The 56,157-nt window shown below is 59.9% G+C and carries 54 protein-coding genes and 2 tRNA genes (2 of these 56 only partly in view); 27 read left to right on the forward strand and 29 right to left on the reverse strand.

The window, feature by feature from the left end; all coding sequences use genetic code 11:
- Together FHT86_RS11585 and FHT86_RS11590 are read right to left on the reverse strand one after the other, a co-directional pair.
- On the reverse strand, positions 1-412 hold the 5' end (the start) of the coding sequence (locus tag FHT86_RS11585) for an isovaleryl-CoA dehydrogenase (RefSeq protein WP_133706866.1). Its footprint begins 752 nt before the window's first position; 412 of the gene's 1,164 nt are visible here — the first part of the coding sequence; it begins with the start codon at positions 410-412; the stop codon falls past the left edge of the window.
- A gap of 91 nt (positions 413-503) precedes the next feature.
- On the reverse strand, positions 504-4,268 hold the full coding sequence (locus FHT86_RS11590; RefSeq protein WP_312862291.1) for an indolepyruvate ferredoxin oxidoreductase family protein: 3,765 nt from the start codon (positions 4,266-4,268) through the stop codon (positions 504-506).
- Between FHT86_RS11590 and FHT86_RS11595 the strand changes: the two genes are divergently transcribed.
- Positions 4,267-4,926, forward strand: a complete 660-nt coding sequence (locus tag FHT86_RS11595; protein ID WP_133706868.1) for a glutathione S-transferase family protein — start codon at positions 4,267-4,269, stop codon at positions 4,924-4,926. The two genes, FHT86_RS11590 and FHT86_RS11595, sit on opposite strands and share 2 nt — an antisense overlap.
- Before the next feature lie 7 nt (positions 4,927-4,933).
- Here FHT86_RS11595 and FHT86_RS11600 read toward each other — a convergent pair whose 3' ends face one another.
- Entirely contained in the window at positions 4,934-5,830 is an 897-nt protein-coding gene (locus tag FHT86_RS11600) for a LysR substrate-binding domain-containing protein (RefSeq protein WP_133706869.1), read from the reverse strand.
- 149 nt (positions 5,831-5,979) lie between these two features.
- Between FHT86_RS11600 and FHT86_RS11605 the strand changes: the two genes are divergently transcribed.
- Positions 5,980-6,165, forward strand: coding sequence for a hypothetical protein (locus FHT86_RS11605; protein ID WP_133706870.1), 186 nt, complete (start codon positions 5,980-5,982; stop codon positions 6,163-6,165).
- A gap of 101 nt (positions 6,166-6,266) precedes the next feature.
- A complete protein-coding gene (locus FHT86_RS11610) occupies positions 6,267-6,629 on the forward strand; it encodes an MmcQ/YjbR family DNA-binding protein (RefSeq protein ID WP_133706871.1) in 363 nt (120 codons plus the stop codon).
- Here FHT86_RS11610 and FHT86_RS11615 read toward each other — a convergent pair whose 3' ends face one another.
- Positions 6,630-7,250: a glutathione S-transferase family protein gene (locus FHT86_RS11615; RefSeq protein ID WP_133706872.1), complete on the reverse strand. Its 621-nt coding sequence runs from the start codon at positions 7,248-7,250 to the stop codon at positions 6,630-6,632. It abuts the gene before it with no gap.
- Between the two features lie 176 nt (positions 7,251-7,426).
- Positions 7,427-7,783, reverse strand: coding sequence for a DUF4406 domain-containing protein (locus tag FHT86_RS11620; protein WP_133706873.1), 357 nt, complete (start codon positions 7,781-7,783; stop codon positions 7,427-7,429).
- Between the two features lie 123 nt (positions 7,784-7,906).
- On the opposite strand from FHT86_RS11620, the gene FHT86_RS11625 reads away from it, so the two are divergent.
- Positions 7,907-8,668, forward strand: a complete 762-nt coding sequence (locus FHT86_RS11625; RefSeq protein ID WP_133706874.1) for a DeoR/GlpR family DNA-binding transcription regulator — start codon at positions 7,907-7,909, stop codon at positions 8,666-8,668.
- A gap of 26 nt (positions 8,669-8,694) precedes the next feature.
- Here the strand turns inward: FHT86_RS11625 and FHT86_RS11630 are convergent, their stop codons facing one another.
- Positions 8,695-9,237 carry a phosphatase PAP2 family protein gene (locus FHT86_RS11630; protein ID WP_133706875.1) on the reverse strand — a complete coding sequence of 181 codons (543 nt, stop codon included), beginning with the start codon at positions 9,235-9,237 and terminating at the stop codon, positions 8,695-8,697.
- A 43-nt stretch (positions 9,238-9,280) separates the two neighbouring features.
- On the opposite strand from FHT86_RS11630, the gene FHT86_RS11635 reads away from it, so the two are divergent.
- The gene (locus tag FHT86_RS11635; RefSeq protein WP_133706876.1) at positions 9,281-9,757 is read left to right on the forward strand and encodes a DUF2127 domain-containing protein; all 477 of its coding nucleotides are present in this window, start codon (positions 9,281-9,283) and stop codon (positions 9,755-9,757) included.
- A 35-nt stretch (positions 9,758-9,792) separates the two neighbouring features.
- Here FHT86_RS11635 and FHT86_RS11640 read toward each other — a convergent pair whose 3' ends face one another.
- Entirely contained in the window at positions 9,793-10,800 is a 1,008-nt protein-coding gene (locus tag FHT86_RS11640) for an asparaginase (RefSeq protein ID WP_133706877.1), read from the reverse strand.
- A gap of 218 nt (positions 10,801-11,018) precedes the next feature.
- On the reverse strand, positions 11,019-11,642 hold the full coding sequence (locus tag FHT86_RS11645; protein ID WP_133706878.1) for a metalloregulator ArsR/SmtB family transcription factor: 624 nt from the start codon (positions 11,640-11,642) through the stop codon (positions 11,019-11,021).
- A gap of 101 nt (positions 11,643-11,743) precedes the next feature.
- Between FHT86_RS11645 and FHT86_RS11650 the strand changes: the two genes are divergently transcribed.
- Positions 11,744-13,168, forward strand: a complete 1,425-nt coding sequence (locus tag FHT86_RS11650; RefSeq protein WP_133706879.1) for an MFS transporter — start codon at positions 11,744-11,746, stop codon at positions 13,166-13,168.
- On the opposite strand, the gene FHT86_RS11655 is transcribed toward FHT86_RS11650, so the two are convergent.
- From FHT86_RS11655 to FHT86_RS11670, 4 genes are all read right to left on the reverse strand, one after another.
- A complete protein-coding gene (locus FHT86_RS11655) occupies positions 13,149-14,147 on the reverse strand; it encodes an NAD(P)H-quinone oxidoreductase (RefSeq protein ID WP_133706880.1) in 999 nt (332 codons plus the stop codon). The genes FHT86_RS11650 and FHT86_RS11655 overlap by 20 nt on opposite strands.
- Positions 14,148-14,227: 80 nt before the next feature.
- The gene (locus FHT86_RS11660; protein ID WP_133706881.1) at positions 14,228-16,033 is read right to left on the reverse strand and encodes a bifunctional diguanylate cyclase/phosphodiesterase; all 1,806 of its coding nucleotides are present in this window, start codon (positions 16,031-16,033) and stop codon (positions 14,228-14,230) included.
- Positions 16,034-16,244: 211 nt separating this feature from the next.
- Complete coding sequence (locus FHT86_RS11665) at positions 16,245-16,496, reverse strand: type II toxin-antitoxin system ParD family antitoxin (RefSeq protein WP_133706882.1); 252 nt, start codon at positions 16,494-16,496, stop codon at positions 16,245-16,247.
- Between the two features lie 231 nt (positions 16,497-16,727).
- Positions 16,728-17,276, reverse strand: coding sequence for an HdeD family acid-resistance protein (locus tag FHT86_RS11670; protein ID WP_133706883.1), 549 nt, complete (start codon positions 17,274-17,276; stop codon positions 16,728-16,730).
- Between the two features lie 151 nt (positions 17,277-17,427).
- Between FHT86_RS11670 and betI the strand changes: the two genes are divergently transcribed.
- From betI to betA, 3 genes are read left to right on the forward strand one after another with little or no spacing between them, the layout of a single operon-like run.
- Complete coding sequence (betI, locus tag FHT86_RS11675) at positions 17,428-18,045, forward strand: transcriptional regulator BetI (protein WP_133706884.1); 618 nt, start codon at positions 17,428-17,430, stop codon at positions 18,043-18,045.
- On the forward strand, positions 18,042-19,511 hold the full coding sequence (gene betB, locus FHT86_RS11680; protein ID WP_133706885.1) for a betaine-aldehyde dehydrogenase: 1,470 nt from the start codon (positions 18,042-18,044) through the stop codon (positions 19,509-19,511). Before betI ends, betB begins: the two co-directional genes overlap by 4 nt.
- A gap of 30 nt (positions 19,512-19,541) precedes the next feature.
- On the forward strand, positions 19,542-21,194 hold the full coding sequence (betA, locus tag FHT86_RS11685) for a choline dehydrogenase (protein WP_133706886.1): 1,653 nt from the start codon (positions 19,542-19,544) through the stop codon (positions 21,192-21,194).
- Between the two features lie 42 nt (positions 21,195-21,236).
- On the opposite strand, the gene FHT86_RS11690 is transcribed toward betA, so the two are convergent.
- Together FHT86_RS11690 and FHT86_RS11695 are read right to left on the reverse strand one after the other, a co-directional pair.
- Positions 21,237-21,707 carry a DUF6644 family protein gene (locus FHT86_RS11690; protein WP_133706887.1) on the reverse strand — a complete coding sequence of 157 codons (471 nt, stop codon included), beginning with the start codon at positions 21,705-21,707 and terminating at the stop codon, positions 21,237-21,239.
- Between the two features lie 10 nt (positions 21,708-21,717).
- On the reverse strand, positions 21,718-22,104 hold the full coding sequence (locus tag FHT86_RS11695; RefSeq protein WP_133706888.1) for a DUF6152 family protein: 387 nt from the start codon (positions 22,102-22,104) through the stop codon (positions 21,718-21,720).
- A 165-nt stretch (positions 22,105-22,269) separates the two neighbouring features.
- Between FHT86_RS11695 and FHT86_RS11700 the strand changes: the two genes are divergently transcribed.
- Positions 22,270-23,631: a chloride channel protein gene (locus FHT86_RS11700; RefSeq protein WP_133706889.1), complete on the forward strand. Its 1,362-nt coding sequence runs from the start codon at positions 22,270-22,272 to the stop codon at positions 23,629-23,631.
- A gap of 7 nt (positions 23,632-23,638) precedes the next feature.
- On the opposite strand, the gene FHT86_RS11705 is transcribed toward FHT86_RS11700, so the two are convergent.
- On the reverse strand, positions 23,639-24,085 hold the full coding sequence (locus FHT86_RS11705) for an Rrf2 family transcriptional regulator (protein ID WP_133707134.1): 447 nt from the start codon (positions 24,083-24,085) through the stop codon (positions 23,639-23,641).
- Between the two features lie 489 nt (positions 24,086-24,574).
- Here FHT86_RS11705 and FHT86_RS11710 point away from each other — a divergent pair, with 489 nt between their 5' ends.
- The 3 genes from FHT86_RS11710 (at position 24,575) to cysN (ending at position 27,882) form a co-directional block, all read left to right on the forward strand.
- Positions 24,575-25,312, forward strand: coding sequence for a phosphoadenylyl-sulfate reductase (locus tag FHT86_RS11710; RefSeq protein WP_133706890.1), 738 nt, complete (start codon positions 24,575-24,577; stop codon positions 25,310-25,312).
- A gap of 130 nt (positions 25,313-25,442) precedes the next feature.
- Entirely contained in the window at positions 25,443-26,396 is a 954-nt protein-coding gene (cysD, locus tag FHT86_RS11715) for a sulfate adenylyltransferase subunit CysD (RefSeq protein ID WP_133706891.1), read from the forward strand.
- A 1-nt stretch (position 26,397) separates the two neighbouring features.
- Positions 26,398-27,882 carry a sulfate adenylyltransferase subunit CysN gene (cysN, locus tag FHT86_RS11720; RefSeq protein WP_133706892.1) on the forward strand — a complete coding sequence of 495 codons (1,485 nt, stop codon included), beginning with the start codon at positions 26,398-26,400 and terminating at the stop codon, positions 27,880-27,882.
- A 46-nt stretch (positions 27,883-27,928) separates the two neighbouring features.
- Here the strand turns inward: cysN and FHT86_RS11725 are convergent, their stop codons facing one another.
- Positions 27,929-28,852: a LysR family transcriptional regulator gene (locus tag FHT86_RS11725; protein WP_133706893.1), complete on the reverse strand. Its 924-nt coding sequence runs from the start codon at positions 28,850-28,852 to the stop codon at positions 27,929-27,931.
- Between the two features lie 190 nt (positions 28,853-29,042).
- Here FHT86_RS11725 and FHT86_RS11730 point away from each other — a divergent pair, with 190 nt between their 5' ends.
- From FHT86_RS11730 to FHT86_RS11745, 4 genes are all read left to right on the forward strand, one after another.
- Positions 29,043-30,608, forward strand: a complete 1,566-nt coding sequence (locus tag FHT86_RS11730; RefSeq protein WP_133706894.1) for an MFS transporter — start codon at positions 29,043-29,045, stop codon at positions 30,606-30,608.
- A gap of 334 nt (positions 30,609-30,942) precedes the next feature.
- Entirely contained in the window at positions 30,943-31,290 is a 348-nt protein-coding gene (locus tag FHT86_RS11735) for a hypothetical protein (RefSeq protein WP_133706895.1), read from the forward strand.
- Positions 31,291-31,731: 441 nt separating this feature from the next.
- The gene (locus FHT86_RS11740; protein WP_133706896.1) at positions 31,732-32,793 is read left to right on the forward strand and encodes a porin; all 1,062 of its coding nucleotides are present in this window, start codon (positions 31,732-31,734) and stop codon (positions 32,791-32,793) included.
- 549 nt (positions 32,794-33,342) lie between these two features.
- A complete protein-coding gene (locus tag FHT86_RS11745) occupies positions 33,343-34,431 on the forward strand; it encodes a 3-deoxy-7-phosphoheptulonate synthase (RefSeq protein WP_166656785.1) in 1,089 nt (362 codons plus the stop codon).
- A gap of 110 nt (positions 34,432-34,541) precedes the next feature.
- Here the strand turns inward: FHT86_RS11745 and FHT86_RS11750 are convergent, their stop codons facing one another.
- Positions 34,542-35,324, reverse strand: a complete 783-nt coding sequence (locus FHT86_RS11750; RefSeq protein WP_133706898.1) for a class I SAM-dependent methyltransferase — start codon at positions 35,322-35,324, stop codon at positions 34,542-34,544.
- A gap of 204 nt (positions 35,325-35,528) precedes the next feature.
- Here FHT86_RS11750 and FHT86_RS11755 point away from each other — a divergent pair, with 204 nt between their 5' ends.
- Positions 35,529-36,419, forward strand: coding sequence for a LysR family transcriptional regulator (locus tag FHT86_RS11755; protein WP_133706899.1), 891 nt, complete (start codon positions 35,529-35,531; stop codon positions 36,417-36,419).
- A 95-nt stretch (positions 36,420-36,514) separates the two neighbouring features.
- Here the strand turns inward: FHT86_RS11755 and FHT86_RS11760 are convergent, their stop codons facing one another.
- From FHT86_RS11760 to FHT86_RS11780, 5 genes are all read right to left on the reverse strand, one after another.
- A complete protein-coding gene (locus tag FHT86_RS11760) occupies positions 36,515-36,943 on the reverse strand; it encodes a DUF6314 family protein (protein WP_133706900.1) in 429 nt (142 codons plus the stop codon).
- The gene (gene msrA, locus FHT86_RS11765; protein ID WP_133706901.1) at positions 36,944-37,477 is read right to left on the reverse strand and encodes a peptide-methionine (S)-S-oxide reductase MsrA; all 534 of its coding nucleotides are present in this window, start codon (positions 37,475-37,477) and stop codon (positions 36,944-36,946) included.
- Complete coding sequence (gene msrB / locus FHT86_RS11770) at positions 37,474-37,923, reverse strand: peptide-methionine (R)-S-oxide reductase MsrB (RefSeq protein ID WP_133706902.1); 450 nt, start codon at positions 37,921-37,923, stop codon at positions 37,474-37,476. The genes msrA and msrB overlap by 4 nt, the downstream gene beginning before the upstream one ends.
- 188 nt (positions 37,924-38,111) lie before the next feature.
- On the reverse strand, positions 38,112-38,609 hold the full coding sequence (locus tag FHT86_RS11775) for a GAF domain-containing protein (protein ID WP_133706903.1): 498 nt from the start codon (positions 38,607-38,609) through the stop codon (positions 38,112-38,114).
- Between the two features lie 44 nt (positions 38,610-38,653).
- A complete protein-coding gene (locus FHT86_RS11780) occupies positions 38,654-39,373 on the reverse strand; it encodes a pentapeptide repeat-containing protein (RefSeq protein ID WP_183868731.1) in 720 nt (239 codons plus the stop codon).
- Between the two features lie 616 nt (positions 39,374-39,989).
- On the opposite strand from FHT86_RS11780, the gene FHT86_RS11785 reads away from it, so the two are divergent.
- Positions 39,990-40,805: a hypothetical protein gene (locus FHT86_RS11785; RefSeq protein ID WP_133706905.1), complete on the forward strand. Its 816-nt coding sequence runs from the start codon at positions 39,990-39,992 to the stop codon at positions 40,803-40,805.
- 84 nt (positions 40,806-40,889) lie between these two features.
- On the opposite strand, the gene FHT86_RS11790 is transcribed toward FHT86_RS11785, so the two are convergent.
- Positions 40,890-40,966 (reverse strand) — tRNA-Pro (locus FHT86_RS11790).
- 303 nt (positions 40,967-41,269) lie between these two features.
- Here FHT86_RS11790 and FHT86_RS11795 point away from each other — a divergent pair.
- Complete coding sequence (locus tag FHT86_RS11795; protein WP_133706906.1) at positions 41,270-41,668, forward strand: hypothetical protein; 399 nt, start codon at positions 41,270-41,272, stop codon at positions 41,666-41,668.
- A gap of 124 nt (positions 41,669-41,792) precedes the next feature.
- On the opposite strand, the gene FHT86_RS11800 is transcribed toward FHT86_RS11795, so the two are convergent.
- A tRNA-Gln gene (locus tag FHT86_RS11800) sits at positions 41,793-41,867 on the reverse strand.
- 157 nt (positions 41,868-42,024) lie between these two features.
- Here FHT86_RS11800 and FHT86_RS11805 point away from each other — a divergent pair.
- Entirely contained in the window at positions 42,025-42,327 is a 303-nt protein-coding gene (locus tag FHT86_RS11805; RefSeq protein WP_133706907.1) for a cupin domain-containing protein, read from the forward strand.
- Complete coding sequence (locus tag FHT86_RS11810; RefSeq protein WP_133706908.1) at positions 42,324-43,232, forward strand: MBL fold metallo-hydrolase; 909 nt, start codon at positions 42,324-42,326, stop codon at positions 43,230-43,232. Before FHT86_RS11805 ends, FHT86_RS11810 begins: the two co-directional genes overlap by 4 nt.
- Before the next feature lie 6 nt (positions 43,233-43,238).
- On the opposite strand, the gene FHT86_RS11815 is transcribed toward FHT86_RS11810, so the two are convergent.
- The gene (locus tag FHT86_RS11815) at positions 43,239-44,171 is read right to left on the reverse strand and encodes a DUF1499 domain-containing protein (protein WP_133706909.1); all 933 of its coding nucleotides are present in this window, start codon (positions 44,169-44,171) and stop codon (positions 43,239-43,241) included.
- Positions 44,172-44,413: 242 nt separating this feature from the next.
- Between FHT86_RS11815 and FHT86_RS11820 the strand changes: the two genes are divergently transcribed.
- Both FHT86_RS11820 and FHT86_RS11825 read left to right on the forward strand, forming a co-directional pair.
- Positions 44,414-44,830, forward strand: a complete 417-nt coding sequence (locus tag FHT86_RS11820; RefSeq protein WP_166656802.1) for a hypothetical protein — start codon at positions 44,414-44,416, stop codon at positions 44,828-44,830.
- Between the two features lie 122 nt (positions 44,831-44,952).
- A complete protein-coding gene (locus FHT86_RS11825; RefSeq protein WP_133706911.1) occupies positions 44,953-45,228 on the forward strand; it encodes a hypothetical protein in 276 nt (91 codons plus the stop codon).
- A 21-nt stretch (positions 45,229-45,249) separates the two neighbouring features.
- Here the strand turns inward: FHT86_RS11825 and ppdK are convergent, their stop codons facing one another.
- The 3 genes from ppdK to FHT86_RS11840 form a co-directional block, all read right to left on the reverse strand.
- Positions 45,250-47,916, reverse strand: a complete 2,667-nt coding sequence (ppdK, locus tag FHT86_RS11830; protein WP_133706912.1) for a pyruvate, phosphate dikinase — start codon at positions 47,914-47,916, stop codon at positions 45,250-45,252.
- A 235-nt stretch (positions 47,917-48,151) separates the two neighbouring features.
- The gene (locus tag FHT86_RS11835) at positions 48,152-49,477 is read right to left on the reverse strand and encodes a hemolysin family protein (RefSeq protein WP_133706913.1); all 1,326 of its coding nucleotides are present in this window, start codon (positions 49,475-49,477) and stop codon (positions 48,152-48,154) included.
- A gap of 248 nt (positions 49,478-49,725) precedes the next feature.
- Complete coding sequence (locus FHT86_RS11840) at positions 49,726-50,340, reverse strand: TetR/AcrR family transcriptional regulator (protein ID WP_133706914.1); 615 nt, start codon at positions 50,338-50,340, stop codon at positions 49,726-49,728.
- Positions 50,341-50,553: 213 nt separating this feature from the next.
- Between FHT86_RS11840 and FHT86_RS11845 the strand changes: the two genes are divergently transcribed.
- The 3 genes from FHT86_RS11845 to FHT86_RS11855 all read left to right on the forward strand — a co-directional run bounded on the left by FHT86_RS11845 (position 50,554) and on the right by FHT86_RS11855 (position 53,045).
- Positions 50,554-51,501, forward strand: a complete 948-nt coding sequence (locus tag FHT86_RS11845; RefSeq protein ID WP_133706915.1) for an alpha/beta hydrolase — start codon at positions 50,554-50,556, stop codon at positions 51,499-51,501.
- Between the two features lie 50 nt (positions 51,502-51,551).
- On the forward strand, positions 51,552-52,418 hold the full coding sequence (locus FHT86_RS11850; RefSeq protein ID WP_133706916.1) for an MBL fold metallo-hydrolase: 867 nt from the start codon (positions 51,552-51,554) through the stop codon (positions 52,416-52,418).
- Between the two features lie 99 nt (positions 52,419-52,517).
- Complete coding sequence (locus tag FHT86_RS11855; protein ID WP_133706917.1) at positions 52,518-53,045, forward strand: hypothetical protein; 528 nt, start codon at positions 52,518-52,520, stop codon at positions 53,043-53,045.
- A 130-nt stretch (positions 53,046-53,175) separates the two neighbouring features.
- On the opposite strand, the gene FHT86_RS11860 is transcribed toward FHT86_RS11855, so the two are convergent.
- Positions 53,176-56,157, reverse strand: the 3' portion of a protein-coding gene (locus FHT86_RS11860) for a chromosome segregation SMC family protein (RefSeq protein ID WP_133706918.1). The gene runs 480 nt beyond the window's last position; the window shows 2,982 of its 3,462 coding nt (coding positions 481-3,462); the start codon falls outside the window, past its right edge; the stop codon is at positions 53,176-53,178.

Below are 56,157 nucleotides of genomic sequence, written 5' to 3' on the forward strand. Positions count from 1 at the left end.
CGGAGCCGGAGCCGGGTTCCGACATGGCCAGCGCACCGATATGCTCGCCGGAAATCAGCTTCGGCAAATAGTGCGCCTTCTGCTCTTCGGTGCCGTTGCGGTTGATCTGGTTGACGCAGAGATTGGAATGGGCGCCGTAGCTCAGACCAACGGAGGCCGAGGCGCGGCTGATCTCCTCCATGGCGACGGCATGCGCGACATAGCCAAGACCGGCGCCGCCACAGGCTTCATCGGCGGTAATGCCGAGCAGCCCAATATCGCCCATCTCCCGCCACAGAGCCTTCGGAAAACCATTGTTGCGATCGAACTCATCGGCAAGCGGCGCGATGCGCTGGCCGGCAAAGCGGCGCACGCTGTCGCGCAGTGCCTCGATCTCCTCGCCGAGCGCGAAGTTCAATCCCCCAGCATACATCGCCTTCTCCTCCCGCTTTTCCCGATGCATGATCCCGAAACAGCCATGCGTCCCTTGGGATCATACTCTCCTCAAAACCCTCATGAGCACATCACGCCGCATCGGCGGGAACGTGGTGCTTTTCCTCCGGCATTTCATAGGTCTTCAGCTTCTCGGCGATCCGCGCCATGACCTTCCGGGCAGCCTCCTCCTTGACGGGTCCGAAGCCCCTGATTTCATCGAACAATGACAGGATGGCAAGGGCCTCCGTCTCATTGTCCGCGCGCAGGCCGTTGAGAACACGGTCGGCAATCACTTCATACTCGCCGATCAACCGACGCTCCAGCCGGCGTTCCCGCATGTAGCCGAAGGGATCGAAGGCGGTGCCGCGCAGCCGTTTCATCGGCGCGAGCCGGCGCAGCAGCGGCAATATCCAGGGGCCGAATTCACGCTTCTTCGGTCGGCCGTTCGGGTCCTTGCCTGCCAGCATCGGCGGGGCAAGATTGAAGGCCAGCTTGAAGTCGCCTTCCATCTCGTCACGCAAGTGAGCCTCGAAAGCGGGATCGGTCAACAACCGCGCCACTTCATATTCGTCCTTATAGGCCAGCACGCGCGCATAGGTGACGGCGACGGCGAAAGGCACCTTATCCAAGAGCCGCTCCCTGGCAGCCGCAGCCGTGGCGCGCTGGACGAAAGCGGCGTAGCAAACAGCAAGCGCGGCGTTCTGATAGGCGGTCAAATGCGCCTTGCGGTGGGCAATCAGCTCGTCGAGGCTCATCTCGGCCAGCGTCTTCTTGGCATCCGGTTCCGTCATCATCTCGTGCACGGACTGCGGATCATGCGCCAGCCGACGGCCCCATTGGAAGGCCGAGAGGCTGGCCTTCACGGCCACGCCGTTGAGCTCGATCGCCTTCTCGATGGCTTCCAGCGACAGCGGCAGCAGGCCGCGCTGCCAAGCAAAGCCTGTGAGCAGGATATTGGTCGACATGGCATCGCCGGTGACCTCGCTCGCAATGTGGCCAAAATCGAGGAAGACGGATTTATCGCTGACGGTCTTGGCGATGGCATGCTGAATCGAGCCGATCTTGAAATCGAAGTCGCGATTGCGAACAAAGTCGGCGACCGGCATCAGGCCTGTATTGACGATGGCGGTCGTGCGGGTCGAAGCGCACAGCGTAATCGCATCTTTGGATGCACCCACCACTTCGTCGGCGGCGAGTAACAGGTCGGCACCGCCGTTGACGATACGCGACGAGGTCACATCCGCCTCACTATAGCCGATGCGCAGATGGCTCATGACAGCACCGCCCTTCTGCGCGAGACCGGCCATGTCGAGGATCATCGGAACCTTCCCGTCAAGATGGGCGGCCATGCCGAGGATGGCGCCGATGGTCAGAATGCCGGTGCCGCCGACGCCGGCAATGGCGATGTTCCACGGCCGAACGCCAATGATGGGGATCTCCGGCATCGGCACATCGGCATCTGCGTGCTCCAGCGCTGCGCGCTTCCGGCGCTTGCCGCCATGGACGGTGACGAAGGAAGGGCAGAAGCCTTTGACGCAGGAGAAATCCTTGTTGCAGCTCGACTGGTTGATCTGGCGCTTGCGGCCGAACTCCGTCTCCAATGGCTCGACGGAAATGCAGTTGGACTGCACCGAGCAGTCGCCGCAGCCTTCGCAGACCGCGGGATTGATGAAGACGCGTTTGGCCGGGTCCTCCAACAGGCCGCGGCTCCTGCGCCGACGTTTTTCAGCGGCACAGGTCTGGACATAGACGATCGCCGAGCAACCTTCGGTCTCGCGCAGCGTCAGCATCACCTGATCGATATTGTCGCGATGCAGAACTTTGACGCCGGGGGCCAGGTCCGATGACGAATAGGCCGAGGGATTTTCCGAGAGCAGATAGATCGGCGAGACGCCTTCACCGTGCAACTGGCGGGTCAAGAGCTGAGGCGTCAGATAGCCGTCGATCGGCTGGCCACCGGTCATGGCGACGGCATCGTTGTAGAGCAGCTTATAAGTGACATTGACCTTGGCGGCGACCGACTGGCGGACAGCGAGAATGCCGGAATGGAAATAGGTGCCGTCACCGAGATTGACGAACATGTGCTTCTCGTCGGTGTAGCGGGCAATTGCCGTCCAGGGCACACCTTCGCCGCCCATCTGCGTGAAGGTCTCGGTGTTGCGGTCCATCCAGGTGACCATGTAGTGGCAACCGATGCCGGCCATGGCGCGGCTGCCTTCGGGAACGCGGGTGGACGTGTTGTGCGGACAGCCGGAGCAGAAGAACGGCGTGCGCTGCAAAGGCGCGACATGCGTGCGGCTGATCTGGCCCCGTTCAGCGAGATAGGCAAGCTTGGCGGCGATATGGTCATGCAGTGAAGGATCGAGATCGAGCTTGACGATGCGTCCTGCAATGGCCCTGGCCACCGAGCCGACGGTCAGCGCCGCCGACAGGCTGAGATAGGGCTTGTCGTGTTCATCGAACTTGCCGACGATGCGCGGGCGTACATCGGCGCGCCAGTTGAAGAGTTGCTGCTTTATCTGGTTTTCGATGATCTCGCGCCGTTCTTCGACGACGAGCACCTCGTCCAGCCCTTCGGAGAAATGCCGGACGGCCTCCGGCTCCAGCGGCCAGGGCATACGGACTTTCAGGATACGCAGGCCGATCGCGGCCATTTCCTTCGGACCGATTTCGAGTTCGCGCAGCGCCTGCAATACGTCCTCATAGGCCTTGCCGGAGGAGATGATGCCGAAGCGGGCATTGGGCACATCATGGGTGATTTCATCGACGCGATTGGCGCGCGCAAAGGCGATGGCGGCATAGGCCTTATAGGTCTGCAGCCTATCGTCCTGCACCAGCGGCGGATCGGGCCAACGCAGGTTCAAGCCGCCGGGTGGCAACTCGAAATCAGTCGGAAGCACGAATTGACGCTTCTCACCCGAGAGATCGACCGCGGCTGTCGTCTCGATCGTATCGGCAATGAATTTCATGCCGACCCAGCAGCCGGAATAGCGCGACATGGCAATGCCGAGCAGGCCATATTCGAGGAATTCGTGGATCGACGATGGATAGATGACCGGGATGACCGCCGACATGAAATCATGGTCGGTCTGGTGTGGGATCGTGGAGGATTTGGCGGAATGATCGTCGCCAGCAAAACAGAGGACGCCACCATGTTTCGACGTGCCGGCGGCATTGCCGTGTTTCAGCACGTCACCGGAGCGGTCGACGCCAGGACCCTTGCCGTACCAGATGCCGAGCACACCGTCCTTGCGCACCCCGGGGGACAGACCGACTTGTTGCGTGCCCCATATGGCTGTGGCGGCAAGGTCCTCATTGATGCCTGGCTGGAAGGTGACGTCGTGCTGGTCGAGATAGGTCTTGGCTTTTAGAAGCTGCTGGTCATAGCCGCCAAGCGGCGAGCCACGATAGCCCGATATGAAGGCGGCGGTATTCAGACCCGCGGCACGGTCGCGCCGCATCTGCGTCATCGGCAGACGCACCAAGGTCTGCAGGCCGGTCATGAAGACGCGGCCTTCATCTGCGGTATATTTGTCGTCAAGCGATACGCTCGTCGCAAGCATCTGCTCTCCTCCCGAGATCGCAGTCACCAATTGCGTAATATATTTCGCCAAATGCCTCCTACCGCACCAGCGAAAACTCCCCACAATATTAGCATGCGCCGTCGCTAATTTCCGAACGAAGGCGGTACGCTCGCGGCATGATTTGCAAAGATTGAAGGGGTTGACGGATATTTTCGTGCTTGCTGCCGTGCACCCATCAAAAGCTTTCATTGCAGATATAAGTTCAAGCCTCTTCCGTTTGTCGAAACCAGCCAATAACCTCGCTTCGACTCGATTTCGGAGACTGACCATGCTGACAATTTACGGCGTCTATCGCTCGCGTGCTTCGCGCAATTATTGGATGGCCGAGGAGCTTGGCGTTCCCTTCCAGTCCGTGCCCGTCATCCAAGCCAGCCGGCTCGACAATCCGCTAAGCCCGGAAGCGCCAATCAATACGATGTCGGCGGAATTCCTGGCCGTCAATCCGATGGGCATGATACCCGCCATCAAGGACGGCGATCTCGTGATGCACGAATCCCTAGCCATCAATCTCTATCTTGCCCGCAAGTATGGCGGCCCGCTCGCCGGCAAGACGGCGGAACAAGAAGGGCTGTTGACCATGTGGACGATGTGGGCAGCGACCGAAGTCGAGCCGTATACCGTTGCAATCGTCAGGATCTATGACAATGCCCAGGAGGACAGCGAAGCCGGCAAGGCCGGGATCGCGGTTGCCTGCCGTTCGCTGAAGCGGACTTTCGACATTCTCGAGCAGCACCTTCAAGACCAGGACTATGTCGTCGGCAACCGCTTTACCGCCGCCGACCTCAACATTGCCGAGGTGCTGCGCTATGCCCAGACGGAGCAGGCCCTGTTCGACAACCATCCGAAGGTGAAGGCCTGGATCGAGCGTTGCCAGTCACGTGCGGCCTACAAGGCAATGCAGGAAACACGCGGCAAAGAGCCGATCTGAGGCAGGTTCACCGGAAGAGCCGCATGCTCTCTTCCATCTCCTCACGGATCCAGGCTTTGAAGGCCGTGACCTTTTTCGCCTCGCGCACGCTTTCGGCGGTGATGAAATAGTGGCCGAAGCCGGTTTTGGCGCGGATACCGAAGGGATCGACAAGGCATTTTTGCTGTAGCGCATAGGCTGCTAGTGTCTGCCAGGCAAGCATCACGCCCTGGCCCGCCATGGCGGCATCGAGGCAGAGCGAGGCATCGTTGAAGATATGCCGCTCTTCCATGCATTTGCCGGAAAGGCCGACCTCCCTGAGCCAGACATCCCAGGTGAACATGGCGTGCCCGTCAATGACGGCCGGCACACTTAACAGGTCGGCGGGTTCCTTGAGCGTGGCGGCGATCTGCGGCGTCACGACCGGAAAGATTTCCTGCGCCAACAGCAGTTCGGATTTGACGCCTGGCCATTGCCCACTGCCGACGCGGATGCCGATGTCGACATCCGATGTCGCCGGATTGACAAGCTGTGTGGTGGCGTCGATGCGCAAGCGAATATCCGGATGGCGCTTGGCGAACCGATCGAGCCGGTGCACCAACCAGCGCGCGGCGAGGACCGGCGCAACCGAGATGGTGAGGATATGGTCGTCGCGATGCTGCGCGGCGGTCACCGCTGCCGACAGCGCCTGAAACCCTTCGCCGAGCCGCGCCAGTACCGCGATGCCGGCCTCCGTCACTGCCATGCCCTTCGGCGTGCGCTCGAAAACCGGCCGCCCCAATTGCGCCTCGGCCTTGATCACCTGCTGGCTGACGGCGCCGATAGTCACGCCAAGCTCATCGGCAGCCGCCTGCAACGACCCGAGCCGCCCCACCGCCTCCAGTGCCCGGAGACCATTCAGATGAACGCTGTTGAGATTCTTCATATAGAATATCTATATCAGCATGCCGGCATTCTCAATTGAAAAGCCGCGCGATGCGCGCGATCATTGCAGCACAAATCAGAACCGCCACCATTCCCGCCGACTGACGCGCCCAATGAGCGCATCGCTGCGGAAGAACGAGGAGGCATGTCATGTCGATACTGAAGCTTTTCTTCAATCACCTGCGGCACGATGACAGCGAAGCGCAGGATGACCCGTTGCAGCATCCGGCGCTTGCTGCCATGTCGCTGGAGGAGCTAGCCGATCTGCCGTTGATGCCCGAAAATTTGGGGCGGAAGGCGGAAGGGCAAGATGTAAGATTAAAGGAATGCGCATAACGAAAGAACAAACATTGCGCGGCGCTAAACCCGGCTCTTCGACTATCCCCTCCGACCATGTATGATTTTGTGCGATGTACCATCGGAACGGATAGCGCAGCATGGCCACGAGCACCGACACCAGCGTGATCTTCCAACGCCTTCAACGTGTGGTGGCGGAAGCGCGTCTGCCCGAGGTCGAGGTGAGCACCAGTTACGGCACGCCGGCGCTGAAGGTAGGCGGCAAGGCTTTCGTTTCCGTCAAGAATGCCGAGACGATTGTGCTGGCGCTGCCGATCGACCATAAGGAGCAGCTGATCGAGATGGCGCCGGAGATCTATTTCCAGACGGATCACTACGTCGGCTGGCCGTCGTTGCCATTGCGCATCGCTGCTATCGGCGACGACGAACTGCAACTCCGGCTGATCCAGGCTTGGCGGTTTCGGGCGCCGAAGAAATTACGGGCTACCTTCGACGCCGGTTGATCAAATCCGCTCGGCGGTGAGGGCTCGTTGCACAGCGGGGCGCTCCAGCATACGCGCGTGGTGGGCGCTGACCTTCTCAAAGCGGGTCCGATCGACACCGTCGCCCGGCAACCAACTCTCCAGTGTGAAGAGATAGGCATCGGCGACGGTATATTGCTCGCCCATTACCCAGGGACCTTCCAGCATCGTTTCCTCGATAAGCGCGAAGCTCTCGCCCATGGTCTGGGGCACCTTGGCCTTCATCGCTTCGATTGCCGCCGCATCGTCGGTCCAGCGATAGCCGCGCCCTTTATGAGCATGATTCACATGCACGGTCGAGGCTAGATAGCTGTTGAAGGCCTGCATGCGGGCGAAATCGAAGGGATCGTCGAGCGGAGCAAGGCGAGCCGCCGGCGCGATCTGGGCGACATAGGCGAGGATCGCCACATTTTCAGTGACGACGCCCTTGTCGGTTACCAGAGCCGGGACACGCCCCTTAGGGTTGATTGCCAGATACTCCGGCGAGCGCTGTTCGCCCTTCGGGAAACTGACCGGCCGCGCCTCGTAGGCAAGGCCCGACTCTTCGAGCGCTATCAAGCTAGCAAGTGCGCAACTGCCCGGCGAGAAATATAAATTCAGCATATCCGTTTCCTGTGCTCGATTTCGCTCGACGTTAACGGCGACGGAGGGAATACGGAAGTGGCCTGCGCCGATATCGGTTATGAAAGCTTTTGATGGATGCCGTCTGCGCATCGCCCTTGTGGTGAGGCGCGCGACCGGGGTCAGCGTCACACCACAAGGGCTGGATCACCAATCCGTTAGGCACAACCCGGCACATCCTCCAGCCGATACCAGACGGGAATGCCGCGTTCACTGGCGATGCGGACGTCGTTGTCGGCTCCCTTGGACTCGCCTGGAAGTCTGAGAACGCCCTCGCACAATTGCAGCAACCGGCCTGCGGTCGGGTGGAATATCTCTTCGTAGAGATCGTCGCCGGTGCTCTTGCCGCCGGCGGCGTGCCAGACCGGCAAGGCGACCCATTCGCCAATCATGGGCAGGTGCCCCGCCTTGAACAGCGCATAGGATGGCTCCTCCAGCCGCTTGAGATTCTCGGCCATCTTCCTGGGATCGTCTCCAGTTCCCGAACGATACGGCCCGGCAATCAAGATCAACATGTCACATCTCCTCTTCCTTCTGCTTTCTGCAGGAATTTACACGACTATGCGTTAAATTTCTTGATTGTCGACTCATTTTTGATAAATTCACGATATTTCATGAATTTTCGTGCGGAAACAGGCATGCTAACCAGCCAACGAAAGACCCTCATCCTCGATATCCTGCGCCGCGACGGCCAGGTAATTGCCAAGACGATCGCAGACGACTTCGGCCTGTCCGAAGACACGATCCGTAGGGATTTGAGAGAAATGGCGGCGGAACGGCTGCTGAAGCGCGTGCATGGCGGTGCGCTGCCGCTCGCACCAGAGCTGCCGGATTTCTCTGCGCGGCGCGGTGTGTCGCCGGATGTGAAGCGGCAACTCGGAGCCTTTGCGGCGAAGATGGTTCGACCCGGACGGACGGTGTTTCTCGACGGCGGCACGACGACTGCGGAAATCGCCCGTCATCTACCCAGGAATTTTACCTTCACCGTCGTCACCCATAGCCCGACGATCGCAGGCGAGCTGGAACATCATCCGACAGCCGAGGTGATCCTGATCGGCGGCAAACTCTACAAGCATTCGATGGTGGCGACGGGTGCGGCGGCAATTGCGGCAATCTCGCTGGTGCGGCCGGACATCTTCTTCCTCGGCGTGACCGCCATCCATCCCGTTCACGGTCTTTCGACCGGCGATTTCGAGGAGGCAGCCATCAAGCGGCATATTGCGCAATGCTCGGCCGAAACCTATGTGATGGTGACCCAGGAAAAGCTGGATGCCGCCTCCCCCTGCCATATCCTGCCCGTCAAGGCGGTCTCGGGCATGGTCGTACCGTCAAGTATTACAGAGGAAAGCCTGGCGCCTTATCGCAGTGCGCAGGTTCCTATTTTCACCGTTAGCGACTGAAGCAGGCGGCCGCGATGGACATTCATTCAGAACAGGCCGGTAATCCACCGGTCTAATTTCGAATCTTCGCGATAGGCCAGGTTTATGACGGCCGCCGACGCGACGGCTGTCGCAGCGCCGCCGAGAATGTCGCTGATATAATGCGTCCCGACATAAACTCTGGACAGACAGATCAACAGAGCGGCGACCAGGAAGGCGAGTCCTCTCCCCCACAAACCGCATATCAAAAAAGCCGCAACAATGGAGAACGTTGCGGTCGCGTGATCCGACGGGAATGACCAATCGATGGTGCGATCGATAATGAGGTGGGTGATGCCCGCGTCATACGGGCGGACTCGATGAACGAACAGCAGGATGATTTGATTGACGCCGAGTCCGACAAGAAAGGACAATCCCGCCACAATACACGTATGCCGCACATGAGCTTGGGAGCGCTTGCTCCACCACTGCAGCACCACCGCCAAAACGAGGAGCGGAGCCCCGAATTGCGTTATCATGATCATGATCCGGTCCAACATTGGACTTATGCCAGCGGGAGTATTGATCCATTGCGTGATCGCCTGATCCATGGGGTCACTCGTCCGAAGTGGTTGGTAGGGGTTGCGATCGAGCATGAATGAACGTCGGATTCATCAGCTCTTTGAGATCAGCGTGTTGTTGAAAGGTGCTCATGCCCTGATCGAATGTATCGGCGGGATAGCGCTTGCGCTCATCAGTACCAATTCGATTGTTCATCTCGTGAATGTTCTCACGCAGGAGGAATTGATTGGGCAGCCAAAGGACTTCATCGCAACTCACCTTCTTGCCTGGTCGCAAAACTTCTCCCTCGCGACCAAGGATTTCTATGCATACTATCTCCTGAGCCACGGCTTGGTGAAAGTGCTGCTCGTCATTGGCCTTCTTAAGGGCAGGCTGTGGGCATATCCGGCGTCTTTGGCAGCTTTGGGGCTTTTTATCGCCTATCAACTCTACCGCTTCGTCGACACCCATGGGATCGGGCTTCTGGTGCTGACCGCCTTCGATCTGGTGGTCATGGTCCTGATCTGGCACGAGTACAGGCTTGTGCGGCGGCACTTGCCGGTCGAGTAGGGTACATATGCACCGAATGGCGCGGACACGGTGTCCTATGCCGCCAGCACCGCGGTCGCCCTGATATCGCCGACATGGATGCCGTTCCAGTTGCTGAGCGCCTTATTGGCCATGGCCATCAGACCGGCATGGACGTCGTTGCCCTTTTCAAAGAAGCGGGCGAGCGTCGCTGCGATCATGGCTTCGGCGGCGCGGCCGTTGCCATCATCGCATTTGACCGCAATCGCGACGCCCTGTTCGGGGACGGCTGCACAGAAGACGCCTTCGGCGCCGGTCTTGGCGAAGATGCGACCGGGGGCGATCTGCATCAGCTTGGTGCAGGCGCGGCCGGTGCCGGCGACGTAGAAGGGCTCTGCCATGCAGGCCTCGAACAGTCGCCGCGAGGCTCTGGCGCGCAACGGTTCCAGGCTGTTACCGGTCGCCATCTTGGCGAAGCCATGCGCCAGGCTTCTGAGCGGCACAGCATAATTCGGGATCGAGCAGCCGTCGGTGCCGCAATTGTCGTGGCCGAGCGGCGTTCCCGTCAGGCTTTGCATCGTCGCGCGGATCTGCTGCTGCAGCGGATGATCGTAGCCGACATAACCTTTGGGATCGATGTCTTGATGGCAACAGGCGCAGACGAAGCCGGAGTGCTTGCCCGAGCAATTGTTATGCAGCGCCGTCGGCTTGTCGATGGTGCGGGCCTGGTGGATGATCGTTTTCTGATCGGAAGACCAATGTGCACCGCATTCCAGCGCGCTGACGTCCCGGCCGGCGCGGGCGAGCATGGAGGCAGCCAGCGCCACATGCGCGTCTTCACCGCTATGCGAGGAGCAAGCAAGCGCCAGTTCCTTATTCCCGAAGCCATAGGCATCCGCCGCGCCGCTTTCGACCAGCGCCAAAGCCTGCATCGCCTTGCAGGCCGAACGCGGAAACACGCCCCTTTCGATGTCGCCGAGCGACAGCACCAACTTCCCATCTCCATCGACGACGGCGACCGAACCGCGATGACGGCTTTCAACGAGATTTCCACGGGTGATTTCGACGCAGACGGGATTGGACATGATGGCAAGCGCTCTTTGATTTGCGGGATATGCTACTGATAGCCGCTGTAAAGAGGATTGCCAATCGTCATAGGAAGTGAAATCGGCTCGGGAATCTGGGACGTGAGACGATCTACAAGGCATTCAGCAAAGGCGGTAATCCAAGACTGGAAATGTTGTGCCCCATCGTTGCGGCTCTCGCTTTGAAATTGACTGTATGGGCTGCACAGCCATTCAGTTTAGACCGCTCGAATCCGATAGGCACAACGCCGCGCGCCGAGCAGGATGTGCTCTTCGCGCTCCACGCTTGCCGCAAGTGTTGCACGAAACGTCTCGAGTTCCGACCGGCAGAAGCCGGCGCATACCGTTGCGGCGGCGCAGATGGGGCAGTGGTTCTCCACCAGCACAAGCGAACCGTCCTCTTCCTGCCAATGGTCGGCCATATAGCCTTCGCGCGTGCGGATGGCGGCAAGCGTCGCGACGCGTGACGGCAGGTCGGCGGTGATGTCGATATGGCTGCGGTAGCGCTTCAGCGTCTCCGCTTCGCGCGCCGAAATGACTGCATCGACCGCACCCTGCCCTAGCTGGTTGGCCATGGTCGTCAGAAGCGTAGCCGTCAGGTCGGCATGCCCGTCGGGAAACTGGCGGTTGCCTTCCGCCGTCAAATGCCAGAGCTGACGCGGCCTGCCCCTGCCGGATGCAGTTTCTGTCACTGGCTCTACCAGGCCCTCGTCCGCCATCTTCGTCAGTTGCTGGCGGGCCGCTTCCGACGATATGCCGAGCGTGCTGCCAAGCGTCGATGCGAGCTGCGGACCATCGGTTTTCAACAGGATCAGGATTCGATTAACCGGCGACTGGCGCATTTTTCCAAGTTTTCGCTTGTTTTAATTTTGAGACTGTGTGATTTTCCAATTTATAACTTGGAAAATAATTATTCGCTAGGGAAAACGCCGAGGGTCATCCGATGTCGAGCATCCAAAATGTCGATACATCCCGCTCCGCCTCCATCTTTACACTCTTCTCACCCCAGCTTCTGCCGGCGACCTTGATGCTCGGCGGCGGCGTCGCCCTCTATGCCGTCGAATCCTACATTACCGCGACGATCGCGCCGTCCATCGTTCGCGACATCGGCGGCCTGGAGCTGTTTTCCTGGATGATAACGCTTTTTGTTGCGGCCGGCGTGCTCGGCTCGATCACTGTCGCGACACGGCCGAGAGGCATGGGCCTGCGGACCGTCTATGTCGCGGCGGCGCTGATATTCGGCGCCGGAAACCTGATTTGCGCCATCGCGCCGATAATACAGGTCGTGCTTGCCGGGCGGGCAGTGCAAGGTTTCGGTGCCGGCATGCTGGGCGCTCTAGGCTATGCGTTCATCCGTTTCGTCTATCCAGCACCACTGTGGCGGAAAGCGTCAACACTTTACGCCGCCATATGGGGTGTCGCGACCGTGCTCGGGCCGACGTTGGGCGGGCTGTTTTCCCAAGGCAGCGCATGGCGCGAGGCCTTCGTCATTCTCGTGCCGCTGGCCGGCCTTATGGCGCTCTCGGCGCGATGGCTGCTGCCGCGCGTCGAGGATGATCGAGCGCAACAGAAGACCCCAATCCTTCAGATTGCGCTTCTGCTCGGCGCAGTCTTGTTGGTGAGCCTCGCCGGAACCATCGAACATATGTCGAGCAAGGTCATACTCGTCGCAATTTCAATAGCTTCCGTTTCCGCCATGCTCACCGTCGAGCGAAAAAGCGCGAACCGGCTTCTGCCGCAGGGCGCGGTTATGCTCAGCAGGCCGATATGCCGGCTTTATCTGATGATATTCACGCTCATGATGGTGCTGACGAGCGATATCTATATTCCTTATTTCCTGCAGACCCTGCATGGCGTGGCGCCCCTGGTTTCAGGCTATCTGGTCGCTTTGGTCGCGCTGGGATGGACCCTCGCAGCCTTTCTAAGCGCATCATTTTCTGGAAAACGGGCGGTCGTCTCGATCATCGTCGGATGCGTGCTTGAAACCGCGGCCACGGCCTCGCTGATTCTTTTCCTGGCAAGAGACAATCCCTCCAGCGACCTTGTTTTGCTCGGCCCGGCTGTTGTCGCCATGTTTTTGATGGGCTTCGGCGTCGGCCTTGGTTGGGCGCATCTGGTCACCAAGGTAATCGGCCTTGTCGGCAACGCAGAGCAGGACAAGGCGTCGGCTGCCATTTCGACGGTTCAGTCGCTGGGTGGCGGCTTCGGCTCTTCCCTTGCCGGCGTCATCGTCAACGGGGTCGGTCTTGCAGACCCAGGCGGCATCGCCGGCAGTATGTCGGCGGCCACATGGCTTTATGCATTGATGGCCCTGCCCGGCCTCGTCGCCATTGCGATGTCGTTGACCCTCAAGCCAGCTTCAGCATGATCTTGCCGATGTGACTGCTGGTCTCCATCAGCCTGTGCGCGTCGACGACGTCTTCGAACGCGAATGTCCGATAAATGACGGGAGCGACAGTGCCGTCGTCAAGCAGCGGCCAGACCTGGGAATGAAGATCGTCGCGGATTGCGCGTTTTTCTTCCGCGGTGCGCGGGCGCATGGTCGAGCCGGTGACCGTCAGGCGCTTGACCATGATCGGCTGCAGATTGGCCTTTTCGGCCACCGCGCCGCCGAGGAAGGCGATGATCGACAGGCAGCCATCCCTGGCGAGCGAGGCAAGGTTTTTCTCGAAATAGGCTGCGCCGATCATGTCAAGGACGGCATCGACCCCGTGGCCGGTTTCCGCCTTGATGACCTCGGCAAAGTCTTCCTCTTTATAGTTGATCGCCCGCTTTGCGCCGAGTTTCTCGCAGGCATCGCATTTCTCCTTCGAGCCGGCGGTGGCATAAACCGTGGCTCCGAAGGCTTTGGCAAGCTGGATCGCTGTCGTGCCGATGCCGCTCGAACCGCCGTGGATCAGCACGCTCTCGCCTTCGGTTAGGCCCGCCATCTGGAAGAGATTGGCCCAGACGGTGAAGAACGTCTCAGGCAATGCGGCCGCACGAACGGCGTCATAGCCATTCGGGAACCGCAATGCCTGGCCGGCCGGGAGAACGCAATATTCGGCATAGGCGCCGCCATTGGCGAGGCCGCAGACCTTGTTGCCGATGGCGAATTCAGTGACGCCGCGCGCGACATCGACGACTTCGCCAGCAATTTCCAAGCCGAGGATAGGGCTTGCATCCTTCGGCGGCGGATAAATGCCCTGGCGCTGAGCCACATCCGGCCTGTTCACGCCAGCCGCCTCGACGCGAACGAGGATTTCCCCGTCTTTCAGCACCGGCAGAGGTTTGCGGGCAATCGTCATGACCTCGGGCGCGCCGAAGGATGGCAAATCCACAAAACGCATTTCAGACGGCAAGGGCATGGCTCGTTTCTCCTATCCCAGCAAAGCAATGGAGATAGTTTAGCGCATGCCTCTTGAAAAGAAGCTGGAGTGGGAGGGCGTCAATTCGTCTCGCCCAGGCTTAAGAACGCAAAGCCGATTTCGGTTTCCTTCGCCCTAGCCTTGATGCCCGCGATCGAAGTGCTGACACGGTTGATATCGTCGATGACCAGGCCTTCGGGCAGTTCGAGAATGCCGATGGAGCAACGCATCAGCGGGAACAGCGCCTCCGCGCCGCTACGGTCATGCCCGCGGATGCGGCCGGCGGCACGATCCTCCGCCGAATAGAATTCCAGGACGTCGGCGTGGAAATCGGCAAGCAGCCTCTCCAGAATCTCGCGCAATTCCTCAACATTCCAGCCGGTGACGCCGATGAAGAAATCGTCGCCGCCGACGTGGCCGAGAAAATGGCGTTCGGCGAAGAAGTAACGCCGCATCAGCGCCGCAAACAACGAAATGGCATGGTCGCCGAGATGGAAGCCATAGGCATCGTTGAACGGCTTGAAATTGTCGAAGTCGCAATAGCAGAAGTGCCTGACTTCATCGCCGTCGCGGCCGGCATTCTGCATGAAGTCATGAATGGCGCGATTGCCCGGCAGGCCGGTTAACGGATTCTGGTCCTGGGCAATCTTCAACTGCTTCTCATTGATGACCTTGATCAGCGAGGCGGCCGAGACGATGCCGGCATAATGCATGCCCTCGGTAACGATCAGGCAGTTGCTGCTTTCCATATTGGCGAAGATCGTCATCAGCGTATCGGCGTCGGAATCCAAACCGACGATCGGCGCCATCTCGACGAAATGCGAGATCGAGCGCTCATAGACCTTGTTTTTCAAGAGGTCGCGACCGAAGGGCTGATAGATATATTCCTTGAGCTGGTACTCGTGAACGATGCCGCGCGGCTCGCCGTTGGCGTTGACGACGGGGAAATAGGCGCGGCGCGGATTGCGGCGGAAAAGCTCGAAGACACTGTCGATGCTGTCATTCTCGCGGATGGTCGGCAAGACTTCTATCTGCTTGCGGATGAGAATTTCGTCTAGCGATTGGCTGTTGCGCGCCACTTTGCCGAGTTCCTGCAGATGCGGGAAGCTTGGCTTCAACTCGTTGATCAACGTCGTCGGGCGGGCGATAAACCAGCCCTGGACAAGATCGACGCCGAATTCGCGGCAGATCAGAAATTCCGCCTCGGTTTCGATGCCTTCGGCGATGACGCGGGTACCCAGGACGTGGGCGATATTGACGAGGTTTTTGAGAATATGGCGCTTGCGGGCGCTGCGATCGATATTGGAGACGAAATACCGGTCGATCTTGAGATAATCGACGGGATATTCAGACAACAGCTTCATCTCGGCGTGGCCGACACCGAAATCGTCGATTGCGAGCTTGAAACCGGCATCCCGCATCTTGGCGACCAGACCGCAAAATTCCGGCACACTGGTGTTGTCGAAGCGTTCGGAGAACTCAAAGCAGACGGAGGACGGCGCGATGCCGGCCTTCTTCATATGTTGCAGCAAACCGTCGGCAAGCACTTCGCCCTGCGGAATGAGCCGGACATCGAGATTGAGGAAGAGAGTTGCGGTACCGGCATTGCCAAGCGTGGCAAATTTCGCCAGCGCCCGGCTCGTCACCATCTGTTCCAGCCCGAGGAGTTGGCCTGTGCGCTCGGCCTCATCGAGGATCTGGATCGGGCTGTCGAAGCCGATACGCTCTTGCCCGCGCATCAAGGATTCATAGCCGAAAACCGCACCAGTGCCGGCCTCGACGATTGGCTGGAAAGCATTTTCGATAACGAGTTTGGCAAGCGTGACAATCTGGTCGCTGGCATACCGGCGCAATACGCCCGGCTCGACGGCGGCGGTCAGGGACATGCCCATCTCCATTTAAGAATTTTTGATCTAAGTTTTTTAAGTAAAACTTTAGATTTATCGCGTTTTCGGCCCAAGATGCGCCACAACTGTCAACGAAATCTTTCCCGCATGTGAAAGTTTCGTGAATGGTAAAAGAGCATTAACCATAGCTAAGCCGCCTCAATCCAAGGAGCGGCAACCATCGTCTGATAGTGCGCGTGATGTTCGCCGCTCAGTTATGCCGGCGTCTTTCCGCTTCGTAATCAGCAAACATGTCGGCAACGCAACGGCTGCTCTTCGCCACGCCATCAAGATCGTTGGCGGCACGGGGTACATCGCAGATATCACCGCGCTTGCGTGCGGCCTCCCACATGCGCAGGGCCTCGCGCACGACTTCGCTGCTCGAAGCATAAGTGCCCGTGTCGACGGCTGCGCGGATACCGGCAGCCTGAAGCGGAGAGATGGAAACCGTTACCATCGGCATGATATTCCTCCCTTTTTAGTTCTTAAACAAAACTATTCGCTGGAGACATATTCCAAGCAAATAACCGGAAGCTTCAAGACGCGTCTCCGTCGACACGCTCGCTCCGGACAATGGCGCCTGCCGTTACGTCAGTCAGCGCCGCTCCCGTCCTCCACGGCAGCCTATGAAGAGTAGCCCCGCTCACACGTCTTGTCAAAAAGTAGTAGTCCGTTACTCCCTCTTTACCCGCTTTTACTGCTTAAGAGCGAAGCCGAAGGCCATCAGTGTCCAACCCTGAAAAATCAGGTCGACCGCGAGAAAGAGACCAAGTATCCAAAGACTGTTGACCGGCCAACCGAGAGCGATGGCAATGCCGGCGAGTGCGGTCATCACGCCGCCGATGACAATCCATATCCAACCCCGTTCCGGCTTCAGCTTGCGGCCAACCCAGACACGAAATGTGCCTGCAATAAGCAATGCGATGGCAAGAAACAGCGTCAACGCTTCCGAGGCGAGCAAAGGATTGGCAAAAGCAAGGATGCCGGCGATCGTATAAAGCAGGCCGCTGAGCACCCAGAACAGAATATGTTCCCATCCCCGGACCTGAAAGGCATGCGCCAGGTGGATGATACCGCCGACCAGCATCAGCATGCCGATATAATAGACCGATACAACGGTGGCGATGAAAAGATTGCCAAGCGCGATTCCGCCGCAAATGAGTAGAAACACGCCAAGCGCAACAAACCATCCCCATTTGTCCCGCATGGCGGATGGTGGAATTTCATCCAGAACATTGACCATGACTGCACCTCCCCATTCGGAAGAATATGATACAGGAATGTATTCCCGGAAAGAGGCTGGAGATTTCTGAAGTTAATCAGATCGGCGCATGATTTTTTTGTTGATTGATCAGTCAATCAAAAATACACTCCGATGAGCTCTGGGGTGACGTATGCCGAAAGTTGGAATGGAACCGGTGCGCCGCAAGGCGCTTGTGGATGCAGCGATGCGCGTGATCGGTGATCACGGCTCGCTGACTGTCACCATGTCCGAAATCGCCAAGCAGGCAGGCGTTTCCCCCGCCCTCGCCCATCATTACTTCGGCAGCAAAGAGCAGTTGCTGATCGAAACCGTCCGGAGTCACCTACAGCGCCTGCGCGACAGCACGGTGACGGCGCTGAGGGCAGCAAAGACGCCGCGAGAAAAACTGTCCGCCATCATCCGCGTCAGTTTCCAGGCTGATCAATTCGCGCCGGAGACGATTGCCGCCTGGCTCGCCTTCTATGCCGAGGCGCAGCGTTCCGAGGAGACGCGCCGCTTCCTCGTCATCTATGCGAGACGGCTGCGCTCCAACCTGCTCGCCAACCTCAAGGTATTGTGTCCGAGCGAAGACGCCGAGCGTATTGCCGAGGGTGCTGCCGCGATGATCGACGGGCTCTATATCCGTCAGAGCCTGCGATCAGCGCCGATCAGCATCGATGCTTCGATCGCCCTCACTGAAGATTACATCAACGCTCTGCTTGCGCCGCTTCCCCGAAAGGCTGCCTTTCAAAAGGAACAGATAAAATGACCCTCAAAGCCCAGCCGAAAGCCTCGCATTTCATCGACGGCGAATACGTCGAGGATACCGACGGCACCGCTATCGAAAGCATCTATCCGGCCACCGGCGAAGTGATCGCGCGGCTACACGCGGCGACCCCCGCCATCGTCGAGCAGGCGATCGCCAGCGCCAAGCGGGCGCAGCCGGAATGGGCGGCAATGAGCCCGACGGCACGCGGCCGCATCCTGAGGCGCGCCGCCGAGATCATGCGCGAGCGCAACCGCGAGCTTTCCGAGCTGGAAACCCTTGATACCGGTAAGCCGATCCAGGAAACGATCGTCGCAGACCCGACTTCAGGCGCCGATAGTTTCGAATTCTTCGGTGGCGTGGCCGCAGCCGGCCTCAACGGCTCCTATATCCCGCTCGGAGGCGATTTCGCCTATACCAAGCGCGTGCCGCTCGGCGTCTGCGTCGGCATCGGCGCCTGGAACTATCCGCAGCAGATCGCCTGCTGGAAGGGTGCGCCGGCGCTGGTCGCCGGCAACGCCATGGTGTTCAAACCTTCCGAAAACACGCCGCTCGGCGCGCTGAAGATCGCCGAGATCCTGATCGAGGCCGGCCTGCCGAAGGGGCTCTATAATGTCATCCAGGGTGACCGCGAGACCGGACCGCTGCTCATCAACCATCCCGACGTGGCAAAGGTGTCGCTGACCGGCTCCGTGCCGACCGGCCGCAAGGTCGCCGCCGCGGCCGCAGGAAGCCTGAAGCACGTCACCATGGAACTCGGCGGCAAGTCGCCGCTGATCGTGTTCGACGACGCCGATATCGACAGCGCCATCGGCGGCGCCATGCTCGGCAATTTCTATTCGACCGGACAGGTCTGCTCGAACGGCACGCGTGTCTTCGTCAACAAAAAGATCAAGGCCGAGTTCCTGAAGCGGCTGAAGGGACGCACCGAGGCCATGCTGATCGGCGACCCCATGGATGAGGCAACCCAGATCGGCCCGATGGTCTCCTGGGCGCAGCGGGAAAAGGTGATCGCCTACATCGAGAAGGGCAAGGCGGAAGGTGCGACGCTGGTGGCCGGCGGCGGCATTCCCAACAATGTCTCCGGCGAAGGCTACTATGTGCAGCCGACCGTCTTTGCCGACGTCACCGACGATATGACCATCGCCCGCGAAGAAATCTTCGGCCCGGTCATGTGCGTGCTGGATTTCGATGACGAGACAGAGGTGATCGCTCGCGCCAACGCCACCGAATTCGGCCTTTCCGGCGGCGTTTTCACCGCCGACTTGACCCGCGCCCACCGCGTCGTCGATCAGCTCGAAGCCGGTACGCTGTGGATCAACACCTACAATCTCTGCCCGGTGGAAATTCCTTTCGGCGGCTCCAAGCAATCGGGCTTCGGCCGCGAGAATTCGCTTGCCGCGCTGGAACACTATTCCGAGCTGAAGACGGTCTATGTCGGCATGGGGCCGGTGCAGGCACCATACTAAGTCGCACCTCGTCCCCTGGAAAACATCGCCATGCAGCAAGCAGATTTCGTCATCATCGGCTCAGGTTCCGCCGGCTCCGCCATGGCCTATCGACTGTCGGAGGACGGCAGGCATTCGGTCATCGTGCTGGAATTCGGCGGCAGCGATTTTGGACCCTTCATCCAGATGCCGGCCGCCCTTGCCTGGCCGATGAGCATGAACCGCTATAATTGGGGCTATCTCTCCGAGCCGGAGCCGCAACTCAACAACCGGCGCATCACCGCGCCGCGCGGCAAGGTCATCGGCGGCTCGTCCTCGATCAACGGCATGGTCTACGTTCGCGGTCATGCCGAAGATTTCAATCGCTGGGAAGAACTCGGCGCCCATGGTTGGGCCTATGCCGACGTGCTCCCCTACTTCAAGCGGATGGAGCATTCGCATGGTGGCGAAGAGGGCTGGCGCGGAACCGACGGCCCCCTGCATGTCCGGCGCGGCGACGCCCGCAATCCGTTGTTCCATGCCTTTATCGAGGCAGGCCAGCAGGCGGGCTTCGAGGCGACGGAAGACTATAATGGCAGGAAACAGGAAGGCTTCGGCCTGATGGAGCAGACGACATGGGCCGGTCGGCGTTGGTCGGCGGCGACCGCCTATCTGAAGCCAGCGCTGAGACGGCCGAATGTTCAACTGATCCGTTGCCTCGCCCGCAAGGTGGTGATCGAAAACGGGCGCGCGACGGGCGTCGAAATCGAGCGCGGCGGTAAGATCGAGATCGTCAAGGCGAACCGCGAGGTCATTGTCTCGGCATCCTCCTTCAACTCACCGAAACTGCTGATGCTCTCGGGCATAGGCCCGGGGCAGCATCTGCGGGACATGGGTATCGAGGTGAAGGTGGACCGGCCGGGCGTTGGCGCCAATCTGCAGGACCATATGGAATTCTATTTCCAGCAGACCAGCCTGAAGCCGGTTTCGCTCTATTCCTGGCTACCCTGGTATATGCAAGGCATCGTCGGGGCGCAGTGGATGTTCTTCAAATCCGGCCTCGGAACCTCCAACCAGTTCGAGGCTTGCGCTTTCGTGCGATCGGCGCCGGGCGTCAAGCAGCCCGATATCCAGTACCACTTCCTGCCAGTCGCCATCAGCTACGACGGCAAAGCGGCGGCCAAAAGCCACGGATTTCAGGTGCATGTCGGTTATAATCTGTCGAAATCGCGCGGTGCAGTGACGCTGCGCTCCTCCGACCCGAAGGCCGATCCCGTCATCCGATTCAACTATATGAGCCATCCCGAGGACTGGGAGAAATTCCGCCATTGCGTCCGCCTCACCCGCGAGATTTTCGGACAGAAGGCCTTCGACGAATATCGAGGGACGGAGATCCAGCCCGGCCCTGGCGTGCAGACCGATGAGCAGATCGACGCCTTCCTGCGCGAGCACCTGGAAAGCGCCTATCACCCCTGCGGCACCTGCAAGATGGGCTCGAAGGACGATCCGATGGCCGTGGTCGATTCCGACACCCGCGTCATCGGCGTCGACGGCCTGCGCGTTGCCGACAGCTCGATCTTCCCCCATGTCACCTATGGCAATCTCAATGGCCCTTCGATCATGACCGGCGAAAAAGCTGCCGACCATATTCTTGGCAAGCCAAGGTTGGCGCGATCGAACCAGGAGCCCTGGATCAATCCGCGATGGGCAGTGAGCGATCGGTAAGCTAACAATTCGGGCGCAAACGCGTGAGCAGCGGGTTCGTCTCTATAGAAACCCAATCCACCGGCCTGCGATCAACGCTCCGATCCAGATGAAAAACGATATTGCGGCGGACAATTTTACGCGAAAAGAAGCCACGCCAAGCGAAATGGCACGCCGCCAATCCGGGCTTGCATGAAGAAGAAGCGCATTGAGGACGCCAAAAGCCAAGAGGCCGATCTTACAGAGGAAAGCCGGATTTCCGGCATATTCGACAGGTCGCACCGTAAAGAGGCAAAGGCCGGTCACAACTGCGGCCACAACACCGACACTGGCAGCGCGGGAAAGAAATGGCCCCAGCACTGCCAGTGGAAACGAGCGGAAGAGCCCGAGAATACGCAGATCAAGCGGCAAGATCGCGCCGATCAGTGACGCGATTGCCAGAATATGTGCCGCGTTGACGGCCATGTAGAGCAACGCCGACCGCTTCAAGTGATGGGCAAGGGCCAAACCCCCGATCCATTCCAGGATCTCCATGGCGATCCGGTCAATCGGTTTCGATTCGCTCGGGATAAATATCGTATTTCTTGTCGCCGATCGTAAGGCGCACCGCCTTCATGCGTTTCTCATTCGGATCGAGCGAACGGTTGCCGAGTGCGACAACCCGGTCACCGGGCTTTGCCGAACCCTCGACGAAGCCCGCGCGTTGCGTCTGGCGCGGATTGCCGAGCTCGACACGCCAAAGACCGTCGTCGGCGGTTGCGACGTCGAGGGACGGGTGCGGCGGCGCCATCGAAATCTGCTGAATCGTTCCCGTCAGCTCGAACTTCTTCTCTTCCGCCCAGGACCAGCCGTGATGAGCTGCAGCGCCACCTGCGATCAGAACCGCCAAGCCGGCCACGACCAGAATCGTCTTGGATGATGAAGTGAACATGCCGATTCCCCCTTTTCCTACCCAGGTGCGGGAAAATGGCGCAGTGCTGGCGAATGGACAGGCATATCAACAAGAGTTGAAGGACGACGGGGTTCGACGTTAGAACCGTTAAATGCATACCATCCGGCCGCGAAGCCGACACTAGCTCCTACAGCGAAGATTGCCATGCCCCCCATTTACCGCAAGTCCAAGCTCCTCCGCCGTTCCCGTGTTTTTTGGGGTTCGATCCATCTCTGGCGGCCGCGGCTGGTATTTTGGACGGGAGCCTTGGCGATCGGAGTGATCAGCGTGGGGTTTGCCAAACTGGCCGATCTGGCGCAGCACGCCTTTGCGGGAGTGACGAGTTCCGGGGAATGGACCTGGCTGTTGCCGCTTGTGCTGACGCCGCTCGGCTTCGTTCTCTCGGCATGGCTCGCGGCGACACTGTTTCCGAATTCTCAAGGCAGCGGTATTCCGCAGGCGATCGCGGCGCGGCATCTGCATCATGACGAAGACCGCACGAAGCTGCTGTCGCTTCGACTTGCCTTTGGGAAGATCGCGCTGACCATTCTCGGGCTGTTCTGCGGCGCTTCGATCGGCCGCGAGGGGCCCACGGTACAGGTGGGCGCCTCCTTCATGCTGGCGGTTGCCCGCTTCGGCGGCATGGCGCAGGCCAAGGGGCTTATCCTGGCGGGTTCGGCAGCCGGCATTGCAGCCGCCTTCAACACGCCGCTCGCCGGTATCGTCTTCGCCATCGAAGAGATGAGTCGCACCTATGAATCCCGTGCGAACAGTCTGGTGCTGACCGCTGTCATTCTCTCCGGCCTCGCGGCACTCGGGCTCTCCGGCAGCTATAATTATTTTGGTACGGCCGATGCGGCGCCGGCTGCACTTGCGGATTGGGGCCTCGTCCTGATCTGCGGCATCGGCGGCGGCACGCTCGGGGCGGCTTTCAGCGGTTTTGCACTATACGCCGGCATTCGCATCCGCCGCTGGGCGCAGCCGGAGCCCCTCAAGCGGATGCTGATGCTCGCTGGCTGTTGCGGCCTTGCGGTCGCCGCGATCGGCCTCACTTCCGGCGGCAGCACGTTCGGCACCGGCTATGACCAGGCGCGCGGCGCTGTGGAGGGGCATGCCCTGCCCCTGCTATTCTTTGCCGAAAAGCTGCTGGCAAGTTTCCTGTCGATGATATCAGGCATTCCCGGCGGCATTTTCGCGCCGTCGCTTGCTGTCGGCGCCGGTTTTGGGAGCACGGTCGGTATGCTCATCGGCAGCAACATCGCGCTGGCGGCGATCCTTGGCATGGCCGGCTATTTCGCCGGAGTCGTGCAGGCGCCGATGACCGCCTTCGTCATCATCCTGGAAATGACCGGCGATCACCAGGCCGTCATTCCGATCATGGCGGTGTCGATGATCGGCTACGTCACCTCGCGCCTCCTATCGCGCGAGCCGCTTTATCACGGTCTGTCGCGTGTCTTCATCGCTGCGTCGATCCGCGCGCGGCGGGCAATCGAGAAAGAAGCAGGTGAAGAGCACGCCGCCGGCTGAAGCTTCACTAGGCCAGCAGCCGCGTAACTTCAGCGTTATCGGGCAGCGCCACCGCATCGGCGATGGTGGTCGAGAACAGAACCTTGCGGGTGGCATCGGCGACTCTTGCGAACACGTGGCGGATTTCGCAGGTCTGTTCGCCGTCGCAATCGTCGCAGCGACGATAGGCGGTGATGGAAAGGCAAGGCAGCGGTGCGATCGGCCCGTCGATGATGCGCAGGATCTCGCCGAAGGTGATTTCATCAGCCGGCTTGCGCAGGAGATAACCACCCTGCTTGCCGCGACGGCTAATGACGATGCCTTGATGTTTCAGGTCGAGAAGGATCTGCTCCAGAAATTTCTTCGGGATTTTCTGTTGCGCGGCAATATCGGAAATCATCATCGGCTCGCCCGCCGCGGTCTGGGCCAGAGCAGACAGCGCCCGCAGCGCATATTTTGCTTTTTGAGTGATCATTTCGAACCGTCTACACACACATACGATGTGCTCACCCGATACACCCGGCCACATCGTTTCGGAATTCTTGATACTTTCACCAGGCTTCGATCCGACATCAAGATGCAGATCATGAAAAAGCTTGGTGCTGCCGGCAACCCAGCCTTGTTTTCGTTCTTGTCACTATGCCCACAGTTTAGGGCAAAATTCCGCGTTTCGCATCTTTTTGGCCATCACTTCCGATTTCCGTTTGACAAGCTGCGTGTAACTCTACTATTTCTATAGACATTAAAGCAAGCGCTTAGATATGACTAGTCTTATCGGCGTTGCCGCATTGACCCGCTTCAGGGGGCAAAACGCCTTGGTTAACAGCCGAGGCGGTCGGTTTTCCGCATGGGCGCGGCTTCATGGAGATATTTGCTCCCTATCCCCTTGCTTTCGAAATCGGTTTTTCTGTCCGCTCCTGTCACAAGCTGCGATACTCCTGGCAACATCAGGACAGGATTCCCTATGACTGCCATCAATCTTATCGAAGAAGCCGGAACGCTGAACAGCCGGTTGGCGGCGCTTGATCTTGCCGGCCGTCTGTCTTTGGTTGCCGGCCTCGGCGGCCACGCCGTCTTTACGACCTCCCTCGGGATCGAAGATCAGGTCATCACGGCGGAGATCGGCAATCACCGCCTGCCGATCGAAGTTGCGACGCTGCAGACCGGTCGTCTCTTTCCCGAGACGCTGGCGCTGATCGACGAGACGGAAAGCCAATACGACATCCATATCCGCCGTTACGAGCCGGAGCAGGCCGACATCGATGCCTATGCGGCGAAATATGGCCTCAACGGTTTTTACGAAAGCGTCGAAGCTCGGCATGCCTGTTGTGGCGTGCGCAAGCTGAAGCCGCTTGCGCGAGCGCTCTCCGGGGCCACGATCTGGGTCACCGGCCTGCGCCGCGGCCAGTCGACGAATCGCGCTGATACGCCTTTTGCCGAATATGACCCGGAACGCAATCTCATCAAGGTCAACCCGCTTGCCGACTGGGATATCGACGCGATCCGCGCCTATGTCACCGACAACAGCGTGCCGGTAAATCCGCTGCATCAGCGCGGTTATCCGTCGATCGGCTGCGAACCCTGCACGCGCGCCATCAAGCCGGGCGAGCCCGAGCGGGCCGGTCGCTGGTGGTGGGAAAACGATGAGAAACGCGAATGCGGCCTGCATGTTCACGAGGAAGCCGCAGTCGCCGCACAGTGACATACCCCGCCGGTTCCCGGCATCGGTTTGAGGCGCAGTTCAAGCTGCCGCCAGCCTACCGGGAACCAAAATATCTTATTCTTCCTGGCCAGCCTCCCGGTCGGGACTATTTGAAGTTCTGGAGTTAGAAATGCCCGATAGCCGTCCGGATACGGAACTCTCCAATCCGCAGAGCACGAAGCCGCCGCTCGACCCACATCTGAAGGCGCTGGAAAACGAGTCGATCCACATTTTCCGCGAAGTTGCGGCCGAATTCGAGCGTCCGGTGATGCTCTATTCGATCGGCAAGGATTCTTCCGTGCTGCTGCATCTGGCGCGCAAGGCCTTCTATCCCGGCCGCGTACCCTTCCCGCTCCTGCATGTGAACACCGGCTGGAAGTTCGCCGAGATGATCACCTTCCGTGACGAGATCGTGAAAAGATACGACCTCGACCTGATCGAACACATCAATCCGCGCGGCAAGGCCGAGAACGTCACGCCATTCACCCACGGCTCGGCGCTCTATACAGACATCATGAAGACGGAAGCATTGCGCCACGCGCTCGACGCCGGCCAGTTCGACGCCGCTTTCGGTGGCGCGCGCCGCGACGAAGAGGCCTCGCGCGCCAAGGAGCGCATCTATTCCTTCCGCACGCCGGACCATCGCTGGGATCCGCGCAATCAGCGCCCGGAACTCTGGAACATCTATAACGGCCAGATCCGCAAGGGCGAGAGCGTCCGGGTCTTTCCGCTGTCGAACTGGACCGAAGTCGATATCTGGCGCTACATCCAGGCCGAGGATATACCGATCGTGCCGCTCTATTTCGCCGAAAAGCGCCCGGTCGTCGAGCGCGACGGCATGCTGATCATGGCTGCCGATCCGCGCCTCGAATTGTTGCCCGGCGAAGTCAAGCGCGAGGAAGTCATCCGCTTCCGCACGCTAGGCTGCTTCCCGCTGACGGGCGCGATCCGCTCGACGGCCACCACCCTCGAAGACGTTATTGCAGAGCTGGAAATCGCCACGGTTTCCGAACGACAGGGCCGCGCCATCGACCGCGACCAATCCGGCTCCATGGAAAAAAAGAAGCGTGAAGGATATTTCTGAGATGACTGCAGCCGCAACCGCAAACGTCGTCACCCTGCCCGCCGCCGAGCCAGCCAAGGCGGTGCGCGACTCGCGTCCGCTTCGCTTGATCACCTGCGGCAGCGTCGACGACGGCAAATCCACGCTGATCGGCCGTCTTCTCTGGGATACCAAGGCCGTCAAGGAAGACCAGGCCGCTACGCTGCAGCGCGATTCCACCGGCAAACAGAACGATCTCGGCCTGCCGGACTTCGCCCTGCTGCTCGACGGCCTGCAGGCCGAACGCGAACAGGGCATCACCATCGATGTCGCCTATCGCTATTTCTCGACCGACAAGCGCTCCTTCATCGTCGCCGACACGCCCGGCCATGAGCAATATACCCGCAATATGGCGACCGGCGCCTCCACCGCCGATCTCGCAGTGCTGCTGGTCGACGCGCGCATGGGCATTCTTGAACAGACGCGCCGCCATGCGACGATCGCTTCGCTGCTCGGCATCAAGCAGTTCGTCCTCGCCATCAACAAGATTGACCTGACGAACTACGACCGCGCCGGTTTCGAGAAAATTTCGCACGATTTCCGCGAATTCGCCCTGTCACTCGGCGTCAAGCAGATCACCGCCATCCCGATGTCGGCGCTGAAGGGCGAGAACGTCGTCTATTCCGGCGAGGCCTCCATGCCATGGTACACCGGCCCGACGCTCGTCGAGACGTTGGAACTTGCCACCGTGCGTTCGGCGCAGACGGTCGGGTTCCGCTTCTCGGTACAGCGCGTGTCGCGACCGGGCGAAAGCTTTCGGGGCTATCAGGGCACGGTTGCCGGCGGCTCAGTGAAGCCAGGCGACAGCGTCATGATCCTGCCGTCGGGCATGGTCGCCAACGTCTCGAAGATCGTAACCTTTGATCTCGTGCGCAATGCCGCCGTTGCCGGCGACGCCATCACGCTTGTGCTCGACCGGCAGGTGGACGTGTCCCGCGGCGACATGATCGTCGCCATCGACAGCCAGCCACAGTCCGGCCTCGCCTTCGACGCTCAGATCGTCGCGCTGCAGCCGGAAGGCATCGAGCCCGGCAAGCGCTACTGGCTGAAGAGCGGCAGCCGCCGCCAGCGCGTGCAGGTGCAGCCCATCGCTCAGCTCGAGCTGAAGACTGGCGCCTGGGCGCCGGCACAGACGCTGTGGATGAACGCCATCGGCAAGGTCCGCCTCGCCTTCGACGAAGCTGCGGTCTTCGATCCCTACGACCAGAACCGCTCGACCGGCTCCTTTATCCTGATCGATCCGGATGGCAACAACACGGTCGCCGGCGGCATGATCACCGGCAAGCGCACCGACATCGGCGGCATCCACAAGGACGGCCAACGCGTGCTCCTGTCGCTACCGGCCGATCTTGCCGACCAGATCATGGCCAGCGAACTCTTCGCAAGCCGCCGCGACGAAACCGAAGTCCGCCGTGTCACCGCTGCACAGGCCGCAGAGATTTGGGCGAACGCGGCCAGCGATATTTGATCGACGTTAAATTCGTGATGGAGAAAGGGGCCGATTGGCCCCTTTTTCATGCGCTGATCGCGACCGGCAGAGCTTCGCAGCGCTCCGCGAAAAGCCTTTCGTTGAGAAAATCGACGAAAACACGGACTTTGGGAGAGAGGTGGCGGTTGGAAGGCCAAAGCAGGTGGAAACGGCCTGGGCCATCGATATGGTCGTCAAGCACGGTGCATAGCTTCCCTTCGGCGAGCGCGCTGCGCGCCAAAAAATCCGGCATGCAGCCGATACCGAGGCCGCTGAGGGTCGCGCCGCGCAGGGCCTCCATGTTGTTGCAGGACAGGACCGTTCGCGTGCGCAATTCCGGCTCACCTTCCGGCAGAGTCAAAGGCCAGTTCTGGATCTTACCGCTGTTGGGGAAGCGGAAGTGGATGGCCAAGTGACCGTCGAGGGCGCGCGGACAATCGGGAACGCCATAGCGTTCGAGATAGCTCGGTGCGGCGCACAGCAGCATCTGGAACGGCCGCAGCGAGCGCGACATCAGCCGTGAATCCGGCAGGTCGCCGCTGCGGATCGCCACATCGACGCCCTCTTCGATCATATCGACGATGCGGTCGTTGAAATCGATATCGAGTTCGACATCGGGATAGCGGGTAACGAATTCCGGCAGCACCGGCAGCAGAAGATGATAACTGACAATGGGCACGCTGACGCGCAGCCGCCCGCGCGGCACGGCGACTGCTTGCGCGAGTGACGCCTGAGCGTCGTCGAGATCATCAAGAACGCGCCGGCAGCGCTCGTGGAAGAGGCGTCCCTCCTCGGTCAGGCGAATGCTGCGGGTCGAGCGCTGCAGCAGCCGCACGCCGAGCTGCCGTTCGAGATTGGTCACCGCCTTGCCGACGGCGGAGGCCGATAGGCCGAGCACGCGCCCCGCGGCGGCAAAGCTGCCGAGATCGGCGGTTCGCACAAAGGCAGTCAGGCCACTTAACCGATCCATGCTAATTTCCATTCGAGCGTTTTTTTCCGGCATATATGGAAACTTAGCGCTATTCTCTCTGAATTAAAGCAAAATTATCTTGCTTGGGTATTCCACCGCTCCCGCGGATGATGACCGCCATTTTTAGAGGCAGTTTCCAATCCGAAACCGTCCGCGGGTTTCTTTTTGCTCAAACACAGCGGAAATCCCGATGTATCCAAACAAGATAAGGGCCGCGAGTCCGGCCGAAAAACTGTTCGTTCTTGTCGCGGTCTGTTGCGCAGCGGCCGCCATGCCCCTGACCTTCACCGGTCCCGCCGTAGCCCTGCCGGCAATCAGCCGAACGCTCGGCGGCAGCCCAATTGCGCTCAACTGGGTCACCAACGCCTTCATGTTGACCTTCGGCAGCAGCCTGATGGCCGCCGGTGCGCTCGCCGACAGTTTCGGGCGCAAGCGCATCTTCCTCATAGGGCTCGGCGGCTTCGCCATATTCTCGGCAGGACTGGCCTTCGCCGGCGACATCGTCTGGTTCGATATCCTGCGGGCGCTGCAAGGCATGGGTGCTGCTGCGGCGTTTTCCGGCGGCATGGCGTCACTCGCGCAGGAGTTCGAGGGTACCGCGCGCATGCGCGCCTTCAGCATCGTCGGCGCAAGCTTCGGCGTCGGTCTTGCTTTCGGACCGATCGCTTCCGGGCTTATGATCGAAGCCTTCGGTTGGCCGGCAATCTTTCTTCTGGTCGTCATCCTCGCCGTCCTCGCCTTTGGCCTCGGCGCATACTTCCTGACCGAGTCCAGAGATCCGGATGCCGGCGGTCTCGATTGGCCAGGCGCGCTCAGCTTTACGCTCGCCCTAACATTGTTCACCTACGGCGTGTTGCGCGCTCCGGAAAACGGTTGGAGCGACCCGCTGGTCATTGCCCTGCTTTCGGGCGCGGCTTTGCTCTTCGTGGCCTTCGGCATCATCGAGCGCTCGGTGAAACGCCCGATGCTGGATCTCACTCTGTTTCGGTATCCGCGCTTCGTCGGCGTGCAGTTGCTGGCGGCCGCACCTGCCTATGCCTTCGTCGTGCTGCTCATCCTTCTTCCAGTTCGCTTCGTTGGCATCGAGGGCATGAGCGAGGTCGCCGCCGGCCGGATGATGGTCGCCCTGTCGGCGCCGCTTCTCGTCCTGCCGATCGTTGCAGGTCTGCTGACGCGGTGGTTCACGGCCGCTACGATCTGCAGCGCGGGCCTTATCATTTCCGCCGCCGGATTGTTCTGGCTCAGCCATCTCGCCACGGGATCAGCACCTATGGCATTGATTGGTCCGTTGCTCACCATCGGCATCGGTATCAGCCTGCCCTGGGGCTTGATGGATGGGCTCGCCGTGAGTGTCGTTCCGAAGGAGCGTGCGGGCATGGCGACAGGCATTTTCAGCACCACCCGCGTCGCCGGCGAAGGTGTTGCGCTTGCTGTCGTCAGTGCCGTCCTATCGGCACTCATTCAATCACATCTCGGCGCTGAGGCGGGCGAACATGCCCCCATTGCAGCGCAGCGGCTCGTCACCGGCGATCTCCTCGATGCTGCATCGAATGTGCCGGCGATCCCACATGTCCTGCTGATCCAAAGCTACAGTGATGCCTTTAGTGCGCTACTATGGCTACTGACGGCAATCACGACCATCACGGCAATTGTCGTCTTCGCGTTCCTTGGCCGCGGCACCGGGGAGAGCACCGTCGAAGCAGCAGACCTGGAGCCGGAGGGCGACGAGGAAGCGCTTAATGCCTCCAACGCCTAAGTCCACTTTTGCATCGATGGGTGGGCCGGCACAATGACGCCGGCTCATTTCCCCCTTTAGATCCCCCACTCATGATCAAGGAAATCGGGGGTTCTTTCCTCGCCTTCGGCGCGATCAGATAGGCCCGGGCCGCGAGCCATGACGGCGGCGGTCCCCAGGCAAAGCGTCTGAAGACACTGGCGAAGGAAATAGGCGTAAGCTATGGAAATTATGGGCCGTAGGCGCTTTTAGCTTTCCTCTGTGCGCAACGATATATTTCGAAAACACACAAAATGTGTGCACCGCTAGGCGGCGATCGCAGCTATAAAATAGTCTTATGATATCAAACCGGTTTTTGAAAACTATTGCGTGGAGCTACATTGCGGCACTGGTTGCCGTAACCTTTGCGCATCTCAATTGGCAGGCCGAGTTTGGCAATCCCTTCAACATGTATCGCGCCGGCGCACTCTGCGTCGCCGGCATGCTGGCGCGAATTGCCTATCCGCAATCGCCCTCCTTCACTTGCCTCTTGATGATCGGCAGCGTGTCGGTGCTTTGCTTCTCGCATTTCCTGGCGAACGGAAGTTACGGCTCACCGATGGATATCATCGTCGACATGGCCGGCGCCCTCTGGGGCCTTGCGATCGGCGCCATGCTCAGCAAGCTGATATCGCCGACTTCGAAACGTACCGCTCTCTATTAATCGGCGCTCTCAGGCTTTCACCCTCCATAGCAATCCGATCCTACATCGCTGAAGGCGCCGATTTCGATTGAGCGCAGTGCGCCTCCACATTCGGCGCGGACATTCCGGCGGCTGCCAAGGTCTGCTTGATGTACCCCCTCGGGGCTAATCCCCTTTTTCCACTTTCTAATCCGAAGTGATTATTATGCAGACAATATTATGACAAACTTACTATCTGCATTTGCAGATGTTGCTTTCATGCAACTTAAAATGAAAAATCACGAAAACGTCATTCTGAGAAAAATATATCATATAACTTTGCAGGAATTCGGTCTTAATAGCGCACAGAAGCGGGTGGGGCCTGCTTCTCCCGAGTCGGGGTTTTTAAACAGGGATAGGGTGAGGCACGTCGATTTTTCGGCGCGATAGCCTGTGCCCAATCTATATTGGATTGGAGTTTTTATGAACATCAAGAGCCTTCTTCTCGGCTCCGCTGCTGCTCTCGCAGTAGTTTCCGGCGCTCAGGCAGCCGACGCTGTCGTCGCCGCTGAGCCGGAGCCGCTCGAATACGTCCGCATCTGCGACGCATACGGTGCCGGTTACTTCTTCATTCCGGGCACGGAAACCTGCCTCAAGATCGGCGGCATGGTTCGTACCGAAGGCAAGTGGTACAACGCCTACAACCCGGCCGACCGTTCCGGCACGCTGTGGCACACCCGCGCCCAGCTCAGCGTCGACACCGCGACCGACACCGAATACGGTCCTCTGAAGACCAACACCATCTATCGTTTCGACTGGCAGGAAGGTGGTTCCACGACCACGAAGCTGCTGTTCGCTAACATTAGCCTGGCTGGCTTCACCATCGGCAAGCTCGACTCCCAGTACAACCTGTACATGGGCTATGCCGGTAACGTCATCAACGACGACGTGGTCTATGACGGCCCGTACGAACTCAACCAGTTGACCTATAGCTACGACGCCGGCAACGGCTTCACGGCTATCGTCTCGCTCGAAGATTCCAACTCCGGCGCTGGCGCAACCGGCGTCAACGGCGAAGACAGCTCGGATCATTACGCTCCGGACGTCGTTGCCGGTGCTGGCTACAAGGCTGGCAACTTCGGCTTCAAGATCGTCGGCGGTTATGACTCGATCGTCGAAGAAGGTGCTATCAAGGCTCGCGCCGATGCCGACTTCGGCGTCTTCAAGGCGTTCGTCATGGGCGGCTGGAACACGGACGGCGACAAGCTGAACAAGTACGCCAGCTCGAACGGTGCAGGCCCGGCCAAGGGCATCGGCTGGGGTGACTGGGCTGTTTGGGGCGGCGTCACCGTTCCGTTCAACGACAAGCTGCAGGCCAACGCTCAGGTTGCCTACACCGACTCGAAGATCTTCGCAGCAACCGCCAACCTTCGTTGGAACCCGGTCAAGAACCTGCTGGTTCAGCCGGAAGTTTCCTACACCAACTGGGATTCGATCAACGAAGACCAGTGGGCCGGCGTTCTTCGCTTCCAGCGTAGCTTCTAAGACCTCATTTCCGAGATCTGATCTGACTTGACCCCTGATCGGATGGGGATCGGCCCTGCTTCCAGCGAAGCGGGGCCGGTCCTTCCGAGATGGAAATTGCTACATTTGCCAATCGCTATCAGCCGGGTGCATCACAGCCGGGCGTAGAAACTTGTTTTTGTCATATTATATATAATGTTACACTTATACTATGCGACTGACAGGATCGTTCAAAGCCAGAGGCCGCCAGCGGCATCGTTTTGGCTTCGTGCAAACAAAGAGCAAACGGACGGTAAGCTGTAGCCGGCTTTCGCGGGCCGGGCGATAAAGCGAGGAGCTGGCGCCCGCGGCAAGGCTTGTGATGATGCACTCCAAACGCATCAATAGCATCGACAAGCCGGATTTTTTGTCGTAGAGAGGCCGCATGTCTTTCACCTACGCAAATGCCTCGCGATTTTATTCGTACCGCTGCTCTCAGCGGAGGCGGGCCCGTGCGTAGGTAAAACTGACGCAACGACATAAACCCGAACAGCCGCTAGTCCTACCTGGCGGCTTTTTTGTCGGCACGGTATGACCCAAAAAGGAACCGATACCGTGTTGAATTCCACTGATGATTTGCGAATTATCGAGATCACTGCCCTTACGCCCCCCTCTCGCATTATAGAGGAGATTCCGCGGGATGAGGCTGTCACCACGACCGTGACGGAAACTCGCAACGCCGTTCACGGCATCCTGCATAATCACGATGATCGATTGATTGTGGTCATCGGCCCCTGCTCCATCCATGACCCCGTCGCGGCGCGAGATTATGCTGCCCGCCTGAAGGAACAGCGCAACCGGTTCGCCGACGATCTCGAAATTATCATGCGGGTCTATTTCGAGAAGCCTCGAACCACGGTCGGCTGGAAGGGTCTGATAAACGACCCACATCTCGATGGAAGCTACCGTATTGAAGAGGGATTGCGCATCGCCAGAAGCCTTCTGGTCGACGTCAACGAAATCGGGCTGCCGGCCGGCTGCGAATATCTCGACACGATCACGCCGCAGTACATTTCCGATTTGGTAAGCTGGGGCGCTATCGGTGCGAGGACCACCGAGAGCCAGGTGCATCGCCAGCTTGCCTCGGGCCTTTCATGCCCGGTCGGTTTCAAAAACGGGACGAACGGCGATGCAAAGATAGCCCTCGATGCAATCGTGGCGGCCACGCAACCGCATCATTTCCCGGCCGTAACCAAGGATGGCTTGGCGGCGATTGCCTCGACGCGCGGCAATGAGGACTGCCACCTCATTCTGCGCGGCGGCATGCAACCCAACTATGATGCGGCCAGCGTGCAAGCGGTTTCGGTACAGGCTCGGCAAGCCGGACTTGATCCGCGGATCATCATCGATGCCAGCCATGCCAATAGCGGCAAGGACCCCGAGAACCAGCCGATGGTCGTCAGCGCCGTCGCAGAGCAAATATCCGCGGGCGACCATCGCATCAAAGGCATGATGATGGAGAGCAACATCGTCCGCGGCCGCCAGGATCTCGTTCCCGGCAAAGCGTTGGTCTATGGCCAGAGCATCACAGACGGCTGCATTGATTGGCCAACCTCCGTCCGCACATTGGAGGAACTGGCTCGAGCCGCACAAACAAGGCGGCGGCTGCTTCGCAAGTAGCATTCCGACCAAGGGATTGTTCACCTAGTACGCGTTGGTGAACGATCCCTGGCCGCCGTCAGGCTTGTCCTCGCCGAGTGGCGAAGACAAAAATCTCCCTTCGATCCGTTTCAGGATCGCCCGCGACCGACGATCAGCTTTAGCGAGCCCTCGAATTCCGGCTGCGTGCGTAGATGCCCGTATTTAGCATCCCAGGTGCCGTCCTTCAGGTCACGGCTGAGATCGGCGACGAAGCGATCGCCGATCGAGGCATCAACGAAGCTCCAGGCGGAATTCGCGAGACGTGCGCCCGGCTCCAGCAGGCGTTCCGGGCGCCCGTAATAGGCCTCTCCGAAACCGTCCGTGCAACTCAGTGGGATCGGCACCGGAATGACCTTGGCATTGCCGCCTAGCCCTTCGCTGATGGTCGCCATTTGCGGATAGCGGCGCGCCTCTACCGCGATCACTTCCGGCGCATAGTCGACGAGCCAGAAGCGATTGAGCTCGTCCGGATCGCCGGTCAGGATCAGGACCGGACCGCGCGTCACCCGCCGCATCTCGGCAAGCCCTGCTGCCAGATCGGACCACTGATGCACGGTGAATGTCGCCATGGAGGCATCGAAACTGCCGTCTGCAAAAGGAAGCTTCTCGGCGGTGGCATCGATGGCGGAGGGCAGATGCGCGGGCCGCTGCGCCCGCATCGACGCTGAGGGCTCGACTGCCGTCACCGCACGGTCAACGGGCTCATAGGAGCCGGCGCCGGCGCCGACATTGAGGACACTGCGGGCATCGCCCAATGCAGCGCGGATAAACGCCGCAATATGCGGATCGGGCTGGCGGTATTTTGCGTAATTCGTGCCAATGACGCCGTAGTTTGCATCACCGGCGCTACCGTCCTGATGTCGGTTGACCATAAGGTCCTCATCCTCATTGTCTGGCTGCACTGGGCAGCGTCGTTGTTTGGTCCAGGCATAGCTTTGCCGTCGTCGAAAATGCTCTCGCACTCCGATTTTCATTGTTCCCTCAACGGGGAAATTTACATTGTAAGCAGGACAAAACATTATGGTGCGCAGGAAGAAAACCGATATGATCGAACAAAAGCTGTTCGGAAATCTCACATGGCTCGCCGCATCCCATCTCTCAACGCATTACGTGCCTTCGAAGCTGCCGGCCGGCATGGGCGGATGACCTTGGCGGCTGACGAGTTGAACGTGACGCATAGCGCCGTCAGCCGTCAGATCCAGCATCTTGAGGACGTGTTGGGTGTGCCGCTATTCGAGGGGCCGAAGAACAAGCTGCGGCTGACGGAGGCAGGTTCGACCCTGTTGTCGGGCTTGGTCTCCGCTTTCGATCAGATCGACATGTCGGTGCGTTCTGTTGCGGACACGGAAGACGGATCACTCGACGTCTCCTGCCCCGGCACCTTTACCATGCGTTGGCTGATCCCGCGGCTTTACCGGTTCCAGGCGGAGTACCCCAATATCGAAGTTCGCCTGACGGCATCGTCCCGTCCGGTCGATTTCACCCGCGACGGGTTCGATGTCGCGATCCGGGTCGGTGCAGCACCCTGGCCGCAGGGCGCGGAGGTGATTGCGCTTTTTCCGGAGCAGACGGGCCCGGTTCTCTCCCCTTCCCTCGAAAAAACCGTCGAAGAGAACTTCGCCGGCGTTCCGCAGCTTCATACCAGAACGCGCCTTCGCGCCTGGGGCGACTGGCTGTCGCGGTCAGGCGCAGCAGTCGAGACCGGAGCGCGCGTGGAATACGAGCATTTCTATTTCATGCTGGAGGCTGCGAGCGCGGGCCTTGGCGTCTGCGTCGCGCCGTGGCCCTATGTGACCGACGATATTCGTTTCGGCCGCCTCACCGCCCCACTGGGTTTCATCGACAGCGGCCATCACTATGTGGCGCTGCGGCGCGCCCGGCGGAATCGAAAATCGGTGTTGTTTTGCGAATGGCTGCAGAAGGAAGCGCAGGCCTTCTCGGTCTCGCACCCGGCCCTGACGGGCTAGAGCGGTTCAGCCTTTTGCGGAATCGCAGAACCGCTCCCTCTCTTTGTTTTTTCGCAATTCCAGGAAAACCGCTTCGCACTTTTCCTGGAATTGCTCTAGACGCGGCGATAGTGAGCCAGGCTTACATAGTGCTTTCGGGGCCCTTGTACGTGCCACATCTCTGCCCACGTATCCGGTCCACGAAAGAAAAGACGGCCGCGATAAAGATCGGGGCCGCATTGATGGACGAGGCGTTGCGATGCGCCATCTCCGATGCGGACGAATTCGGTGAGGTCGGGGAAATAGACGACGACATTCCCAGCACCGCTGCTGAGCGCATAGGTACGGCTGCTCCTGAGCGTCGTATAGTCCGTCGTCGTGTCGCCATGCTCCTCGAACTGGCGAGGCGTGACGAACGCCTGCCCTTCGAACAGGACGAAAGAGGCGTTGAGGCGGTCGATGATCTTCCGCCTCACGTCCCAGGTGCCGAGATAGGATCTCAGCCGTTCATTTTCGGCCGCTCCCGGCGGCCAGGCGTCCCCCATTCAGGACGCGGCACGTTGCGTTGCATCAGCGCCTGATTGCCTGACCGGCAGTTTCCAACCGGGGCGGACGAAATGGCAGGTATAGCCGTTCGGAATGCGCTCCAGATAGTCCTGGTGCTCCGGCTCGGCTTCCCAGAAGTCGCTTGCCGGCGTCACTTCAGTGACGACCTTGCCCGGCCAGAGACCGGATGCCTCGACATCGGCGATCGTGTCCAGGGCGACCCGCTTCTGCTCTTCACTCGTATAGAAGATCGCCGAGCGGTAGCTCGTGCCGACATCGTTGCCCTGGCGGTTGCGCGTGGTCGGATCATGGATCTGGAAGAAGAATTCCAGTAGGTCGCGATAGCTGATCTTCTCGGGATCGAAGGTGATCTCGATCGCTTCCGCATGGGTGCCGTGGTTGCGATAGGTCGCATTGCGGACCTCGCCGCCGGTATAGCCAACGCGTGTCGAAATGACGCCCTTATAGCGGCGGATGAGGTCCTGCATGCCCCAGAAACAACCGCCGGCGAGAACTGCACGTTCCGTAGTCATCGGATATCCTCCACTTGGTCGAGATAGGCACCATAGCCCTCAGCTTCCATCCTGTCGCGATGCACGAAGCGAAGGGAGGCGGAGTTGATGCAATAGCGCAGACCGCCGCGATCCTGCGGTCCATCGGGAAAAACATGACCCAGGTGGCTGTCGCCATGGATAGAGCGCACTTCGGTGCGCATCATGCCGTGCGAGAGGTCGGTGAGCTCATTGATGTTGGTAGTTTCGATAGGCTTGGTGAAGCTCGGCCAGCCGCAGCCTGAATCGAACTTGTCTGAGGAGGCAAACAGCGGCTCGCCAGATACGATGTCGACATAGATGCCCGGCTGCTTGTTGTCGAGATATTCGCCCGTGCCGGGACGCTCGGTACCGCTTTGCTGCGTCACACGGTACTGTTCGGGGGACAGCTTCGCTATAGCCTCGGAAGTTTTGCTGTAGTTCTGCATTCCTGTTCTCCTTGCCCTCAGACGCATGTTTCGAACTCAACCAGGTACTACGAGAGAACACTGGATATCGTTACAGACATCAAGCTCGATGAGCGTCGCGGGAGTGGTTGCGACGCAGATATAGGTATCGGGCAGCCGATTTGCCATATCGCACACGGCGGCGTGATGCGCCGCCCAGCCTCAGGCAATCAATCATCCCAATCGCAGGCAGAGGCATAGATCGCCGCCAAAGCCTCAATGCCGGCCTGGTCGTCGCTGTCGAAGCGACTGGCAAGAGGACTATCCAGATCGATGACGCCGAAGACCTGGCCATCGCGAAACAGCGGGACCACCAGCTCCGACCGAGAAGCGGCATCGCAGGCGATATGGCCTGGGAAAGCATGTACGTCTTCGACGAGGATCGACTGCTCTTTCTCGATCGCCGTCCCGCATACACCGCGGCCGACTGCGATGCGGACGCAGGCTGGTTTGCCCTGGAATGGCCCGAGCACTAGTTCGTCATCCGACTGGAGGAAATAGAAGCCGGCCCAGTTGAGGTCCGGCAGCATCTGGTAAATCAGCGCCGATGTATTGGCGGCGTTGGCGATCGGATCGGCCTCGCCGTCGAGCAGCGCCTGCAATTGGCCGGCAAGCTCACGGTAGAATTCGGGTTTGTTGGCGTGTTGGATCGTCTTTTCCGCAAACATTGGATTGCTGCCTTTCAGTCTTGTCGTTGCCCACCGGATTGTTTTCAGTCTTTGTCGTCAGGCGGACAGGGCCAGTTTTCCGGCGATTTCAGCCCGGCAGGCAACACGGTCGCCTTGTCACCGCAAGCAAGATTGATCTGCTCTTGTTCCAGGCCGGTGGCGGTTGAGAGATCGAGCCCTTCGATACGGGTCAGATACATGAAGGCACCGCCGAAGGCGACCGGGCCTTTGATCGTCGCGCCGCTCAAAGCGGCGCGGGAAAGATTGGCGAGAGAAAAATTACTCCCCGTCAGCACCGCCTTATCGAAATCGGCACGGCCAAGCTCGGCCTTCTGAAAATCCGCGTTGGTAAGCTGCGCGCCGCCGAATTCAGCCCGTTGCAGCTCCGCGCTGGCGAATCTGGCGCCGTTGGCCGAGATGTTGCTGAAATCGGCGCGGTATGCTTCGATCCTCGAGAAATTCGCCGCCTCGGCCCGCGCATTCTTCAACCATGCGCGCACCAGCGTCGCTTTTTCCAGATTTGCCAATGTGAGATTGGCGTTGCTGAGATCGGTGCTGTCGAAATGAGCGCCGGCAAGATTGGCTCCTTGGAGATCACTGCCCTCCAGCATGATATTGGTCTTGCTGCATTCGCTCCAATCCAGACCGGGCGAGGCCACATTGCCGCAATCGGCGGCTTGCGCAGGATTATGGGCGCCGGACGCGAGCAGGATTGTCACAGCCAGCGCCAGCCCGGAAAGACCGGCAGCAACGGGCCTACCCATAGCTGCAAACCAACTCAGAGCCGCGCCGCGACCCTTTCGTCCCCGCCAAACCTGCATCCTCATCCCTCGCTTCGCTTCTCCATGCAGGCGCCTTGCCTCGGCATCGAGTCAGGCGTCCCGTGCAACTCTGTATATAGTGTTTCCCACAACGAAAAGCGCCTATGGCGCCAAAGGATATCGCACAACAACCGCTATCAGCGAATTGTCGCACCGCAAGAAAGCTTAGAAAAGAGGACCGGCGACAGATACGCACGATAAAACCACATATCGGCGGCTCACAGTCATTGCAAAGACCGTCAAGCGGAATGACAGAGCCCGGCAGAAGCGGAGTCGACGCCCCAGAAGAGAAGTGGCCTGGCCGAGGGAAACGACCAGACCACTATGGTGCAGATTGGAGGTCAATCTAATCTAGCACCCTAATAGTAAGATCGACTTAGTTTTTGTCAATAAGGATGTGGCGGTGCTTTTGGACGCGGGGCGTTTGGGGCGCAATTGCAGGCTTCACGCGGCAGATTTCGCGAGATTATTTCCGATCGGCCCATCACCGGCACTACAAACGGTTGTGCCAAAAGGTCTCAGGCGATAGCAATTGCTCTGCTATTTCTAGGGGCATTTAATGACAATTCGCTCGCGCTTTTTTGCCACCGTTTATGTGGTGATCGTAGGCCTTCTTCTGACTATGGCGGGAAACGTATTTGCCGCCGCAAACCAACCCCCTCTTGAAAAGAGATCGATGGATTTCGTGCTGGTCAGGAATCACAACTGCCAGGAATCCTGCGTCCAATGGATATCCGCAGAAGGGGAAATAACGGCTGGTTCGCCGATGGGGCTTCGGAAGCTTTTGAAGAAGCTCAAGGGCCGAAAGCTCCCTGTGGTGTTTCAATCCATCGGCGGCAATGTCTCCGGTGCCTTATCGATAGGACGCATGATCCGCGCCGCCGGCCTCGAAACGGTGGTCGGGAGGACGCAGTTGAAAGACTGTCCCATGCTGCTGCCACGCTGCCCCGAGAAGATAGTCAAGGACGGATGGTCGGAAGGCGAAGTTCACGCTGGAGGCGCATACTGTTTTTCGGCCTGCCCGTTTGCACTTGCTGGAGGAGAAACTCGCACTGCGGCTGTGAACGCCTCTATCGCCGTTCATCAGATAACGAATGGAACTTCAAATACGAAAACATCAAATCCGGGACGAAGAAGACTTGACGAAATATCGACAACTCCCAGTCCGGCCTTGAAGGCGGATCTTGCCTCTTATCTTGACGAAATGGGCGTCAGCCATGACGACGTGTTCGCTATGATGGGACTGGCAACCCCGCAGGGCCTGTACCACGTCGGAAACGCCGAAGCGCTCAAATCGGGTCTTATTACAAAAGTCTTCTCGTATGACGACGAGCCAGGCTATGTCACGGGCGGAACCGACGCCCAAAGGGAATGACGAACACTCACCCGGAGCGCCACCCTCGATCCTACCGTCGCAATGCAAAAACGAAAAAAGCCCGCGAACGCGGGCTTTTCAAGCTGGTCGGAGTGGAGTGATTCGAACACTCGACCCCCACGTCCCGAACGTGGTGCGCTACCAGACTGCGCTACACTCCGTGACCAGCGGCGCTTCTATAGACCAGCCATTTTTGATGCACAAGCACCAAAATCAAAAAAACCGGCCGATTCTTGACGAAAAGATTACAGAGGCAATTGCCCAGAAAATCGGCAGTAAAACAGGCGTCGAACCGGCCGAAGTGCATAAGACGCAACACATTTCGCAAAATCCCACTTGTACACGCGGATGGGAATTTTCTTTTGCCGGCTTTGGCGCTAAAGCCTTAGCGGGACAGGCGGAAATGTCGTGGGACAGCGGCGTTTCCGCAGCCGAATGCGAGACAGAAGCTCAAGGACGATACGATGAATATCCGCATGATCACCGCGGCGGGGCTGTTGCTGGCCCTGACCGGCTGCACCACTACAACCGCAGTACTCCCGACGATTGCGAGCAACCCGGTTCAGGACCGCTGGGAAGGGCAGTCGGCCGGCCGTTTCTTCGCCTCATACGGGCCACCGATCGCCGATCGCGACGAAGGCGGCAACCGCGTCTATACGTGGCGTGGCGGCTACAAGACGGTCACCGTCGCCGCCAAGAAGGGCGCCAAGAAAGGCAGCAAGCTCTATCTCAGCTGCAAGGCCGATATCGTCACCAACCAGAGCTATGTCATTCGCTCGGTCCACATCCTCGGCGACCAGCCCGGCACCAACGGCTCCTCCTACTGTGCCGAACTCTTGGCGCCGCCGGAAAAGGCGAGCTGAGCTTCGAGAACTATCGGGGACGGGAATATCGCAGGCGGCTCGAAAGGGTCGCCTGTTTTTGTTTTGGCGGAGCACTCGACTATTTGTGGGGTAGCCAGCTCAATTTGATTTTGGAAATTTGCAGTGGCTGGGGCGCCTGGATTCGAACCAGGGGATGGCGGTACCAAAAACCGCTGCCTTACCGCTTGGCTACGCCCCACCGTACGACATGGCGACTGTTCGCGCCAAATCGGCGTCTGATTAGCAAAGGTCGCATCCGCTCACAATCACTAAGTTACGTGTGAACGCATATTTCTGTGCGCTTCCGGGGTGGCTATGATAGGTCTTGGCCCGCCCAAATCCAATCAGGAGATCCGATGAGCCAATATCGTGCCCGCCCGCCGGCTGTTCCGACAGTGCTCCTCGACGATGCCGTCGTGCGTATCACCCGCTGGCATTTCGAGCCGGGCGCCGATACTGGACATCATGTCCACGGTCTCGGCTATGTCGTGGTGCCGATGACGGATTGCCAGTTCCTGATCGAGGAAGCGAACGAAAACAGGCGCGTCGACCTTGCCAAGGGCGCGGCCTACCGCCGCGATGCCGGCGTCGAACACAACGTGGTCAATGCCGGGTCCGAACCGATGTCCTTCATAGAAGTTGAATACAAGCGACCATGAGCACTCCCGAATTCGACCTTGCCTTCGAGCCCGCCTATGGGCGCGCCGTTCCCATTGCGCCCGGCGTCGAGCGGGTGACGGTCAACAATCCCAGCGCTTTCACCTTCTACGGCACCAACAGCTATATCGTCGGCGGCTCGTCCGTTGCGGTCATCGATCCCGGCCCGGAGAATGACGCGCATTTCGCGGCTCTGATGGCGGCGCTGAAGGGGCGCGAGGTGACGCATATCTTCGTCAGCCATACCCATCGCGACCACTCGCCGCTCGCCAAACGGTTGAAGGAGGCTACCGGCGCCTTGACGGTCGGCGAAGGACCGCACCGCGCCGCGCGGCCGCTGCATGACGGCGAGGTCAATCCCTTTGCCGAAAGCTCGGATACAGGCTTCCTGCCGGATATCGCGCTTGCCGATGACGAAAGCGTCTCGGGAGACGGTTGGGAGCTGACCTCACTTCTGACGCCCGGCCACACGGCCAACCACGCCTGTTTTGCGCTGGAGGGCAGCGGCGTCGTCTTTTCCGCCGATCATGTCATGGCGTGGGCGACGACGATCGTCGCGCCGCCTGATGGCTCCATGGCCGACTATATGGCTTCGCTCGACCGGCTACTTGGCCGTGACGACCGCCTGTTCTTTCCCGGCCATGGCGGGCCAGTGAAGGAACCCGCCTCCTTCATGCGCGGCCTCAGAACCCATCGGCGCATGCGCGAACGCGCCGTACTGGAGCGCATCAAGGCTGGTGATCGTCTGATCCCCGACATGGTGAAAGCCATCTACCGCGACACCGACCCACGCCTGCATGGAGCAGCCGCATTGTCTGTGCTGGCGCATCTGGAGGATCTGGTGGGGAAAGGCCAGGTCGAAACGGACGGACCGCCGGCGTTGCTCGGGGCTTATAGGCCCGCATAAGCCGTTTCAGCTTCCGGCAATGCCCAGGAGTTCGGCGTCCAATGCCTTCAAGTAGCTTTCCGCTATGTTGGCGCTGATGCCGAGATCGTCCTGGCCATAGCGAGAGGCGACGCGGACGTCGACAAGCGTCGTCTCCGCTTCTTCACGCAGGCGGATCAGCACATCGAAGTGCAGACCGAGAATGCGGGTGCGGGTCTCGCCCTGCAGGACGACGTCGGAGCTTTGGCGGATCAGGTCAGCTACGTCGTCGCGAAAGGGGCGCGGCGTCGGCACAGGCACGACATCGGGCATGTCGGTCACGGCACTGTCGTCCGGCGGCTGGCTTGGATGCTGTCGGAGCGCTGGACGCTTCGGCTTTTCATCGCTGTTCGGATCAGTGACATCGGCGCCGGCGGCCTTGACGATGGTGATGTGGTTGTCCTTGGCGACCTTGCGTACGGCCTCCAGCACGCGGTCGACAGCACCTTCGTAGCGACGGCCGGTGAGGGCCGGATAGGCGGCATATTGCGCCTCACGGTCCTGCGCTGTCACAAAATGCCTTGCCGGCAGCCAGATCTGTTTGGCCTCCGGCGGCGTCAGCCATTCCGGAGTGTCAGCGAGATCGGTCGAGACATCGTAGATGGCGGGCCGTGTCCAATAACGCTCGACGCCGATGCCGACGATCGCCAGGGGCAGCGCGGCGTAAATCAGCGCCTTGACGGCCGAAACCCCACCTACGGCGGCAACCCGCCAGAGCTGCGTCAGGCCGATGGCCGCAAGCAGTACCGCCAGCGCGGCAAAGCCGGCGGAAATCAGCATCAGCAGGACGAAATAGGGCGTTTCCAGCGGCCCAAATCGATGGCCGATCAGAATCACTCCGCATAGCACCAGCGCAAAGGACGCAATCAAGCGCGCGGCGCGAGCTGCATGCGAAACGGGACGGTCGAAGCGAATGGTCATCAAGAACTCGTCGGCGCGTCGGATCGGAAGGCGGATGCACCGAATCCCGAAGGTCGACCTCATGTTTAGAGCAAGAGCCGGCGAAAATAAATCAGATGTCGGCACAGACGATTAACGCTCGACCGCAAGCAGATTCCGGGCCAACTGACACGAAAACGTGAGTACTTGCTTAAATTCCGAAAAAGGGCCATGCTTTTTGGCGTTTTACTAAGGCCATGAAAGGACTTGAGGAGATGGAAACGATACAATCGCCAGACATCGCCGCCAAGCCGTTGCCTGCAGCGGCCGGAACGGTCGCCGATGCTGCCGATCCCACCCTGCCGCTCGAACTGTTGGAGCTGGAATTATCGCTCGAAGGTTTTTCCGGCGGAGAGTCGGCCTTTTGCGAAGCAGTACGCGACGCCGCCCGGGCTGCGCATGGCGAATTCCTGTTCGATCTCCCGGCCGCGGGATTGATATCGGATTGCCGCCGGCTTGCGGTTCTACGGATCCCTGGGGATGGAGAGGCCATGCGCGTCATCTTCGCGGTGCTCGACGAAGACGGTGCGGAAATCCGCCTGCTGCAGCCGGATGAGGAAACCGAGCCCCTGCTCCGCTTCACCGACGCCTTCGTTAATCTGCTGCAACGCCTGCCGGAAAGGCCGCACGAGTCCGCTTGAGCGGCGCAAGCCGCACGGTGTTGTTCAACGGTTCGTGATGAGCCGGCAGCAATACATCTTTCGTACCTCGCCGAGCGGGATTATAGTTCTGGCATAAGTATTTATGCCCAGGATATCGAGTCATGCGTATTCTTCCCGCACTCTCCCTCGTTGCTATTGCTCTGGCGTTATCCGCCTGCCAAACCGCGGAAGAAATCCGGGCGAAAGACGAGGCGAAATGCAGCGGCTACGGCTTCCGGCGCGGTACCGAAAGTTTTGCCAACTGCCTGATGAATCAGGATCTGAACAGGCAGGCGGACCAGCGCGCCTTCATGGAAAGCAATGATGATTTCTTCTGGGGTCCGCCATACGTCATCGGCGGGCCAGGCTATTATCATCGCGGCTACTGGCGTCGCTGATCGCCTCGTCCTGCAACGAAGCTATGCCTTGCCTCTGATCGCTGCCTGTGCCGCCGCAAGCCTTGCAATCGGCACGCGGAAAGGCGAGCAGGACACGTAGTCCAACCCGATCTCCTCGCAAAAATGGATCGAGGCCGGGTCGCCACCATGTTCACCGCAGATGCCGAGCTTCATGTCGTTGCGCGTGCGCCGGCCGCGCTCGGCAGCAATGCGGATCAGCTCTCCCACGCCGTCGAAATCCAGCGAGATGAAGGGATCATGCTCTATGATCCCCTTACGCTGATAGGTGGGGATGAAGGCGGCGGCGTCGTCGCGCGACATGCCGAAGGTGGTTTGCGTCAGGTCGTTGGTGCCGAAGGAGAAGAACTCGGCCGCCTCGGCGATGATATGGGCGCGAAGGGCGGCGCGCGGCAGCTCGATCATCGTGCCGACGAGATAGTCGATCTTCATCTTTGCTTCCGTCATGACGGCACGAGCCACCTCGTCGATGCGTGCCTTGACGTAGTCGAGCTCCGAGCGCAGGCCGACCAGCGGCACCATGATCTCCGGCACGACCGCAGCGCCCGTCTCCTTAGCGGCGGAGACCGCCGCCTCGAAGATGGCGCGGGCCTGCATCTCGACGATTTCAGGATAGGAAATCGCCAGGCGGCAGCCGCGATGACCGAGCATGGGATTGAATTCATGCAGCGCATCGACGCGTTGGCGCAAGATGGCCGGCTCCATGCCCATGATGCCGGCGACCTCGGCGATCTCCTCGTCTGTCTTCGGCAGGAATTCGTGCAGCGGCGGGTCAAGCAAGCGGATCGTTACCGGCAGCCCGTGCATGATGGTGAACATGCCGGTAAAATCGAGCCGCTGCATCGGCAAGAGCTTGGCGAGCGCGGCGCGACGGCCCTCCTCGCCTTCCGCGAGGATCATCTCGCGCATGACATGGATGCGGTCGCCTTCGAAGAACATGTGCTCGGTGCGGCAAAGGCCGATGCCTTCGGCACCGAAGGAACGTGCGGCGCGGGCGTCTGCCGGCGTGTCCGCATTGGTGCGCACCGTCATGCGGCGCGAGCGATCGGCCCAGGCCATGATGCGGCCGAAATCGCCGGAGAGTTCCGGCTGGATCATCGGCACTTCGCCCTTCAGTACCTGACCGGTCGAACCGTCTATCGTGACGATGTCGCCCCTCCTCAGGGTGACGCCAATCCCGATTAGCTTTTCGTTGCGCATATCGATACGCATGGTACCGGCGCCGACGACGCAGGGAATGCCCATGCCGCGGGCAACCACCGCCGCGTGGCTGGTCATGCCGCCGCGCGTAGTGAGAATTCCCTCCGCGGCATGCATGCCGTGAATATCCTCCGGGCTCGTCTCGATGCGCACGAGAATGACCTTGCGGCCCTCCTCTTCTGCGACGATCGCCTCCTCGGCGGTGAAGACGATCTCACCGGTGGCCGCCCCCGGCGAGGCCGGCAAGCCGGAGCCGATGACTTCGCGATACACGCGCGGATCGATCGTCGGGTGCAGAAGCTGATCGAGGGTCGACGGCTCGATTCGTGAGACGGCCTCGTCCTCGGTAATCACGCCCTCGTCGACCATGTCGACAGCCACCTTCATCGCCGCCTTGGTGGTGCGTTTGGCGGCGCGGGTCTGCAGCATCCAGAGCTTGCCGCGCTCTATGGTGAATTCCAGATCCTGCATGTCGCGGTAATGCGCTTCGAGCTCGGTGCAGATGCGGCGGAATTCGGTAAAGGCTTCCGGCATTAGCTTTTCCATCGACGGCCGATCGTAGCCGGAGGCGATGCGGGCCGCCTCGGTGATGCTTTGCGGCGTGCGAATGCCGGCGACGACGTCCTCCCCTTGGGCATTGACCAGGAATTCGCCGTAAAGCTCCTTCTCGCCAGTCGAGGGATTTCGGGTGAAGGCGACGCCGGTTGCGGACGAATTGCCGAGGTTGCCGAAGACCATGGCCTGGATATTGACCGCTGTCCCCCAGGCTTCGGGAATATTGTGCAGATGGCGATAGGTGACGGCACGCGGGTTCATCCAGCTCAAAAACACCGCACCGACAGCGCCCCAGAGCTGCACTTCCGGCTCCTGCGGGAAAGCGTCCCCCAGCTCCTCTTCGATGATGGCCTTGTAAAGCGAAACGACATGTTGCCACTCGACTGCGGAAAGATCGGTATCGAACTCATGGCCGAGACGAGCCTTCTCATCCTCGAGGATTTCCTCGAAAACCTCGTTGTCGAGACCCATGACGACATCGGCATACATCTGGATGAAGCGGCGATAGCTGTCCCAGGCAAAACGCGCATCGCCGGCATCGTGGCCGAGCGCCTGCACGGTTTCGTCGTTGAGACCGAGATTGAGGACGGTATCCATCATGCCGGGCATGGAGGCCCGCCCACCCGAGCGCACGGAGACCAGCAGCGGCCGAGCGCTATCGCCGAACTTGCGCCCGGTGATGGCCTCCATCTGCTTCAGCCCTTGCATCACCTGCGGCTTGAGGTCTTCCGGAACGTTGCGACCGTTCTTGTAGTAGAAACCACAGGCTTCGCTGACGATCGTCAAACCGGGCGGAACCGGCAGACCGAGGCTGCACATTTCGGCAAGATTGGCACCCTTCCCCCCGAGCCGCTCATAATCCCTTGCGCGACCCTCGGCCTTCCCGTCGCCGAATGTATAAACCCACTTCGTCATTTTCCCCCGTCCAACTCCCAAGGTTGAACTTAATTCATTGAGGTGGAAATGAAAATCGACAAATGCGGCGAAATGTTGCGCTGCACAATAAATATGGAATTAAAGCCTATTTATCGCCGCTTCCATGAAGCGACGATCATCTTTTCGGATCAAGGACGACACCATAGCCGTGATGCGCATATTCGACGATGGTCAAAAGATGCGCATGATGGGAGCGAATTAAGCTTTAGGCTGTTCAGGCACTACTCTCACGCTGCGCCAGAATCTTGTCGATCCGCATGCCATCCAAGTCGACGATTTCGAAGTGCCAGCCATCGAATGTGAAGCTCTCGCCGACCTCAGGGATATGGCCGAGTTGGTAAAGCGCAAAGCCGGCGAAGGTGTGGAAATTGCCGTCTTCGGAACGCCCGCGCAGGCCAAGCCTTTGGAAGGCGTCATAGGCGGGCATCATGCCTTCGATCAGCAGCGAGCCGTCGGCGCGCTCGACGATATCCGGTCCCTCGTTCTCCATATCCGGCAGGTCGCCGGCGATAGCTTCCAGCAGGTCCGTCTGCGTGACGATGCCCTCCAGGCTGCCATACTCATCGATGACCATGGCGAGACGGACAGGCGCGCGCTTGAAACTCTCGAGCACTTTGAACACCGCCGTCGCTTCATGAACGATAAGAGGCTGACGCATGACGGCTATCGGATCGAGGGGTTGGCCGTTCAAGAGCTGATCGAGAAGATCCTTCTTCAGGATCATGCCGATCGGTTCGTCTATCGTCCCGCGACCGACCAGGAGCTGTTCGAAACGACTTTCGCGAATGGCCTTCAGCATCTCCTCGGACGTATCTTCGGCGTCGATCCAATCGACTTCCAGCCTCGGCGTCATGATATCGGAGACATCGCGGTCGCCGATGTTGAAGACACGTTCGACCAGCTCCTGCTGCGCCTGTTCCAGCAACCCCGCCTCCTGGCTTTCGGCGACCAGCAGTTTGATTTCCGCAGGCGAATGCAGCGAGCCTTCTCCGGCACCCGGCCGCAGGCCGAAGAGCCGCAGGACCATATTTCCGAGGCCGTTCAGCACCATGATCGCGGGGCGGAGCAAGAACAGGAACAAGCCCAGCGGCCGCACGACACCCAAAGCGGTGCCTTCGCTGCGCTGCAACGCCAGGCTCTTCGGTGCAAGTTCGCCGAGAACGATGTGCAGGGCCGTAATGATGACGAAGGAAATCACGACAGCTACGGCGTGCGATCCGGCAGCGGCCCAGGAGCCGGGCAGAAAATTGAGAAGCGGCTCCAGAAGATGGGCGAGCGCCGGTTCACCGACCCAACCGAGCGCAAGCGAAGATATGGTGATGCCGAGCTGGGTGGCCGCGAGGTTGGCGTCGAGATTGTCGACCGCCCGTTGTAGGGCCGTGGCGTTCATCCGCCCTTCGGCTACGAGTTCGGTCACACGGCTGCGCCGAACGGAAACGAGCGAAAACTCAGCCGCAACGAAGAAACCATTAGCGGCGACGAGTAACAACACGGCGAGTATTCCGAGAAAATCGAAAATACCGCCATCAAATCCAGACATGCTTCCCTTCCGGGCGGATTAGCGCCACGTATTATTGATCGAAAACAAATCTAACACGCTTTCCGGCTGTGCGGCAGCCGAGACGGCAATTTCTTGTCGATAAGAGAAACATTTTCCTTTCAAAGGACCCGCCAAGATCTCGCTCAGAACGGAGGCCAAACAAGAAAAGCGGCGTCGATAGCGGCTCCCGCCAGCCTCGCTTTCTGCACTGCTATAGCGATCGAACGGAATTTCGCCCAGACATCACCCTAGGCGAAGAGCCCGTCAAAGACGGCTTCCTTGAACTCGACCAGCGCTACATCGCTCTTCTCGGCTCGCATACGCAGCAACGCGCCTTCCCAACTGTTCAACACGAAACGACCGAGCAAAGCTGCGGGAAGCTTGTCGCTAATCACTCCCTGCTTCTGCGCCTCAGCGATGCATTTTTCAAAGAAACTGCTCCAGGCTTCAAAATGCTCGACCAGATGCTCGCGCATCAGCACGCTGTGATCGGCGACCTCTGCGCTAAAATTGCCAAGCAGGCATCCTCGCGCAAATCCATTCGCTCTGAAAGCAGCGATGCGATCGTCGAAATAAGCCTCCAACCTGGCGAGCGGTTCAACATTCGAATTGCAGAAGAAGTCACGCAACTTGCCCTCGTTGCGATCGAAATAGGCGTCGACCACTTCGATCCCGAACGCCTCCTTACTCGGGAAATGATTGTAGAAAGAGGCCTTGGGCACGTCAGCCCCATCCACGATGCTCTGGATGCCGGTCGCGGCATAACCTTCGGCGTGGATCATCTGCAGACCCACCTGAAGGAGATTGTTACGCGTATCAGGCTTCGGCTTCGGGCCGCGCTTGGCGCCTGCAGGAGATTTCATTTCAGCCTCTTGACTAATTCCGACCAACCGGTCATACGATATTTATCGCAACTCTCGGGACAGGTGTCAAGAGAGCGGCATGCTAACGCGCAACATACCGAAGATCGAATGCGGGCACGGGCATCCTCGTTGGGGACGCCTGTCGGCGGAGCGCGGCTTCGGATCATCGCGGACATGAGCATCGATCAATGAGATCAATTGGTTGGAAGGATAATGATCGTGTTTTCAAAACTCGACGTGAAAATCCCGGCAGAGGACGGAATAGAGCTCGGGGCTTGGCTGTTTCTGCCAGGTGGAGCAGGTCCACACCCAGCCATCACAATGGCGCATGGCTTTGCGGGGACCAGGGAGCACGGCATCGAGCGCTTCGCGAAGGCGTTTGCCACGGCGGGTTTTGTCGTGCTTCTCCATGACCACCGCAATTTCGGGACAAGCGGCGGCGAACCACGTGCCGACATCGATCCCTGGCGTCAAATCAAAGACTGGCGTCGGGCAATCTCCTACATCGAGGCGCGTCCCGAAGTCGATCCGAATCGTATCGGGCTTTGGGGCACGAGCTATGCGGGCGGCCATGCTATCGTGCTTGGCGCCACAGACCGTCGCTTGCGGTGCATCGTCGCGCAGGTTCCAACGATCAGCGGCTATGAGCAAGGATTGCGGCGCGTTGCTCCCGATGCCCTGCCCGCGCTGGAGCAGGCCTTCAGCGACGACGAAAGGGCGCAATTGCGTGGCGAGGCACCGCGGCGGCAGGCCGTCGTCGGTGCCGATCCCTCCGTTCCCGCCGCCTATCGCTCGAAGGACGCCATCGATTTCTATCTGCAGCCTGTCCCCGCCGGCATTTGGGAAAACGAGGTCACCCTCCGGTCAACGCGCGCTGCACGGATGTACGAGCCAGGCAATTGGATTTCCCGTGTGTCGCCAACGCCTTTACTGCTGGTCGTCGCGCGGGACGATAAGCTCACAGTCACCGATCTTACGCTTCAGGCTTACGAGCGCGCGCTTGAGCCCAAGCGCCTCGCTCTCATACCTGGCGGTCATTTCGACCCTTATCTCGACCAATTCCCGCAAGCGGAAGCTGCCGCAACCGCATGGTTCCGCGAGCATCTCGGCAAACCGGACGTCAGTATTTCCGAACCCGCACTCTCCCAGGGCGCCGCTTGATAGGGCCCGCTTCGGAACCGCGAATTCCTCAAACCGCAATGGAGACCACAATGACTGAGATTGAAACCGTCAAGCCGAGCCTGAACTGGAATGTACTGACGATCAAACGCCCAGGCCTCGGCCGAGACGTGCCGGCCGGCAAGGAGGAGCTGATGTGGGTGGTGAATTCATCGACGCTCATCTATGGCGAGCGCGACGCAGTCCTCGTCGATACCTTCCTCACGGCCGAGCACGCGCAGGTCTTGCTGGATTGGGTCGTCGCGAGCGGCAAGAACCTCACCACGATCTATGTCACCCACGGACACGGCGATCATTTCTTCGGCCTCGCACCGCTTCTGGAGCGTTTCCCAAATGCGAGGGCGCTCGCGACGCCGGCGGTGGTCGCGGCCATGCATGAGCAACTGTCGCCAGCGTCGATCGACGATTTCTGGCGCAGGCTCTTTCCTGGCCAGATTCCCGACCGGTTGCTAATCGCCGAGCCGCTCGACGGCGACACGTTGGAACTGGAAGGCCATAAGCTTGTCGTGGTGAATGCCGGGCATACCGACACCGCGCAATCAACCTGCTTGTACGTCCCATCGATCGGGCTGATCGTCGGCGGGGATGTCGTCTACAACGGCATCCACCTTTACCTTGGCGAGACCGACACGCAGAGCCGGCTTGAATGGATTGCCGCGCTCGACAAGCTAGAGGCCCTGCAGCCCAAGACGGTGATCGCCGGGCACAAGCTGCCTGAAAACGCCGATGATCCCCGCATTATCGGTGAGACGCGGCAATATCTTCTCGATTTCAATCGCCTGAACGAGGCAACAACGACCGCGCGCGAACTCTATGACGCCATGTTGGAACTCCATCCTAATCGCGCCAATCCGGGCTCACTTTGGGGTGGCTCGAACGCCGCCAAGAAGCAACGTTAAGAACAACAGGATGTGGCGGGCCGGTTTCACTCCCGGCCCGACTTCCGCTCCTTAATTTAGAATCTGCCCCTCAATCAACGGGCACAAGGGATATTGAACATGCAAAAAATGCTCTCCGCTGCCTTCGCTTTGGCAGTGCTTTCGGCCGGGTCAGTGGCAGCAGCGCCGGCGGCCTATAAGGATCCGCTGGACACTCGAACCCTCAGCACGATCAAGTCGCATTTCAGTCAGCTCATGGATTCAGCAAACAAGCATGATCTCAAGGCGTTGCACAACATTTTCTGGCAGTCACCTTCTGCCCTTCTGGTCGCGAAAAGCGCCATCCCCTCCGAAGGCAACTGGGCGGGGTTTTGGGGTAATGAGGCAGTAGACCAGAAGCTCCACGATATCGCCGGGTCGGGACCCGTCGTGCTTGCGCCCGATTTCTCCAAACTTAAGGTCGTCGGATTGACCCGCGAAATGGCAGAATCCTATGCGCCGATGAACATTACGGTTTCCTATGCCGGGCAGGACGGTACCCCAAAGCCGTTCCTGATGATCATCAACTGGATCAAGGTAAAAAGGGACTGGAAGGTCGCATCCGAAATCATCCTCCCTGTGCCGCCGGCGCCCGTCGCCAAAGGTTAAGGCATCGACAGTCCATTGGGCTACTGACGAGAATTCCTCCCAAGGCCCTTTCCGGAGCGACGACTTCCATCTCGGATTGGTTCGGGCAATCAATGCTTTGATGGCAGTTGCCGCCGGGCAACGAAAAACGTCAGGCAATTTCCCGCAGTTGCTCCGCGGTCTGCAAGTCGACGGAAACAAGCTGTGAAACGCCCTGCTCAGCCATGGTCACGCCGAAGAGGCGGTCCATGCGAGCCATCGTAATGGGATTGTGGGTAATGATCACGAAACGCGTCTCCGTCGAGGCCGCCATCTCATCCATGAGATTGCAATAGCGTTCGACATTGTGGTCGTCTAGCGGCGCATCCACTTCATCCAACACGCAGATCGGCGCCGGATTGGTGAGGAAGACGGCAAAGATCAGCGCCATCGCCGTCAGCGCCTGTTCGCCACCGGAAAGCAGCGTCATGGTTTGCGGCTTTTTGCCTGGCGGGCGGGCGAGGATTTCGAGGCCCGCCTCCAGCGGATCGTCGGATTCGATCAGTTGCAGCTCGGCCGTGCCGCCACCGAAAAGATGAGTGAACAGCCGCTGGAACTGCACGTTGACAACGTCGAAAGCGGCGATCAGCCGCTCGCGCCCTTCCCGGTTGAGGCTCTGGATCGCACCGCGCAGCTTACGGATGGCGTCGATGACATCGTCGCGCTCCTTGATCAAGGCCTGCAACCGCTGGGTCAGTTCCCTGCTTTCCTCTTCGGCGCGCAAGTTGACGGCACCCAGGCGCTCGCGCTCGATCCTCAGCCGCTCCAGCTCGCGCTCCACCTCGCGCAAATCGGGAACATTCTGCGTCGCCGACAGGCCGGCAAGCCGCAACACCTCGTACGGCTCGATATTCAGTGTCTGACGGATGCGCAGCTCGCTTTCCTGGCGGCGCTCGCGAGCAGAAACCAGCCGCTCCTCGACACGGCCACGCTTTTCGCGGCTTTCCGCCAGTTCAGACAGCGCCGTGGCCGCTTGCCGATCGGCCTCGCGCTGAACGATTTCCGCCTCAACCAGACGGTCGGCTGCAGTGCGGCGCGCCTCCTCCGCCTTTTGCAGTTCATTCATCAACGCGCGGCGCTTGTCATCGAATTCATCCGGTGCAAGATCCAATTCGGCGGCTTCGTCGCGCGCCTCTTCCTCACGGTCGCGCAGGGTCTGGATATGCTCTTCCGCGCTGGCGGCGCGTTGACGCCAGCCGTCGCGCTCCTGCCGGATCGCCAAGATGCGGCGCTGCCGCGCCTCGTTTTCCCGATTCAGGCCCTCGTAACGGGCACGCGCCTCAGCAAGCGCGCCGCGATCCGTGGCAACATCCGCCTGCTGATCGCGCAACTTGAGATCGATGGTCGTCAGATCGGGCGCATCCTCCAGTTCGATGCGGGCATTTTCATCCTGCACCGTCACCTCTTCCATCTGCGCCTGTAGGTGGCTGGCAGCCTCCGTTATGACATCGCGACGGCGGATCAGATCGCCGGAGGCACGCTCCGCCGCCACCAACGTTTCGCGAGCCTCGGCGAGGTGGCGGGCGGCAAGCCGGCTGGCATCGCGAGCGACGACAAGACGGCCTTCCTCAGCCCGGATCGCCTCGCCGGCAATCGCCAAACGCTCCTCGGCCTCGGCTAGAACATCGCGCGCCACCTCGGCTTCGGCCTCAAGCTCCGCCAGACGATTTTTCTGCGCCAACCGCAGCGCGGCCGCACTGGGGGCATCCGCCCCGGTCACATGCCCATCCCAGCGAAATACGGCGCCGTCCTTCGTCACCAGCCGCTGACCCGGCTTCAAAGCCGCCATCAGGCGCATGGCATCTGCGGCAGCCACGAGGCCGATCTGGCGCAGACGCCGCGTCAACGCGGTCGGTGCGCCCACATGCGAAATCAGTGGCACGACGCCTTCCGGCAAGGCGGGATCGGTCGCGCCGCTGCCATTGTCGGACCAGTGGGCGGGCGATTGCGGATCCAGTGGCGATTCCAGATCGTCGCCAAGAGCTGCACCTAGCGCAGTCTCGAAGCCACGATCAACACGCACCTCTTCTGCAACGGGCGCAAACGTGCCCGAGGCGGCTCCCGCCGCCAGCATCTTGGAGATGGTGCGCGCTTCTGTTTCCAGGGCGTTGAGCTGCGAGCGGGCCTGATCGACTGGCGCTCGCGATAGAGCTTCGGTCTCTCGGGCCCCGGCGAGGGCCGCCTCGACGAGCTGGATCGCCGCCTCGGCATCGGCAACGACACTTTCGGCTGCTTCGACCATATCGCGCTTTTCGCCGGGGTCCGGCAGGGCAACCACCTTTGCATCGATCGCTGCAAGCTCTCGGTTCGCTTCTTCCAACTGGCGTTCCAACCGCATCTTACGGTCGGCAAGATCGCGAATGGCGCGCTCGAGCTGATTGCGAGCGGCAGCGGTCTCGGCGCGTTCGGCGGTCAGCGTAGTAAAGATGCGCTCGCTATCGGCCAGCTTGGCGGCGGCCTCCTCGAAGGCCTCGCGCGTCTCCTCGGCAAGCCGGCCGGAATCGGCGAGGACATCGGCAATGTCGGCCTCCTCCGCATCGAGCTTGGCCAAGATCTCGGCATTGTCGGACACAAGGCGTTCTTCACGGGTGATATCTTCGGCCAGTTGCACCAGCCGCCGGGTCAACTCGTCGCGACGGCGCAGAATGCGATTGGCATCTTCCTCCAACTGAGTGCGGGCGATTTGCAGACGCTGTAGAGCCGCTGCGGCCTTCGCCTCTCCCTCACGCAATTCGGGCAGCTTCAGGCTGGCTATGCCCTGTGTCTTTGCGGCCTCCATCTGTATCTGCGCTTTTTCGGCGACCAGAAGCGTTGCCTGGTTGAGGGCGCTGTCGGCCTCCGCTTCCGCCTCCTTGGCCTGTACCCAACGGATATGCAGGAGCATGGCTTCGCGGGCACGGATATCGGCGGACAGCATCTTGAAACGATTGGCCTGACGCGCCTGACGCTTCAGGCTCTCGATCTGGCTCTCAAGCTGGGAGGTCACGTCGTCCAGACGCTCGAGATTGCCTTCGGCGGCGCGAAGACGCAGTTCTGCTTCGTGCCTGCGCGAATGCAGGCCCGAAATACCGGCCGCCTCTTCGAGAAGCTGTCT

Source organism: Rhizobium sp. BK313, assembly GCF_014193655.1.
Taxonomy (GTDB): domain Bacteria; phylum Pseudomonadota; class Alphaproteobacteria; order Rhizobiales; family Rhizobiaceae; genus Rhizobium.

Coding starts and splice junctions, on each gene's coding strand:
- FHT86_RS11725 (WP_133706893.1), bottom strand. CDS start 28,852: ATGGATCGGTTAAGTGGCCTGACTGCCTTTGTGCGAACCGCCGATCTC.
- FHT86_RS11745 (WP_166656785.1), top strand. CDS start 33,343: ATGACCCAAAAAGGAACCGATACCGTGTTGAATTCCACTGATGATTTG.
- betI (WP_133706884.1), top strand. CDS start 17,428: ATGCCGAAAGTTGGAATGGAACCGGTGCGCCGCAAGGCGCTTGTGGAT.
- FHT86_RS11690 (WP_133706887.1), bottom strand. CDS start 21,707: ATGGAGATCCTGGAATGGATCGGGGGTTTGGCCCTTGCCCATCACTTG.
- FHT86_RS11610 (WP_133706871.1), top strand. CDS start 6,267: ATGGCCACGAGCACCGACACCAGCGTGATCTTCCAACGCCTTCAACGT.
- FHT86_RS11740 (WP_133706896.1), top strand. CDS start 31,732: ATGAACATCAAGAGCCTTCTTCTCGGCTCCGCTGCTGCTCTCGCAGTA.
- ppdK (WP_133706912.1), bottom strand. CDS start 47,916: ATGACGAAGTGGGTTTATACATTCGGCGACGGGAAGGCCGAGGGTCGC.
- betB (WP_133706885.1), top strand. CDS start 18,042: ATGACCCTCAAAGCCCAGCCGAAAGCCTCGCATTTCATCGACGGCGAA.
- FHT86_RS11620 (WP_133706873.1), bottom strand. CDS start 7,783: ATGTTGATCTTGATTGCCGGGCCGTATCGTTCGGGAACTGGAGACGAT.
- FHT86_RS11855 (WP_133706917.1), top strand. CDS start 52,518: ATGCAAAAAATGCTCTCCGCTGCCTTCGCTTTGGCAGTGCTTTCGGCC.
- FHT86_RS11650 (WP_133706879.1), top strand. CDS start 11,744: ATGTCGAGCATCCAAAATGTCGATACATCCCGCTCCGCCTCCATCTTT.
- FHT86_RS11710 (WP_133706890.1), top strand. CDS start 24,575: ATGACTGCCATCAATCTTATCGAAGAAGCCGGAACGCTGAACAGCCGG.
- FHT86_RS11660 (WP_133706881.1), bottom strand. CDS start 16,033: ATGTCCCTGACCGCCGCCGTCGAGCCGGGCGTATTGCGCCGGTATGCC.
- FHT86_RS11815 (WP_133706909.1), bottom strand. CDS start 44,171: ATGACCATTCGCTTCGACCGTCCCGTTTCGCATGCAGCTCGCGCCGCG.
- FHT86_RS11625 (WP_133706874.1), top strand. CDS start 7,907: ATGCTAACCAGCCAACGAAAGACCCTCATCCTCGATATCCTGCGCCGC.
- FHT86_RS11760 (WP_133706900.1), bottom strand. CDS start 36,943: ATGGGGGACGCCTGGCCGCCGGGAGCGGCCGAAAATGAACGGCTGAGA.
- FHT86_RS11775 (WP_133706903.1), bottom strand. CDS start 38,609: ATGTTTGCGGAAAAGACGATCCAACACGCCAACAAACCCGAATTCTAC.
- FHT86_RS11655 (WP_133706880.1), bottom strand. CDS start 14,147: ATGCCCTTGCCGTCTGAAATGCGTTTTGTGGATTTGCCATCCTTCGGC.
- FHT86_RS11845 (WP_133706915.1), top strand. CDS start 50,554: ATGATCGTGTTTTCAAAACTCGACGTGAAAATCCCGGCAGAGGACGGA.
- FHT86_RS11630 (WP_133706875.1), bottom strand. CDS start 9,237: ATGGATCAGGCGATCACGCAATGGATCAATACTCCCGCTGGCATAAGT.
- FHT86_RS11705 (WP_133707134.1), bottom strand. CDS start 24,085: ATGATCACTCAAAAAGCAAAATATGCGCTGCGGGCGCTGTCTGCTCTG.
- FHT86_RS11810 (WP_133706908.1), top strand. CDS start 42,324: ATGAGCACTCCCGAATTCGACCTTGCCTTCGAGCCCGCCTATGGGCGC.
- FHT86_RS11645 (WP_133706878.1), bottom strand. CDS start 11,642: ATGCGCCAGTCGCCGGTTAATCGAATCCTGATCCTGTTGAAAACCGAT.
- FHT86_RS11795 (WP_133706906.1), top strand. CDS start 41,270: ATGAATATCCGCATGATCACCGCGGCGGGGCTGTTGCTGGCCCTGACC.
- FHT86_RS11695 (WP_133706888.1), bottom strand. CDS start 22,104: ATGTTCACTTCATCATCCAAGACGATTCTGGTCGTGGCCGGCTTGGCG.
- FHT86_RS11600 (WP_133706869.1), bottom strand. CDS start 5,830: ATGAAGAATCTCAACAGCGTTCATCTGAATGGTCTCCGGGCACTGGAG.
- FHT86_RS11755 (WP_133706899.1), top strand. CDS start 35,529: ATGGCTCGCCGCATCCCATCTCTCAACGCATTACGTGCCTTCGAAGCT.
- FHT86_RS11730 (WP_133706894.1), top strand. CDS start 29,043: ATGTATCCAAACAAGATAAGGGCCGCGAGTCCGGCCGAAAAACTGTTC.
- FHT86_RS11825 (WP_133706911.1), top strand. CDS start 44,953: ATGCGTATTCTTCCCGCACTCTCCCTCGTTGCTATTGCTCTGGCGTTA.
- FHT86_RS11635 (WP_133706876.1), top strand. CDS start 9,281: ATGAATGAACGTCGGATTCATCAGCTCTTTGAGATCAGCGTGTTGTTG.
- FHT86_RS11780 (WP_183868731.1), bottom strand. CDS start 39,373: ATGGGTAGGCCCGTTGCTGCCGGTCTTTCCGGGCTGGCGCTGGCTGTG.
- FHT86_RS11785 (WP_133706905.1), top strand. CDS start 39,990: ATGACAATTCGCTCGCGCTTTTTTGCCACCGTTTATGTGGTGATCGTA.
- FHT86_RS11840 (WP_133706914.1), bottom strand. CDS start 50,340: ATGAAATCTCCTGCAGGCGCCAAGCGCGGCCCGAAGCCGAAGCCTGAT.
- FHT86_RS11615 (WP_133706872.1), bottom strand. CDS start 7,250: ATGCTGAATTTATATTTCTCGCCGGGCAGTTGCGCACTTGCTAGCTTG.
- FHT86_RS11640 (WP_133706877.1), bottom strand. CDS start 10,800: ATGTCCAATCCCGTCTGCGTCGAAATCACCCGTGGAAATCTCGTTGAA.
- FHT86_RS11595 (WP_133706868.1), top strand. CDS start 4,267: ATGCTGACAATTTACGGCGTCTATCGCTCGCGTGCTTCGCGCAATTAT.
- FHT86_RS11835 (WP_133706913.1), bottom strand. CDS start 49,477: ATGTCTGGATTTGATGGCGGTATTTTCGATTTTCTCGGAATACTCGCC.
- cysN (WP_133706892.1), top strand. CDS start 26,398: ATGACTGCAGCCGCAACCGCAAACGTCGTCACCCTGCCCGCCGCCGAG.
- cysD (WP_133706891.1), top strand. CDS start 25,443: ATGCCCGATAGCCGTCCGGATACGGAACTCTCCAATCCGCAGAGCACG.
- msrA (WP_133706901.1), bottom strand. CDS start 37,477: ATGACTACGGAACGTGCAGTTCTCGCCGGCGGTTGTTTCTGGGGCATG.
- FHT86_RS11805 (WP_133706907.1), top strand. CDS start 42,025: ATGAGCCAATATCGTGCCCGCCCGCCGGCTGTTCCGACAGTGCTCCTC.
- msrB (WP_133706902.1), bottom strand. CDS start 37,923: ATGCAGAACTACAGCAAAACTTCCGAGGCTATAGCGAAGCTGTCCCCC.
- FHT86_RS11750 (WP_133706898.1), bottom strand. CDS start 35,324: ATGGTCAACCGACATCAGGACGGTAGCGCCGGTGATGCAAACTACGGC.
- FHT86_RS11665 (WP_133706882.1), bottom strand. CDS start 16,496: ATGCCGATGGTAACGGTTTCCATCTCTCCGCTTCAGGCTGCCGGTATC.
- FHT86_RS11700 (WP_133706889.1), top strand. CDS start 22,270: ATGCCCCCCATTTACCGCAAGTCCAAGCTCCTCCGCCGTTCCCGTGTT.
- betA (WP_133706886.1), top strand. CDS start 19,542: ATGCAGCAAGCAGATTTCGTCATCATCGGCTCAGGTTCCGCCGGCTCC.
- FHT86_RS11590 (WP_312862291.1), bottom strand. CDS start 4,268: ATGGTCAGTCTCCGAAATCGAGTCGAAGCGAGGTTATTGGCTGGTTTC.
- FHT86_RS11670 (WP_133706883.1), bottom strand. CDS start 17,276: ATGGTCAATGTTCTGGATGAAATTCCACCATCCGCCATGCGGGACAAA.
- FHT86_RS11605 (WP_133706870.1), top strand. CDS start 5,980: ATGTCGATACTGAAGCTTTTCTTCAATCACCTGCGGCACGATGACAGC.
- FHT86_RS11850 (WP_133706916.1), top strand. CDS start 51,552: ATGACTGAGATTGAAACCGTCAAGCCGAGCCTGAACTGGAATGTACTG.